At 55.6% G+C, this 57,671-nt stretch carries 44 protein-coding genes (2 of these 44 cut by a window edge); 26 read left to right on the plus strand and 18 right to left on the minus strand.

Annotated features, from left to right (window positions below):
- A protein-coding gene (locus tag FVB43_RS15890; RefSeq protein WP_167864292.1) for a hemagglutinin repeat-containing protein crosses the window boundary here: on the plus strand, positions 1-4,089 show its 3' portion. 3,588 nt of this gene lie to the left of the window's left edge; only the last 4,089 of its 7,677 coding nucleotides appear in the window; its start codon lies beyond the left edge, outside the window; it ends in the stop codon at positions 4,087-4,089.
- 14 nt (positions 4,090-4,103) lie between these two features.
- Positions 4,104-4,379 carry a contact-dependent growth inhibition system immunity protein gene (locus tag FVB43_RS15895; RefSeq protein ID WP_167864293.1) on the plus strand — a complete coding sequence of 92 codons (276 nt, stop codon included), beginning with the start codon at positions 4,104-4,106 and terminating at the stop codon, positions 4,377-4,379.
- 249 nt (positions 4,380-4,628) lie between these two features.
- Here FVB43_RS15895 and FVB43_RS15900 read toward each other — a convergent pair whose 3' ends face one another.
- Together FVB43_RS15900 and FVB43_RS15905 are read right to left on the minus strand one after the other, a co-directional pair.
- Entirely contained in the window at positions 4,629-4,949 is a 321-nt protein-coding gene (locus tag FVB43_RS15900) for a hypothetical protein (protein WP_133842672.1), read from the minus strand.
- A 14-nt stretch (positions 4,950-4,963) separates the two neighbouring features.
- Positions 4,964-5,878, minus strand: a complete 915-nt coding sequence (locus FVB43_RS15905; protein ID WP_133842754.1) for a lipid kinase — start codon at positions 5,876-5,878, stop codon at positions 4,964-4,966.
- Between the two features lie 497 nt (positions 5,879-6,375).
- On the opposite strand from FVB43_RS15905, the gene gdhA reads away from it, so the two are divergent.
- A complete protein-coding gene (gene gdhA / locus FVB43_RS15910) occupies positions 6,376-7,719 on the plus strand; it encodes an NADP-specific glutamate dehydrogenase (protein ID WP_133842670.1) in 1,344 nt (447 codons plus the stop codon).
- Positions 7,720-7,783: 64 nt separating this feature from the next.
- On the opposite strand, the gene FVB43_RS15915 is transcribed toward gdhA, so the two are convergent.
- Positions 7,784-9,172 carry an amino acid permease gene (locus FVB43_RS15915; protein ID WP_133842668.1) on the minus strand — a complete coding sequence of 463 codons (1,389 nt, stop codon included), beginning with the start codon at positions 9,170-9,172 and terminating at the stop codon, positions 7,784-7,786.
- Positions 9,173-9,636: 464 nt separating this feature from the next.
- Between FVB43_RS15915 and dld the strand changes: the two genes are divergently transcribed.
- Both dld and FVB43_RS15925 read left to right on the plus strand, forming a co-directional pair.
- The gene (gene dld, locus FVB43_RS15920; RefSeq protein WP_133842666.1) at positions 9,637-11,328 is read left to right on the plus strand and encodes a D-lactate dehydrogenase; all 1,692 of its coding nucleotides are present in this window, start codon (positions 9,637-9,639) and stop codon (positions 11,326-11,328) included.
- 191 nt (positions 11,329-11,519) lie between these two features.
- The gene (locus FVB43_RS15925; RefSeq protein ID WP_167864294.1) at positions 11,520-11,966 is read left to right on the plus strand and encodes a DUF3828 domain-containing protein; all 447 of its coding nucleotides are present in this window, start codon (positions 11,520-11,522) and stop codon (positions 11,964-11,966) included.
- Positions 11,967-11,972: 6 nt separating this feature from the next.
- On the opposite strand, the gene FVB43_RS15930 is transcribed toward FVB43_RS15925, so the two are convergent.
- On the minus strand, positions 11,973-12,905 hold the full coding sequence (locus FVB43_RS15930) for a VirK/YbjX family protein (RefSeq protein WP_159336753.1): 933 nt from the start codon (positions 12,903-12,905) through the stop codon (positions 11,973-11,975).
- A gap of 214 nt (positions 12,906-13,119) precedes the next feature.
- On the opposite strand from FVB43_RS15930, the gene gstA reads away from it, so the two are divergent.
- From gstA to FVB43_RS15945, 3 genes are all read left to right on the plus strand, one after another.
- The gene (gene gstA, locus FVB43_RS15935; protein WP_133842660.1) at positions 13,120-13,725 is read left to right on the plus strand and encodes a glutathione transferase GstA; all 606 of its coding nucleotides are present in this window, start codon (positions 13,120-13,122) and stop codon (positions 13,723-13,725) included.
- 68 nt (positions 13,726-13,793) lie between these two features.
- Positions 13,794-14,627 (plus strand): AraC family transcriptional regulator, encoded by an 834-nt coding sequence (locus FVB43_RS15940; protein WP_133842658.1) that lies wholly within the window; start codon positions 13,794-13,796, stop codon positions 14,625-14,627.
- Positions 14,628-14,696: 69 nt separating this feature from the next.
- Positions 14,697-15,659 (plus strand): DMT family transporter, encoded by a 963-nt coding sequence (locus FVB43_RS15945; protein WP_133842656.1) that lies wholly within the window; start codon positions 14,697-14,699, stop codon positions 15,657-15,659.
- Between the two features lie 861 nt (positions 15,660-16,520).
- Here the strand turns inward: FVB43_RS15945 and FVB43_RS15950 are convergent.
- Positions 16,521-16,916 carry a transposase gene (locus FVB43_RS15950; RefSeq protein WP_133842654.1) on the minus strand — a complete coding sequence of 132 codons (396 nt, stop codon included), beginning with the start codon at positions 16,914-16,916 and terminating at the stop codon, positions 16,521-16,523.
- A gap of 546 nt (positions 16,917-17,462) precedes the next feature.
- Between FVB43_RS15950 and FVB43_RS15955 the strand changes: the two genes are divergently transcribed.
- A complete protein-coding gene (locus tag FVB43_RS15955) occupies positions 17,463-18,719 on the plus strand; it encodes an MATE family efflux transporter (RefSeq protein ID WP_133842652.1) in 1,257 nt (418 codons plus the stop codon).
- Between the two features lie 8 nt (positions 18,720-18,727).
- The gene (locus FVB43_RS15960; RefSeq protein WP_133842650.1) at positions 18,728-19,690 is read left to right on the plus strand and encodes an ATP-grasp fold amidoligase family protein; all 963 of its coding nucleotides are present in this window, start codon (positions 18,728-18,730) and stop codon (positions 19,688-19,690) included.
- A gap of 58 nt (positions 19,691-19,748) precedes the next feature.
- Here FVB43_RS15960 and FVB43_RS15965 read toward each other — a convergent pair whose 3' ends face one another.
- Positions 19,749-20,030, minus strand: a complete 282-nt coding sequence (locus FVB43_RS15965) for a YjcB family protein (RefSeq protein WP_133842648.1) — start codon at positions 20,028-20,030, stop codon at positions 19,749-19,751.
- Positions 20,031-20,842: 812 nt separating this feature from the next.
- Between FVB43_RS15965 and dgcN the strand changes: the two genes are divergently transcribed.
- Complete coding sequence (gene dgcN / locus FVB43_RS15970) at positions 20,843-22,147, plus strand: diguanylate cyclase DgcN/YfiN (RefSeq protein WP_159336756.1); 1,305 nt, start codon at positions 20,843-20,845, stop codon at positions 22,145-22,147.
- Between the two features lie 5 nt (positions 22,148-22,152).
- On the opposite strand, the gene soxS is transcribed toward dgcN, so the two are convergent.
- On the minus strand, positions 22,153-22,578 hold the full coding sequence (soxS, locus tag FVB43_RS15975) for a superoxide response transcriptional regulator SoxS (protein WP_167864295.1): 426 nt from the start codon (positions 22,576-22,578) through the stop codon (positions 22,153-22,155).
- Positions 22,579-22,670: 92 nt separating this feature from the next.
- On the opposite strand from soxS, the gene soxR reads away from it, so the two are divergent.
- The 4 genes from soxR to FVB43_RS15995 all read left to right on the plus strand — a co-directional run bounded on the left by soxR (position 22,671) and on the right by FVB43_RS15995 (position 27,459).
- Positions 22,671-23,138 carry a redox-sensitive transcriptional activator SoxR gene (gene soxR / locus FVB43_RS15980; protein WP_133842643.1) on the plus strand — a complete coding sequence of 156 codons (468 nt, stop codon included), beginning with the start codon at positions 22,671-22,673 and terminating at the stop codon, positions 23,136-23,138.
- 26 nt (positions 23,139-23,164) lie between these two features.
- Complete coding sequence (locus tag FVB43_RS15985; RefSeq protein WP_167864296.1) at positions 23,165-23,827, plus strand: glutathione S-transferase family protein; 663 nt, start codon at positions 23,165-23,167, stop codon at positions 23,825-23,827.
- A 457-nt stretch (positions 23,828-24,284) separates the two neighbouring features.
- Positions 24,285-25,634, plus strand: coding sequence for an NCS2 family permease (locus tag FVB43_RS15990; protein WP_167864297.1), 1,350 nt, complete (start codon positions 24,285-24,287; stop codon positions 25,632-25,634).
- 175 nt (positions 25,635-25,809) lie between these two features.
- The gene (locus FVB43_RS15995) at positions 25,810-27,459 is read left to right on the plus strand and encodes a Na+/H+ antiporter (RefSeq protein ID WP_133842640.1); all 1,650 of its coding nucleotides are present in this window, start codon (positions 25,810-25,812) and stop codon (positions 27,457-27,459) included.
- A gap of 585 nt (positions 27,460-28,044) precedes the next feature.
- On the opposite strand, the gene FVB43_RS16000 is transcribed toward FVB43_RS15995, so the two are convergent.
- A complete protein-coding gene (locus tag FVB43_RS16000; protein ID WP_133842639.1) occupies positions 28,045-28,947 on the minus strand; it encodes a LysR family transcriptional regulator in 903 nt (300 codons plus the stop codon).
- A 107-nt stretch (positions 28,948-29,054) separates the two neighbouring features.
- On the opposite strand from FVB43_RS16000, the gene FVB43_RS16005 reads away from it, so the two are divergent.
- The 3 genes from FVB43_RS16005 to FVB43_RS16015 all read left to right on the plus strand — a co-directional run bounded on the left by FVB43_RS16005 (position 29,055) and on the right by FVB43_RS16015 (position 30,860).
- Positions 29,055-29,483 carry a CidA/LrgA family protein gene (locus FVB43_RS16005; RefSeq protein ID WP_167864298.1) on the plus strand — a complete coding sequence of 143 codons (429 nt, stop codon included), beginning with the start codon at positions 29,055-29,057 and terminating at the stop codon, positions 29,481-29,483.
- Positions 29,476-30,174, plus strand: a complete 699-nt coding sequence (locus FVB43_RS16010) for an LrgB family protein (RefSeq protein WP_133842637.1) — start codon at positions 29,476-29,478, stop codon at positions 30,172-30,174. Before FVB43_RS16005 ends, FVB43_RS16010 begins: the two co-directional genes overlap by 8 nt.
- A 140-nt stretch (positions 30,175-30,314) precedes the next feature.
- Positions 30,315-30,860, plus strand: coding sequence for a YfaZ family outer membrane protein (locus FVB43_RS16015; protein WP_133842636.1), 546 nt, complete (start codon positions 30,315-30,317; stop codon positions 30,858-30,860).
- Between the two features lie 361 nt (positions 30,861-31,221).
- Here the strand turns inward: FVB43_RS16015 and actP are convergent, their stop codons facing one another.
- From actP to acs, 3 genes are all read right to left on the minus strand, one after another.
- Complete coding sequence (gene actP, locus FVB43_RS16020) at positions 31,222-32,880, minus strand: cation/acetate symporter ActP (RefSeq protein WP_133842635.1); 1,659 nt, start codon at positions 32,878-32,880, stop codon at positions 31,222-31,224.
- Positions 32,877-33,188, minus strand: a complete 312-nt coding sequence (locus FVB43_RS16025; RefSeq protein ID WP_133842634.1) for a DUF485 domain-containing protein — start codon at positions 33,186-33,188, stop codon at positions 32,877-32,879. The genes actP and FVB43_RS16025 overlap by 4 nt, the downstream gene beginning before the upstream one ends.
- 181 nt (positions 33,189-33,369) lie before the next feature.
- A complete protein-coding gene (gene acs / locus FVB43_RS16030) occupies positions 33,370-35,325 on the minus strand; it encodes an acetate--CoA ligase (RefSeq protein ID WP_167864299.1) in 1,956 nt (651 codons plus the stop codon).
- Between the two features lie 521 nt (positions 35,326-35,846).
- On the opposite strand from acs, the gene gltP reads away from it, so the two are divergent.
- From gltP to FVB43_RS16045, 3 genes are all read left to right on the plus strand, one after another.
- Positions 35,847-37,148 (plus strand): glutamate/aspartate:proton symporter GltP, encoded by a 1,302-nt coding sequence (gltP, locus tag FVB43_RS16035; RefSeq protein ID WP_133842632.1) that lies wholly within the window; start codon positions 35,847-35,849, stop codon positions 37,146-37,148.
- Positions 37,149-37,527: 379 nt separating this feature from the next.
- Positions 37,528-39,072 (plus strand): methyl-accepting chemotaxis protein, encoded by a 1,545-nt coding sequence (locus FVB43_RS16040; RefSeq protein ID WP_133842631.1) that lies wholly within the window; start codon positions 37,528-37,530, stop codon positions 39,070-39,072.
- 87 nt (positions 39,073-39,159) lie between these two features.
- Positions 39,160-39,924, plus strand: a complete 765-nt coding sequence (locus tag FVB43_RS16045) for an AraC family transcriptional regulator (RefSeq protein WP_133842630.1) — start codon at positions 39,160-39,162, stop codon at positions 39,922-39,924.
- Here the strand turns inward: FVB43_RS16045 and leuA are convergent.
- Positions 39,906-41,573 carry a 2-isopropylmalate synthase gene (leuA, locus tag FVB43_RS16050; RefSeq protein WP_167864300.1) on the minus strand — a complete coding sequence of 556 codons (1,668 nt, stop codon included), beginning with the start codon at positions 41,571-41,573 and terminating at the stop codon, positions 39,906-39,908. The genes FVB43_RS16045 and leuA overlap by 19 nt on opposite strands.
- 600 nt (positions 41,574-42,173) lie before the next feature.
- On the opposite strand from leuA, the gene FVB43_RS16055 reads away from it, so the two are divergent.
- The gene (locus FVB43_RS16055; RefSeq protein ID WP_133842628.1) at positions 42,174-43,814 is read left to right on the plus strand and encodes a dihydroxyacetone kinase subunit DhaK; all 1,641 of its coding nucleotides are present in this window, start codon (positions 42,174-42,176) and stop codon (positions 43,812-43,814) included.
- 41 nt (positions 43,815-43,855) lie between these two features.
- On the opposite strand, the gene sbmA is transcribed toward FVB43_RS16055, so the two are convergent.
- Positions 43,856-45,055, minus strand: a complete 1,200-nt coding sequence (sbmA, locus tag FVB43_RS16060) for a peptide antibiotic transporter SbmA (RefSeq protein ID WP_159336761.1) — start codon at positions 45,053-45,055, stop codon at positions 43,856-43,858.
- A gap of 455 nt (positions 45,056-45,510) precedes the next feature.
- Between sbmA and FVB43_RS16065 the strand changes: the two genes are divergently transcribed.
- From FVB43_RS16065 to FVB43_RS16080, 4 genes are all read left to right on the plus strand, one after another.
- On the plus strand, positions 45,511-48,357 hold the full coding sequence (locus FVB43_RS16065) for a sensor domain-containing protein (RefSeq protein ID WP_167864301.1): 2,847 nt from the start codon (positions 45,511-45,513) through the stop codon (positions 48,355-48,357).
- Between the two features lie 549 nt (positions 48,358-48,906).
- Entirely contained in the window at positions 48,907-49,644 is a 738-nt protein-coding gene (locus tag FVB43_RS16070) for a gluconate 2-dehydrogenase subunit 3 family protein (protein ID WP_133842625.1), read from the plus strand.
- A gap of 2 nt (positions 49,645-49,646) precedes the next feature.
- Positions 49,647-51,431: a GMC family oxidoreductase gene (locus FVB43_RS16075; RefSeq protein WP_167864302.1), complete on the plus strand. Its 1,785-nt coding sequence runs from the start codon at positions 49,647-49,649 to the stop codon at positions 51,429-51,431.
- A 10-nt stretch (positions 51,432-51,441) separates the two neighbouring features.
- Positions 51,442-52,758: a cytochrome c gene (locus FVB43_RS16080; protein WP_159336763.1), complete on the plus strand. Its 1,317-nt coding sequence runs from the start codon at positions 51,442-51,444 to the stop codon at positions 52,756-52,758.
- 158 nt (positions 52,759-52,916) lie between these two features.
- On the opposite strand, the gene araD is transcribed toward FVB43_RS16080, so the two are convergent.
- The 5 genes in view from araD to FVB43_RS16105 are tightly spaced (at most 2 nt apart) and all read right to left on the minus strand, a layout consistent with a single transcriptional unit that may run on beyond the window.
- Positions 52,917-53,615 carry an L-ribulose-5-phosphate 4-epimerase gene (gene araD / locus FVB43_RS16085; protein WP_133842622.1) on the minus strand — a complete coding sequence of 233 codons (699 nt, stop codon included), beginning with the start codon at positions 53,613-53,615 and terminating at the stop codon, positions 52,917-52,919.
- A complete protein-coding gene (locus tag FVB43_RS16090; protein ID WP_133842621.1) occupies positions 53,612-54,469 on the minus strand; it encodes an L-ribulose-5-phosphate 3-epimerase in 858 nt (285 codons plus the stop codon). Before FVB43_RS16090 ends, araD begins: the two co-directional genes overlap by 4 nt.
- Positions 54,470-54,471: 2 nt before the next feature.
- Entirely contained in the window at positions 54,472-55,134 is a 663-nt protein-coding gene (ulaD, locus tag FVB43_RS16095; protein WP_167864303.1) for a 3-keto-L-gulonate-6-phosphate decarboxylase UlaD, read from the minus strand.
- Complete coding sequence (locus FVB43_RS16100; RefSeq protein WP_133842619.1) at positions 55,131-56,612, minus strand: FGGY-family carbohydrate kinase; 1,482 nt, start codon at positions 56,610-56,612, stop codon at positions 55,131-55,133. The genes ulaD and FVB43_RS16100 overlap by 4 nt, the downstream gene beginning before the upstream one ends.
- Positions 56,609-57,671 carry the 3' portion of an MFS transporter gene (locus tag FVB43_RS16105; protein WP_133842618.1) on the minus strand. It continues 233 nt past the right edge of the window, so only the last 1,063 of its 1,296 coding nucleotides appear in the window; its start codon lies beyond the right edge, outside the window; its stop codon occupies positions 56,609-56,611. Before FVB43_RS16105 ends, FVB43_RS16100 begins: the two co-directional genes overlap by 4 nt.

Consider the following 57,671-nt stretch of genomic DNA (forward strand, 5'->3'; position numbering starts at 1 on the left):
ATGGTGCTGCGTGTGGCCGGGCAGCTGCTTAATGATGCCAGCACCCTCAGCGCGAACGGGGATCTGAATGTTGCAGGCGCGAAAAATATCGTCAATAAAGGCTATTCGGTTAACGAACGCCGCCAGGAACATATCGTCGACCACTACGATCGTGACACTAACCACTGGTATCCCACCTTCAATCGCGATGAGACCACCGCGCTGACCACCATTGATGCCATTATGACGGGCAATGGCTCGGTGACGATCCAGGGCGCCAGCATTGAGAACGTCACAGTCAATCAGGCGCAAATCAGCAGCGTGGCAGCGGCGGAGAAAGCAGCGCAAGCCGGGCGCGAAGAGTGGGAACGTAACCCGCTGACGGCCAACGAGGACGGCACCCAGCCGCTGACGCCGGGTGAACTGGCGCTGGCGAATCAACAGCAGCTCGATCGTGTGGCGACCTCCATTCCCAATAACGGCCTGTTCCGCCAGGATACGGCCAAAGGCAGCCCTTTCCTGGTGGTGACCGACGAGCGCTTTACCAGCCGCAGCAAGTTTATCAGCAGTGATTACCTGCTCGACCGGGTGGGATACGATCCGGCGCTGGTGATCAAGCGCCTGGGCGATGGCTTCTACGAGCAGCGTCTGGTCCGTGAGCAGATGCTGGCGCTGACCGGACGGCCGTCGGAGAAGGGAGACGATGCCATGGCGCAGTATCAGAACCTGATGAACAACGGCAGCAAAGTGGCACAGGACTTCCACTTGGTGCCTGGCGTGGCGCTGACGCCAGCACAGATAGCCGCGTTACAACAGGACATCGTCTGGCTGGTGAGTGAAACGGTCGATAGCGCAGAAGGCCCGCAGACGGTCTGGGTGCCTAAAGTCTATCTGGCCAACAATACCGTGCGCCTGTCCGGTGACGGGGCGCTGATCGCCGGTGGCAACCTGCAACTCTCGGCTAACAGCCTCAGCAATGCCGGGAACCTGGTGGCTGACCAGGCGCTGAAGATTGATGCCGACCAGTTCCTGCACCAGGGCGGCGATATTCGTGCTGACAGTATTAACGTACAGGCCACTCACCTGACCTTAAGCACCAACCTTCAGGATGCCCTGCGCCAGGCCTCGATGAGCGCCAGTGACATCAGCCTGAGCGGCACCGATGTGAAACTGCAGGGGGCGAAGCTGGATGCCACACAGAACCTCAGCCTGAGTGCGCAAAACAGCCTGGAGATTGGCGCGGCCCGCAGCAGCCACACCGCCAGCCTTGAGGTGATTTCCGGGGCGATGGGTAACCGGACACGCGCCGGTATGGAAGACGCCGGCTCACGTAAGGCACAGGTGAGCGGTGAATGGCAGCAGGCGCTGGGCAGTTCGCTGAATGCCGGGGGCAACCTCAACCTGAATGCCGGGCAGGACATTACCCTGCAGGGCAGCCAGGTGAAAGCGGGCGGCACCACCCAGCTGCAGGCGGGCGGTGAGATAAAACTGCTGGCAGAAACCACCACCAATACCACCCACCTGAAAGCGAACAGCAGTACCTCATCGGTGCGTAACACCCGTCAGGAAGATCGTCTGTTGCTCAGCACCCTGAGCGGTGATCAGGGCGTGACGCTGGTGGCCGGTAAAAACCTGCGGGTGGAAGGCGCGCAGGTGGACAGCGAGAAAGGTAGCATCGGCGTGAGCGCGCAGGATGTGATCATCAAAGAAGCGCGCCAGGTTGTCATCGACCAGGACAGCGAAAAGAAACGCGAAGGCAAAACCAAAATCCAGCGTGAGATGGAGACGGTGCGCGACAGCGGCATCGGCAGCACCTTCAGCGGCGAGAAAGGCGTGACGGTAATCGCTCGTGAAGGCGATATTGCAGTCGCGGGCAGCACCCTGCACAGCGAGGAAGGCGCGATTGCGCTGCAGGCGAAACGGGACGTGGTGATTAACAGCGCCACCGACCGCGAATCGCAGTTCTCGGAAGAGAGGAGTGTGAGGAAAAAGTTCCTGTCGAAAAAAACCACCCGTACGGTCAAAGACGACCGTTCAACGCTTGAACAGGGCTCGCTGCTCAGCGGGGAAAGCGTCAGCATCACTGCCGGACGCGACCTGGCGGTAGTGGGATCGGCCATCGCTGCTGATAACGATGTCACTCTTGCCGCCGGCAACAATGTGGATATCGTCGCGGCTACGGAGACGGAATCGCACTATCTTCTGGAAGAGAAGAAAAAGAAAGGACTGCTGGGCAGCGGCGGTATCGGCTTTACCATTGGCAGCCAGTCAACACGTCATCAGATAGATGAGAACGGCACCACGCAGAGCCAGAGCGTCAGCACCGTGGGCAGCAGCCAGGGCAATGTCAGCATCACCGCAGGCAACCGGGCGCATATCGGCGGTGCCGATGTGGTTGCGGGCAAAGATATTGCCATCACCGGCGACAGCGTGCAGATAGATCCGGGCTACGATAAACGCACCAGTACTGAAACCTTCGAATCGAAGCAGAGCGGCTTCACCCTGGCCCTCTCCGGGGCGGTGGGCAGCGCGCTGAATACCGCGGTCAGCACCGCGCAGCAGGCAAGGAAAGAGGGCGACGGACGCCTGCAGGCACTCCAGGGAACGAAAGCGGTGCTGTCCGGGGTGCAGGGGGCGCAGGCCTGGGATCATGACAATGCTGTAACGGAAGCGGCCGATGCAAAAAATGCAGCAAATGGCGTGGAGAAAGGCGCCGATGGGGCAGAAAAAGGCGCCACCAATACGGTGGGGGTGAATCTCTCTTATGGCAGCCAGTCGTCAAAGAGTGAGACGACCATCAAAAGCAGCCAGTCGCAGGGTAGCACCCTGAACGCCGGGCAAAACCTGTCGATCACCGCCACTGGAAAAGGTAAAGGGCCTGACAGCGGCGATATCAACATTGCAGGTAGCCAGCTTAAGGCGGGTAAAGATCTGTCGCTGGACGCCAGTCGCGATATCCATCTGGTGTCGGCGCAGAATACCGAAAGCACCGACGGTAAAAACAGCAGTAAGGGCGGCAGCGTTGGCATCGGGATCGGAGTGGGCTCTGGCGGCTGGGGCATCAGCGTATCGGCGAGCGTCAATGCCGGTAAAGGCCATGAGAAAGGGAAGGGCCTGACGCATAGTGAAACCACCCTGGACGCGGGCAGCGTGGTCAGCCTGAACAGCGGGCGCGACACCACGCTGAAAGGCGCACAGGTCAGCGGTGAAACCGTGACCGCTGATGTCGGACGTAACCTGACGCTTGCCTCGCAGCAGGACAGTGACAGCTACGATGCAAAGCAGCAGAATGTCAGCGCGGGTGGGAGCTTCACCTTTGGATCCATGACCGGATCGGTGAATATCAACGCCAACCGCGACAAGATGAACAGTGATTTTGACTCGGTGAAGGAGCAGACCGGGCTGTTCGCAGGCAGCGGCGGCTATGCTATTAAAGTAGGTGAGCACACGCAGCTGGACGGGGCGGTGATCGCCTCAACGGCCACGGCGGATAAAAACAGCCTTGATACCGGAACGCTGGGTTGGTCAGATATTCATAATCAGGCTGATTACAAAACCGAGCATCAGAGCGTGGGCTTTAACAGCGGTGGACCAATAGGGGCCAATCTTTTAAGCAACGTCAGCGCCCTGCCGATATCCGGTTCGGGTAGTGAAGGGCACGCGGAGGGGACCACCAAAGCGGCGGTCAGCGAAGGCAGCATCACCGTGCGTGATACGGCGAAGCAGCAGCAGGACGTCAGCACCCTGAACCGCGATACGGAGCACGCCAACGACGGCAGCATTACCCCGATCTTTAACAAAGAGAAAGAGCAGAAGCGGCTGCAGCAGGCGCAGCTGGTGAGCGATATCGCCGCGCAGGCGCTGGATATCTACAACACCCACGAGGCGACCAAAGCCACGCGTGAGGCCACGGCGGCACTGGGCGATAAATCGCGTCAGGCCGGGCTTGAGGAGCGGGCGCAAAAGGCGCTGGAGCAAGGTGCGGCCCCTTATCTGGCGGGGGTGGTCAAGACCCTGACGACGCAGGATAAGCAGTACAGCGAACTGAGCGCGGCGGAGAAAGCAAATTATGCGCTGCTGGGCGGGGTACATACGGCATATCCAAAATGATTATGGTAATTAATATGAAAGTTGAAAACGTTACATATTTATTAGGTGCTTACTTCCATCAGGATTGGTTTTTAGATGCTCCCGAATCTGATGATGTAATCAGATCTTTTGTAGCAAGAGAATCTCCTAAAAGAGTTAGTGCTCTTGAGCAGGAAATTAAATTTTTACTGATTAGTAGTGATGAGTTACCAGACAGTTTTATAGTTGGTAACCATGGATATTATGATCCGACCTCAGATGGCTTTACAGTAAAAAAATGGCTACAACATATATTAAGTATTTTGCCATAAGCTAAAAATCCCAGCCACCTGCCGGGATTTTACCTGATAACCAGTCAGTTATATCTTAGCCGTCCGCTTCTGCACCCCCGCGATCACCTGGATAAACTCGGTCTTATGTACTGAGAACTTCGGGCAGAGATGGCGCAGTGGCTGCATCACCTCCGGTTCTGCTGAGGGGGTTAACCCACCAAAGCAGCAGTGAAAAACCGCTGTATCGACAAAGTAAACATACGAAGGAAATTCAGAGAAGGACAAAAATCAGTTATTCTCTGACTCCGCTTCCTCACCTTCTTTCTCTTCCCCACCGCCCGAAATAAAGTCAGACAGCTTCATCTCACCCAGCTCATTCATTTTTTTCTTCGCCTCTTCTAATGGCTGCGCAGCGTTTAGTTCCGCCACTTTTGCATCGGCCAGATCCGTTGCCTGTTTACGGGTTTCATCCCACTGCGTTTGTGCCGATTCCACCAGGCTGCTTGTGCGTTTGTCGGCTTCTTCTTTAATATTTTCTTTGGTTGCATCATCACAGGCTGAAATTAAGGTGATCATGGCGGTTAATGCGAGAATGCCAAATTTGTTCATAGAAATAACCCTTATTAAACCGACGTCGCTTGCGACGGAGAAAAAACAGTAATGGCATGTGCCTTGATGGCAAACCGGGCAGGCGTCTGCCCAATCAGTTCACCGTCGGCGTTAATATCATGAGGACGCCGCGTACTCAGCGTCATGGCGGTGGTGGATAGCGTACGCACTTTACGCCAGCGCCCGTGTGTGCCGCGCCGCAGCGCGGGCAGCAGGGCGATCATCTCCCACCAGTGCGCCACTTCCAGGCTGTAAACATCCAGGCGACCATCGTCGGGTGCCGCACTCTGTTCCACCGTCATGCCGCCGCCGTAAAAGCGGCCGTTACCCACGGAAACCTGCACGGTTTTGACCTTCTCGGTGATGCCGTCATGCTCCAGCGTGGCGCTGAACGGGCGGCTCTGTTTAAGCAGTTTAAAGGCCGCCAGCGCGTAGCCAAAAGTCCCCCAGCGCTTCTTCGATTCAGCGGTCAAATGGTGGGCCAGCGTGGCGGAAAACCCGATGCTGGAGACGTTAAAAAACAGGTGTCCGTTCACTTCACCCAGGTCGATAGGGCGCTGGTGCCCGGCGGCGATCACCTTCACGGCCTGAGCCAGATCGTTGGTGATGCCGATGGTGCGGGCGAAATCATTGGCGGTGCCGAGTGGCAACACACCCAGCGGCAGGCCGCTGCGCATCAGCCCTTTCGCGGCAGCGTTCAGGCTGCCATCGCCCCCACCAACGATCACCAAATCGATGCGGTCAGCGTAGTCGAGGATGATCTCGCTGCTGTCGCGACGGTCGCTGGCTTCAGGTTCAACCACCTGAATTCCCTCTGCGCTGAGCAGGGATAACACCTGCTGTTTATTGGCTTTGCCATTCCGGGAATGTTCATTAATCAGTAACAATGCGATCGGCTTTCCCTGAATATTATCATTATCATGGTTCATCATTATTTCTCAGGTCGTCAGAGCACAATTTCTGGAGGGTCGATGGAATCACAGCTGATTACGATGAGGCAACTCACATTTCTTAAGTTTACATTTATACATAAATAATGACGGCGCTCGTGAAATAAAACATAAAACTGCGGGGGAAATAGCCGGAGATTGATGACTGTAATAAAAGTGTCATATTCATTTTCTGTTTTAGCGGGTTATTTTGTTCTCCGTTGCTCTCTTCTGACCGCTTCTAATCATCAACGTTGATGAAATGCGGGCCTGTAATAACTTTTTCTTATGGCTGTTCGTCGTGGTTTTGCGCTTCCGTTCAGTGTTTTCGCTGCCTGGCGCCTTATTGGCCTCATTACCCTGTGTTTTGCAGGTCATAAGTTTTTTGTTGTACAGCGCAAAGCCAATGATATAGTCGCTGAGACACAACATCATCTCTCTGATTACCCTAACAATAACAACATCAGGGTCAGACCATTACGCACAAGGAATTCGTCATGACAGCTTTTCACTCTCTGGAGTCGTTTCTCACCTCCGTTCAGCAGCGCGATCCGCACCAGCCTGAATACCTGCAAGCCGTACGCGAAGTATTCACCTCACTGTGGCCATTCCTGGAGCGTAACCCGCAATATCAGGAACAGAGCCTGCTGGAACGCCTGGTGGAACCGGAACGTGTGATCCAGTTCCGCGTGGCCTGGACGGATGACAAAGGTCAGGTACAGGTGAATCGCGCATGGCGCGTGCAGTTCAGTTCATCGATTGGCCCGTATAAAGGCGGGATGCGTTTCCATCCGTCAGTCAACCTGTCGATCCTGAAATTCCTCGGGTTTGAGCAGACGTTTAAAAATGCGCTGACCACGTTGCCGATGGGCGGCGGGAAAGGCGGTTCTGACTTCAATCCGAAAGGGAAAAGCAACGCGGAAGTGATGCGTTTCTGCCAGGCGCTGATGACCGAACTGTATCGTCACCTTGGTCCGGATACCGATGTGCCTGCGGGCGATATCGGCGTGGGTGGCCGTGAAGTGGCCTTTATGTCCGGGATGATGAAGAAGCTGTCAAACAACACGGCCTGCGTGTTTACCGGTAAAGGCCTGTCGTTTGGCGGCAGCCTGATCCGCCCGGAAGCCACCGGCTACGGTCTGGTGTACTTCACCGATGCGATGTTAAAACGTCATGGTCTGGGCTTTGAAGGCAGCACGGTCTCGGTATCCGGTGCGGGCAACGTGGCGCAGTACGCCATTGAAAAAGCGATGGAGCTGGGCGCTCGCGTGCTGACGGCGTCTGACTCTCGCGGCACGGTAGTGGATGAAGCCGGGTTTACCCCTGAGAAGCTGGCTCATCTGGCTGAAATCAAAAACGTGCGTTACGGCAGCGTGGAAGACTATGCGCGCGAACGTCAGCTGGTTTACCTCGCCGGGCAGCAGCCGTGGAGCGTACCGGTAGATATCGCCTTACCTTGTGCTACACAGAACGAGCTGGATCTGCCTGCGGCGCGTCAGCTGATTGCTAATGGTGTGAAAGCCGTGGCCGAAGGCGCCAATATGCCGACCACGATCCAGGCGACCGATGCGTTCCTGGATGCGGGTGTGTTGTTTGCCCCAGGGAAAGCGGCGAATGCCGGCGGTGTGGCAACTTCCGGTCTGGAGATGGCACAGAACGCAGCGCGTCTGAGCTGGAAAGCCGAGAAGGTGGACATTCGTCTGCAACATATCATGCTGGATATCCATCACGCCTGCGTCGAGCACGGCGGGGAAGGGAAGCAGACCCACTACGTGCACGGCGCGAATATCGCCGGGTTTGTAAAAGTGGCCGATGCGATGCTGGCACAGGGCGTGTTGTAACGTCCCGTCCCTGGTAGGGGGTGACCATTTTTCGGTCGCCCCGAATCCTGCACCTGCATAACCCTTATGCCATTACCGTCTGTTCCCGCCGTTGCTTCACCCGCCAGACCCACGCCAGCAAAATAAACCACAGCGGCATCGCACACAGCGCCATCAGCGTATCGCGGTCAAACACCATGACCACCAGTGAAAACAGAAAGAACAGCAGCGTGATCCAGCTCATCAGAACCCCGGCAGGCATCTTAAACGTCGACTGCTGGTGCAGCTCCGGGCAGCGTTTGCGGTACACCAGATACGCCACCAGAATCATCCCCCAGGTATAAATCACCAGTATCGCTGCCAGCGTGGACACCACGGTGAACAGCGTCATCACGTTGGGCACCAGGAACAGCAGCAGCGTACCGCTTAACATACAGAAGCAGGAGAACATCAGGCTGCGAACCGGAATGCGGGTGGTGCGCGACAGAATGCGGAACTGCCAGTGGGCGTGCTGCTCCACCGACAGGCCGTACAGCATACGTGTGCTGGAATAGACGCCGCTGTTGGCGGATGACATCGCCGACGTCAGCGCCACAAAGTTAATCACGGCCGCGGCGGCAGGCAGCCCGGCTTTAGCAAACAGCGTAACGAACGGGCTGGTATCCGGTGAGATATGCTGCCAGGAGGTGACGGCGATGATCACCACCATCGACAGCACATAGAAGATAATAATGCGCAGCGGGATTGCCCGGATGGCTTTCGGCAACACCTTTTCCGGCGATTTGGTTTCGGCACTCATGGTGCCCAACAGCTCAATGCCGGTATAAGAGAAAATCGCGATCTGAAAACCGGCAAAGAAGCCCACGATTCCGTGCGGCATAAACACCGCCGGGTCGCTGAGATTATGCAGTGAGGCGGTGACGCCATCCGGCGATGTCCAGCCGCTGCCAATCATCCAGATGCCGGTAACAATCAGCGCGATAATGGCGATCACCTTAATAATCGCAAACCAGAACTCGGCCTCGCCAAACATCTTCACCGACAGCAAATTAAACAGACACAGCAGCCCCAGGGTCAGCAGCGCCGGGATCCACGGCGACAGCTCGGGCAGCCAGAACTGCATATACCCGCCGCACACCACCACGTCGGCAATGCAGGTCACCACCCAGCTGAGCCAGTAAGACCAGCCAAGAAAGAAGCTGGCCTTCGGGCCGAGGTAGTCGGAAACAAAATCGGCAAATGAACGGTAATCCAGCCGGGTGAGCAGCAGCTCACCCATCGCACGCATCACCATATACATAAAGAAGCCCACCACCACATAGGTGATCAGGATCGAGGTGCCGGAGACCGCGATGGTTTTGCCTGCCCCCATAAACAACCCGGTGCCAATTGCGCCGCCCAGCGAGATCAGCTGGATATGGCGCGAACTGAGGCCGCGATGCAGGTTTTGCTGTGTATCCATTTGGTCAGACATCGCATCCTCTCAACATTGATGAGTCGCAGGCAAAACCACCCCTTCCCTATAGTATTATCAGGGAGTTACGTTCTGATGGATTCGGAAAGTGGTCCACATGCTCGCGCTGCGTTGTAACAAAGTCAACACATCAAAGTCCGTAATTATTCACTTTTTGATCACATTCAAGTTTTTGAAAAACAGGGGAAAAGTTTTCTATATGCATAAATAGTGCATATTAATTGCATAAAATAATTTTTCCTATTAGCCAGAAAAAAACTAACTATTTATTCATCAAAGGGCGTGAGGAAGGGGCGTAAAAAATTCTTCGTTGTGGACAAAATCGTTTTGCGCGCTTTTTATAAAGATAAAGGGTGGACATCTCAGCATGACAGAATTTCACCCTCTCATGCTGGCCCAGACTCGGCCCCCTCAGGTACAATCCTCGCTGCTAAAAAAATGAGCTATGGAGAGGCAGTCATAACATGCAACACACTCTGATCCTGCAACAACTGGGCGATCCGGTCGGCCCGGACAATCTGATCACCGACAGTTATCAAAAAGCGTATTACTGCAAAGGCTTCCGCGTGGGCCAGGGGGATGCGCTGGCCGTTGTGCTGCCGGAAACGCTGCTGCAACTGTGGCAGGTGCTCAAGGTGTGCCAGCAAAATGACATCATTATCCTGATGCAGGCCTCTAACACCGGGGTGACCGGTGGCTCCACGCCGCACGGTGATGACTATGACCGCCCGGTGGTGATTGTCAGCACCCGCAAAATCAAGGGTGTGCAGGTAATTGATAACGCACAGCAGATTATCGCGTTCCCCGGCAGCACGCTGACCGAGCTGGAAACCAGCCTGAAACCGTGGAACAAAGAACCGCATTCCGTGATCGGTTCCTCCTGTATCGGCGCATCGGTGGTCGGTGGCATCTGTAATAACTCTGGGGGATCGCTGTTACAACGCGGCCCGGCGTTTACCGAAAAATCCCTGTTTGCGCAGATTAGCGACGACGGGCAGCTGCATCTGATCAACCATCTGGGCATCGAGCTGGGGAAGACCCCGGAAGAGATGATCACCCGACTGGAAGCAGGCGAGTACACCACCGGCACAGCCCCGGACTGGGAAGGAAAAATCTGGGCCGATGACTACGCGGCGGTGATCAAAGATGTGGATGCCACCACCCCGACGCGTTTTAACGGTAATCCGCACTATCTGCATGACAGCGCGGGCTGCGCCGGAAAAGTGATCGTCTTTGCCGTGCGCCTTGCCACCTTCGACGCTACCCCGCAGGAAGACACCTTCTATATTGGCACCAACGATGAGCAGGTGCTGCTCGACCTGCGTCGCTATCTGATTGAAAATCTTGAGACGCTGCCGATTCAGGCGGAGTATATCCACCGCAACGCTTTCCGGCTGACCCTGCGCTATGCGCGTCATATGTTCCTGTCGATTAAGCGCCTCGGGCCCGCAGCGCTGCCGGGGCTGATGGCAAAAAAAGCACGCTGGGATGCGCGGCTGAGAAAACTCCGGCTACTGCCGCATAACACCCTCGATCGGCTGATCCAGTGGGGTAACCGCATCACGCCTTCTACCGTGGCACCGCGTCTGCTCTCGTATCATCGCCGCTATGAACATCATCTGATGATAAAACTGGCCCATGATGAAGTTGCGTCGATGAGTCGCCTGCTGACTGCATTCTTCGCCACGCGCAATGGGGAATGGTTCCACTGTACTGAAGAGGAACAGAAGGATGCCTTCCTGGTGCGTTTTGGCGTGGGGGCCTGCACGGTGTTCTACTGCGACTATGCTGGCATCAATACCGACGACAGGCTGATTGCCTTTGATGTGGCGTTGCGCCGTAATGACGATCAGTGGCTGATCCGCCTGCCGCCAGAGTTGCAGGCGCAGGTACTGGAAGACTCCTGCTGTGGCCACTTCTTCTGTCTGGTCAATCACCAGGACTACATTCTGAAACCTGGCGTCGATGGCGCGCAGTTTAAAGCGGCGGTGCTGGCGTATCTGGATCAGCGCGGGGCAAAATACCCGGCCGAGCACAATATTGGCCATCTCTACCACGCCTCCGACGAGCATCAGCATCACTTCCATCAGCTCGACCCGACCAACACCTGCAACCCGGGTATTGGCAAAACAAGTAAGAAGAAGCACTGGGCATGACAATGCTGCACTCAGCCTGCCTGTGTGGCAGGCTGAGTGCAAACGTATCACTGCGATAAACAGTTACTAAAAAAGCAGGCAAAGTGTGGGGGAAGACGCTGGCTTAGCCGGATAAATTCAATACAATCACTGGCGCCCTGTCGGCGTACAGGTGGCAGAAATGAATAGCGGTGTTATCCGGGATGGTTTGCATGAAAAAGTGGTTGCTGATGCTGGTGGTGTCTTTCGTTGCTTTTCAGGCAGCGGCGGCAGCGCATAACGACGATCCCCAGAGCACCAGCCTGGCCTTTTACAGCTGGTATCTGGCGGCGCTGAACAAAGAAGAAAGCCCGATTGATGAACACGACCCGTTATTAAATGAGTATGTTACTGAGCGGCTGCTGAAAAAAATCAATCTGCTGATCAAAAGCCCGGACGGTATGGACGATGATTATTTCCTCCAGGATCAAGACTACAGCGACAACTGGGTCAACAATGTCAGCGTCAGCCGATTTACGCTAAACGGTAACCGGGCTTCTGGCGATGTCACCCTCGGGCGTGACCCTGCTGACCAGCAGCATCTGCTGGTCACGCTGGTGCATGATCACGATGGTTGGAAGATTGATGACGTTGAACAGGAAGCCCCTTCTGTCCCCTGATCCCACTCAGTGCAGGCGCATAAACTGCTCGCTGAGGCTCTCCATTAGCCCATAGCGGCGACGATACTCCGCACGTTTTTTACTGGGGATCTCTTCCATCGTTTTCTGGCTGAATGCCAGCGGCAGTTGCCAGAGGCGACGGCAAAGCGGCGTGCCATCCAGTGACTGCCAGAACTCATCATAACTGGCGACAAACACGGCCTTCTTTTTAAAGCGATAACGCAGGCTGCGATACGTATGGCCGCGATCGCTGACGGCCTGAATGGCGCTGATACCCATGCCCCGTGCCAGCAGTGATACCCCTTCCAGCAGGACACGTTTCGGGAATAGCCCATAACAGGATTTGGTTGCTGAGCGGATCAGCGTATGGGGCGTATCGCTGTGTGCGCCCTGTATCCCCCCGATCAACAGCACCGGCAGGCTGTCACGTTCAACGATGACGAACGTCAGTATCGCCAGCAGCGTCCCATCGCCATGCAGCATCATATTCACTTCACCCTCACGCTCGCAGCGGCCATTACAGGTCAGCGTGAGCTGAAAATGCTCGCCCTCTTTGCCACTGAAGCTGGCCAGTGTGGTGGGGTGTGATGAGAGCATGGCATGGCGTAATGCCTGGGAAGGGATCTGTTGCACAAAACGGTAGTGCTGGCTCAGTACCTGCACCCGCTGGCCCGCAGACAGACCGAGGTGCAGATAAGGCCGGTGGATCTTATTGGGCAAGGTCGGCTGCAGATGCAGCGCATCCTGCATCACGGGCAGGGTGGCAATCTGCTGCATGTGCTGGAGAGTGGCCAGAGGAAAGGCCAGTGAGCGCAGTAAAAATTTGGTCCGCCAGGCGGTACTGTGCCAGATCGGGCCTGGGAGCATTCTGCCGTTAAGCAGGTGCTGGAACAGCGATAACCCGTTCTCCGGGCGCGTAAGCGTCAACGTTTCTGACATGATGTGTTATCCGACCTGGTGTAAGAAAAACGTATTCAACCACGGCGATAATCAATGGTGAGTCAATGCCTGTGGGATGCTTCAGGCAACCATGCGGCCGTTTGGCTTGCGTTTAATCTTCAGGATTTGTAAGCATGCGTGGCATCAACCGCTAAAGGCGGCGTAGACTGGCTCGCGTACTCTGACGCTCTCTAATCAACAAGGAATAAGTCTGATGAAATTGTTCTATACCCCAGGTGCCTGCTCGCTCTCCCCGCATATCGCGCTCGAAGAAGTTGGGGCAACGTTCACGCTGGAAAAGGTTGATCTTAAAACGAAAAAAACCGAAACCGGCGCTGACTTCACGACCATTAACAGCAAAGGCTACATTCCTGCACTGCTGCTGGATGATGGCAGCCTGCTGACAGAAGGTACGGTGATTGCGCAGTATGTGGCCGACCTGAAACCGGAAGCAGGCCTGATCCCGGCGGCGGGCACCGCGGAACGTTACAAAGTGCTTGAGTGGCTGAGCTTTATCTCAACGGAACTGCATAAGCCAATGGGTGCGTTGTTTAACCCGGCCCAGACCCCTGACTGGAAGCAGGCGACCGTGGCGACACTCAATAAACGCCTCGATTGGCTCTCTTCCGCACTGGCCGGGAAAACCTGGCTCCAGGGTGAGCAGTTCACCGTGGCAGATGGTTATCTGTTTACCGTGCTGGGCTGGAGCAAAGTGGTTGGCTTCTCGCTCGACAGCTGGCCTGAATTGCAGGCGTTTGCAGGCCGCGTGGCAGCACGCCCTGCAGTACAGCGAGCGCTGAAAGCCGAAGGCTTGATCTAAGGCGTCTGGATCGCTGCGGGTAAAGATCGTAAGCTGACACCCTCATCATTTTCTTAATGGAGTCGGCTGTGGAAGGGGTTCCTGAGCAGTTCAGCTATGAGCAGGATCGGGCCAGCTTCCGTCATCTTTCAGGGCAGCAGGGCGTTGAACTGTATCGCGCCCATATTACCCGCTACGCGTTTGAACCTCACACGCATGAAGCGTTCGGCATCGGGACTATCGATCGGGGTGCCGAGCGTTTCCGTTATCGCGGGGTACAGCATGTAGCGCCCGTCGACTCGCTGGTATTGATGAATCCCGATGAGTTACACACGGGGGAATCCGCCACGGAGGGCGGCTGGCAATACCGCATGATCTATATTGAACCTCAGCGTCTTGCTGCCTTAACCGGAGAAACGGGCTGGTGGTTTGAGCAGGCGGTCTGCCATGATCCGCAGCGCGCAGCACAGCTCTCAAGGTTGCTGGAAAACCTGTGGCAGGCCGACGATCCGCTGGCGACGGATGGCCTGCTGCTCACGCTGTGCGATCTGCTACGTCCTCATGCCCGCATTGCCCGGCCCTTAGCGGCTGAACCCCGCCACCGTTTCGATCAGGTACGCGACTATCTGCGTGCCCATTTCAACGAACGTATCACCCTGGACACACTGGCGGCGCTGGTGTCTCTCAGCCCTTACCATTTCCAGCGGCAGTTCAAAGCACACTATCATGTTACCCCGCATCAGATGCTGATGGCGTTCCGGTTGTACCAGGCCAGCCAACTGCTGAGGGCAGGGCTGCCTGCGGCAGAGGTGGCCGCGGCTGTGGGGCTGACCGACCAGGCGCATCTGACGCGCAGTTTTGCCGGGCGCTATGGCATCACGCCGTCGCGCTATCAGAAACAGGTACGTGCCGCGTTGCGCTGACCGCAATTTGCTACAATCTCCCGACCTCCCTTTTTCCCATAATGGTGTTTTCTCTGTCCGGAGTGGACGATGTTAACGGGTATTTTATTTGCACTGAGCGCCGGGTTGATGTGGGGGCTGATTTTTGTCGGGCCGCTATTGGTGCCTGACTATCCTGGCACCCTGCAGTCGATGGGCCGCTATCTGGCCTTTGGGCTGATTGCGCTGCCTCTGGCCTGGCAGGATCGCCATCGTCTGGCGGCGCTGACCCGCCGTGACTGGCGGGAGGCTTTCAAACTGACGCTGGTCGGCAACCTGCTCTATTACGCTTGTCTGGCAACAGCGATCCAGCGTACTGGCGCACCGATATCGACCATGATTATCGGTACGTTGCCAGTGGTGATCTCGGTCAGTGCCAATCTGTTTTACGGCCGCGATGAAGGGCATCTGCGCTGGGGTAAGTTATTTCCGGCCCTGTTATTGATCGTCGTCGGGCTGGTGTGCGTGAATGTGGCGGAACTGACGGGCGCCACGCATCCGGTCGACGTGTGGCGCTATCTGAGTGGGATGGCGCTGGCCTTTACTGCGGTGGTGTGCTGGACATGGTATCCGCTGCGCAATGCCCGCTGGTTACGCCAGCATGCGATTCGTCCTGCCACCTGGGCCACTGCGCAGGGGCTGGTGACGTTGCCGCTGGCGCTGGTCGGGTATTTGCTGGTCATGGGGCAACTGCATTTTAGCGATGTTTCGTTTGCCCTCCCGTTTGGCCCGCGGCCGGCGGTCTTTATTGCGCTGATGTTGGCGATTGCGCTGTTCTGTTCCTGGTTGGGGACGCTGTGCTGGAATGAAGCCAGCCAGAGATTACCCACGGTCTTAGTGGGTCCGTTGATCGTGTTTGAGATACTCGCCGGGTTGGCTTACACCTTCCTGTTACGGCAGTCATGGCCGCCACTGCTGACGCTATGCGGCATCTTGTGCCTGATGATCGGGGTAATCAGTGCTATGCGTATCAAGCCAGAAGCGGTAGTAAAGCCATTGAATATTCGCGGATAAAAACGCGCGCAGCCTGACTGACCGCGGCGATGTTCAGTCAGGCGCCGTTCAGGGCCCCGGCTGGTCCGACAGTCCGTGATTTCATCGCAATAATGTGATCAAAATCACCTTTTCACTCACATCCTCCCTGCTTTATTTATCATCAACTCAGCGGATCGCCTGCCATAAGCAGGGATTGTTCGGCTATGAGAATTATCGCTAATCCACATATCGCCTTTTTTTGTACAGTAAACCCTCCCTACTCAATGCAAAAACCTTCATTTTTGAGACGACTTTTCCCAGATCAGACCAGTATTAACTCGAATGATATGAATAAAAAATCATCGATTATGGTAGGGAGACGAAAGAGAAAGAGGCGCTAATGATAAGTTGAAGCGTCATTTAACGGTCACAGGTGGGGGGGTATCCTGATAAATGATAAATGAGTTTAATCTGTTTACCGTGGGAACATCTGTGCTGCTGCTGACTTATTGCGCTTTGTGGCGCGCTGAGCGCGGGTGTCGCCATGTAGCACTCTCCGGCTATTCATTAGTGATCGATGAGAATAAGAAGCCATTATAAAAAAGAGAATGATCACAAAAGCTAACGATTTTTCTAAATTCTTGAGGGGGGGTTTTGCAAAGGACACGTTAACTTAAGGCGCGTTTATCTTTGTATGCAAAGATAAACGCGCATTGAAAGCCTTGATGCTATTGAGATTTTAGCTGGTGCCTGGATAAGTTACAGCCAAATAATAGAGCGGGATGACAATTAACTCATCAGTCAAATTCCGCATCAAAAAATCGATCTGAACTTTTCAATAAGCGTTGAGAATATTTTATTTTGGTACTATTACACCTGACATTGGCTGCCGATGAGCAATTACTGATTTTCAAGATTGTAAGGATAATGGTAAACACTGCGGCTGATATCCAGCAGACGGCAGCTACGGCGCGTTCCAATGTCGAACGTATCCTGTAAGAAATTAACGGCTTGCCGTTTGTCATTCGTGGTGAAAAAGTTTTTCAGCACGCTTTGCAGCATCTCTTTGTCTGATGATAGCGACTGGAGCTCACGTTCCATATGGTGGACCTTCTCCTCTAATTCTTTGATTTTCCTTCCTTCTTCTGAGGACAATCCGGCGTATTTCTTTTTCCAACTGTAGAAAGTTGCTTCAGAAATGCCCAGTTCGTCACAGATTTCTTTCACCTTGATACCATTTTCAGAAGCTTTAATGGCGCTGGTGATTTGCTCTTCGGTATATCGTGACTTTCTCATGAATGCTATTACCTTTCTTAACAATAATGGGATGAGAATGACTGCATTAATCAATGGATCTGTTTTGTACAGATATTAGCGCAGTGTTTCAAAGTACGCGATTGGAATGGCAAGCTTTAAGTTAAGGGATTATGAAGAAATAACATCATGGGATTTCTCCTATTTTATTTCAAAAGGGTTTTGATAGCTTTCGATATTGGTTTTTTTGATATAGATTCGTCTCATGCCAGTTCAAGGCCACGTTGTAATTAGGATAACTCCAACGGGAAAGGTAAAAAAAGTGTGCTAACTTTAATCCCGGTCAAAAGGGTATGTGAATTAGATCACACTTAAATTAAGACCAGATTTAACCATAAATGCTGGCAGGATTGTCTGTTCAGGTTAAAAAACAGTCTCTTAAAAATAAAAGGCACAACGATGCCTGAAAAATATTATTTTCTTTTTCTGCGTTCTCGCCAGGGGTCTACTGTGCGTTATTGAATCAGTTGTGGACACGGATGTGTTGGTTTGAGGTTTTAGCTGGTTGGAAACACAAAGGATGCTTCGATGAAATACAGTGTGATGTCTAATGCCGCCTGGATGATGTCCGAAAAAGTGGTGTCAGTTTTTGGCGTAATTTTTGTCACCTCTTATGTGGCTAAATCTTTCGGCCCGGTTATATTCGGGCAAATAGCATTTTCTGCCTCACTGTTTTCAATTATTCAGACTATTGCCATTTTTGGCACAGAAACAATTCTTTTTAAAAGCATCAGTAAAAGCACGCCAAAAGGAATGCGCCTGATGGGGGTGGCAAAATCATTGCGCCTGACATTATTACTGGTGCTGTCATTGCCCGTATTGCTCTATGTGTGGCTGACGATGCGCGAGAACTTTATTGTGTTTGCCGTGGCATCATTTCTCTCCGCTATGTTTGTGACCCAGGATATTTTTAGCGTTTACAATAACGCCCGTCTGGAATCGCGAATGAATACGGTTGCAAATGCCACCGGCATGATATTGAGCTTTGCCATCAGCTTTACTGTTGCCTGGTGCAAGCTCAGCCCGCTGTGGTTGTCCCTGTCCATTGTCGCCGTCACGCTGGTGCCCTATCTGATCAAGCGCAGTCGCTTTTATCAGACCAACACTATCAGCCCACCGCCGCGACATAAGCGTAAGAATTATCTGCGTTATTTACTGCATGCGGGGCTGCCGCTGGCGATTTCCAGCGTCTTTATCGCCGTTCAGGTGAAGACCGCACAGTTCTTTCTTGTTGGGGTGAGTTCGGCCCAGGATCTTGGCCTGTTTACCGCAGCGAATACCATTTCCGCCTCGTGGATTTTTATTCCGGTGGCGATCATTACATCCTGCTTCTCTGAAATTTTCAGGGAGCGTGCGGATGTGGCAGTAAAACTGGCTTCACGGCTTAATGGCTATGTTATGGCAGTTTCACTTTTGATGCTCTCCGTTGTCACGCTGTTTGGTGACAGGATCATTAACAGCCTGTATGGGCAAGATTACACACAATCGGGAAACCTCATTACGTTGTTGTCGTTAGCAACCTGCTTTTCGGCAATGGGAACCGTAGCGTATCGCTACATGGTGAAAGAGGGTGGTTTCAATTACTTACTGGTGAAAGTGATTCTGCTGGTAGTTATTGGTCTGGCAACTTCTTACTTCTTTATCCATTCCTGGGGATTAACAGGCGCAGCCTGGAGCGTGTTTATCACCGAACTCCTGTCCCTGACGATAATGAATTATTTCTTTAAGAATGGCGTCATTCTTAAAATACAGCTTTCCTCACTCAACTACAAAACCTACAGATGAGGTAAATCATGTTGAAGCTCAAAGCAGAGTTGAGAAAGGGTTTTGTTTACCTGCTCAAGAAAATGCCTTGGTCTTACCAGGATAAAATTTATTACTTTCAGAAATTCAAACGTATTCCCAATATCCGGGAACCCAAGTTGTTCAATGAGAAGATTCTGTATCGTAAATATGTCACTGGTGACCATGTGCGCTATGCCAATTTGTCTGATAAATTACTGGTCAGAGAATATATTGCCGACACTATCGGGGAAGATTATCTGATTCCGCTGATTCATCAGACCGATGACCCGATTTCGTTACTGAGTTTGCCGTCCCTGAAAAACACGGTGATCAAGCCGAATCACGGCTCAGGCATGGTGGAAATTGTGCTGGAAGAACCCGATTGCATCCAGAAACAACTGCTGATCAAGCGCTGCGATGAATGGTTGCATAAGGACTTCTCGCACCATGCGCGTGAGATTCACTACCGCTACATTAAGCCCTGCATTCTGGTTGAACAGTACGTTGGTGATGGCAAGTTTGCCGCCGTTGACTACAAGTTTCATATGTTCAACAAGAAAGATGGCAACTTCGAGTACGTATTGCAGGTGATTTACAACCGGGTGGGCAGTGCTGCGTTGTCGATGAGCTTCTACGTCAACAACCTGAAGCAGAGCTTTTATAAAATCCGGGATACCGGTTTTGACATCAGTGCAGACAGCGAGACGCTGGAACGTGCGCTGGAACTGAGTAAGACGCTGGCAACGGATTTCGACTATGTGCGTGTTGATTGGTACATCCATGAAGGGCATATCTACTTCGGTGAGCTGACGTTTACGCCAGGCGCAGGTATGGTGACCGGACTGGAAAATGGTCTGAATCAGATCATGGGGGATATGTGGTTGCAGGATCGTAAAACGGCAGCGTTGCCGGAAGTCAAAGCGTCCAGCGATGTCCCTTTGCCGACCTCGGCGGTGCTAAAAAAGATATAAAAAGTGACAAATAACCTTCTGCCCGGTGAGTCAGGTCAGCTCTCCGGGCAGATGTCGCTTACGGCATCGGCCAGTCGGGAGGTGTGCGGCTCATCACTTCGACAAATACATCCTTGGTTATCGTCCAGAAGTTATGCAGATTATCCATGCTCAACGTAATGCCCAGCAGCCCGGTGACAAACCAGCATGACATACCGATACCAATACCGGTAAACGCGAACGCCATCACGTTGCGGCTGGCTTTGCGGCACTGCACATTAAAGGTGCTGGCAAGGAACATCATCACTGCACTGAGCAGCTCCCATCTCATGAGAATAACGCTGGTGGTAATCGTAGCCATATTGAAAACTCCGGGGTGATCGGTCCTGACAAACGGGATGCAACATCACCCGGAACGGAACGGGAGCTGCCAGGCTTGCTCCTTTCCGGTCTGACGCTCTGGTCATGGAAGTGTGACGGCGATCACATTATATCACCCGTTTTTCAAAACTGAACAAAATTTATACCTGGTATGGTAGTTTTTTTCGGTCAATCCAGGTGGGTTTACACTGACTCGCCAGGAGGGCAGGTGATAAATATATTATCGCTGATATCGAAAAATACAGATTAATCCGTATGCATAATATTATTTCTATGCCATGTGACCGATCTTTTTTCTGACCTTTTGTGCCATCGAATATCTAATTTAACTTAGGGTAAGATTAATTCTAATTGCGTATTGTTACGTGCTGTGATAACCCATTTTATCTGCAATTATTGAATGTATTTTTAAGTAAAAGTTGTTTTATATCATGATGTTATTTTCTGGTCTCTCCGTTAAATCTAAGTCAAATCAAACGGTTTAAGATGAATCTTACGCTATTTGAAGTTGTACAGACTATCGATGATCTGTAGGATTTTGCCAAACATTTCTCCCTGTTTATTATTTCCCGGAATTAATCCAGGGAGGGTTTTCTATTCCCGTAAATCATGCCCAAAAAACATTAACTAATAATACATCTGCAAACAGCAGAAAATAATAAAGGAGCCTGCGTGTCGTCTATTGGTCACTCCTGGCTTTCGGGTCTTTCACATCAAACATGATCGTGACGGGCAAATCACCCGTGTGGATGCCGGGCACGTTGTCCGCTGAACGGCGGAGGGGGAGTAAGCATGAAGATCAGGCAAAACGAGGCGGTGACAGTGGCGCGTGAATTACCGACCATGCGCCAGTCATTTCAACGCATTCATCTGGTGATTATCGTGGTGTCGCTGCTGTTCAGCGGGTTGTCGCTTTCTGCGCTGTCGATGTATGTGCTGCGCAGCTATGCGGAAAACAATATCCAGCTGGTCGCGGCCAGCGTTAGTTACAGCGCCCGGACAGCGGTGCTACAGAACGATTCAGCAACCGCAGAGAGTATTCTGCGTGACATGGGGACGCGTACGGAGTTTGCGGTCGGGCGCGTATATCGTGCTGATCAGCAGCTGCTGGCCCAATGGCAGGCACCGGGCGGCGAAGATCCCCGCGGCGCCGGTGCCGTTGTGGCTCGCTGGCTGTTCCCTCAGCCGGTGAGCGCACCCGTGATGCATAATAATCAGGAAGTCGGCCGGGTGTGGATCAGCGGTGATGCCTCACGCGTTCTACATTATCTGGGGCAGGCGCTGCTGTGGCTGGGCGGCAGTCTGTTGATTACCGCCATGCTGGCGATCTACCTGGCGCGGCGGATGCATGCCGGCATTTTACAGGGGCTGCAAAATATTGCCTCCGTCGCACATGATGTGCGCAAACGGCGTGCTTTCTCCCTGCGCGTACCGTCGTCCTCGATTGCCGAGCTGGATAAACTGAGCGGTGATTTCAACAGCCTGCTCGATGAGCTGGACCAGTGGCAGCGGCATCTGACCAGTGAGAATGACTCGCTGACACACCAGACGCTGCATGACACGTTGACCGGGCTGCCTAACCGTAAAGCCTTTGAGCAACATTTACAGGCGCTGATGGACGACCCGGAAACCCGCCAGCAGGCCAGTGTGCTGTTTATCGACGGTGACCGTTTTAAGCAGGTGAATGACTGCTACGGTCACGCCGCCGGCGATCATGTGCTGATGGTCACAGCCCAGCGTCTGCGTGAGCGCCTGCGTAAAGGCGATCTGGTGGCACGCCTGGGCGGCGATGAGTTTGCTGTGGTGCTATCGACGGTCGAACGGGAGGAGCAGGTGGCTCAGGTGGCGCGCGATATTATTGAAGCAATGCAGCCGCCCATCGTGCTGCCGGAAGGCGCGCGGGTGGTGCAGTCGTTAAGCGTGGGTGTGGCGCTGGCAAAAAACCACAGCTCCCCGGAAGCACTGATTGCGCAGGCTGATGCGGCGATGTATCACATTAAAGAGCTGGGCGGCGGCTGGTACTTATCACCGTCTTACTGGGGGCAGGAAATACCCGGCTTGCCACCGCAGGTGGCGGTGGCAACGGGTCGTCATTAGCCGCGTTAGCTACAAGTCGGGCAGGATTTTTCACTGACCCGCTGGCTGAAGCTGCTGGTGGCATAGTCGCTACAGTCGAATGTCCAGCTGCTGCGCTTCAGGGATGCATGGCGCATGGTGTGACGATAGGCGGTCGGTGTCTGTGAAAACTGGCGGCGAAACACGCGTGAAAACGTCTGTTGGGAGTCATAACCGTACTGCATGGCAATATCGAACACCGGACGTTGCGTCAGGCGCAGCGCTTCGGCGGCCAGCGTCAGACGGCGTTCACGAATGTATCCACCCAGCGTCTGTTTCGTCACGGAACGGAACATACGCTGCAAATGCCACTTCGAATAGCCTGATTTTGCCGCCACTTCATCAATCGACAGAGTCTTTTCCAGATTGTTGTCGATCCAGTCAGTCAGGGTGCTGATGATGTCGTCATGCATACACTTTTTCTCCCAGGTCTCTGCGTCAATAGGTCGCGAACTCAATGGAGGCTGAGTATAATTCCTCAAGTTAACTTGAGGTAAAGCGCTAAATGAAAAAAAGTATGAGTAACGCCAGCAAGCGCGAACTAACCCCCGGCGATGTGGCACGGCGTTGCGGTGTGGCGGTTTCGACGCTTCATTTTTATGAAAGCAAAGGATTAATTAGCAGTTTCCGCAACCCCGGAAATCAACGGCGCTACACGCGTGATGTGCTGAGGCGTGTGGCGGTGATCAAGATTGCCCAGCGTATCGGCATCCCACTTGCGACTATCAGCGACAGCCTGATGCAGTATTCCCCGGGCAAGCGCATGACGACAAAAGAGTGGGCGGTGCTGTCGCAACAGTGGCGTGACGAACTGGACAGACGCATTGAAACGTTGACGCACCTGCGCGACGATCTGGACGGCTGCATCGGCTGTGGTTGTTTGTCGATGGAAGACTGCCCGCTGCGTAACCCGAACGACCGCCTGAGCGAGCAGGGCACTGGGGCGATACTGTTGGATGTGAAGAGCGTTTGACTATACTCAGGCTTTAAGGAGCGAATATGATCACCGTACACCATCTGAATAATTCGCGATCGCAGCGCGTGCTGTGGTTGCTGGAAGAGTTGAACGTGCCCTATCAGATCAAACGTTATCAGCGTGAAGCGAGCATGCTGGCACCTGAGGCCCTGAAAAAAGTCCATCCGCTAGGTAAATCTCCGGTAATTACCGATGGCAATCGTGTGGTGGCCGAATCCGGCGCGATCCTGGAGTATCTGGAAGCGCAGTATGACGCTGAAGGTCTGCTGAAACTTTTCGATGAAGAAGAGGTGATTCAGTCGCGCTACTGGCTGCACTATGCGGAAGGGTCACTGATGCCGCTGCTGGTAATGAAACTGATTTTTAGCCGGATGGGCAAAGCCCCGGTGCCCTGGCTGTTACGTCCCATCGGCAGCGCCTTTGGTCAAGGGGTTCAGAAGGGCTACCTCGACCCGCAGATCACCACCCATCGCCAGTTCATCGAACAGCATCTTGCCCAAAATGAATGGTTCGCCAGTAGCCGCTTCAGTATTGCGGATGTGCAGATGAGTTTTCCGCTGCAGGCGCTCACCGCGCGCGGTGGCGCGGCCGACAGCCCGGCGATTCAGGCCTGGTTGCAGAAGGTGCAAAGCCGTGCGGCCTGGCAGCGTGCGCTACAACAGGGCGGTGAGGTCCGTCTCGACTGAATGCTTTTCTTTTCTTGAGTGACAAACGTTTCAACTCGCAACCGTCGGCAGGCCGTCATAAGAAAGCGCTATTAGAGTGCGCACGGCACTGCCGTTACCCTCATAAGCGTTGATAGCAGACGTGTGTGCAAATCAATAATTATGCAAATTTATGCGTGAAGAAGTGTTGAAAATGCACCATTAAACACAGGATAATCGTTTGCGCAGGAATACTCGTCATACTTCAAGCCGCAGATGCGTTGGCGTTGCCCGCCTGCGACGCGAATGATATCGAGTATCAGCACAGCAATTAGGCGGTTTTTTGCGTGGAATAGTAAACGTTTGCCTTTATCCGGTCTGCGCCTCGCCCTGAGGTTTTTGTACCGCGTATATTGCGCCAGGGATGCAAACGTCGACTACCGCTGGGAAACAGGGGTACCACGCAGCGATAACTCATAAGAAATCTCAGGGGATTACGATGTCAGCTCCTTCTCAACCGGCCAGCGGCTCTTTAGACGCCTGGTTCAAAATTTCTGCGCGCGGTAGTAGCGTCCGTCAGGAAATCCTGGCCGGTCTTACGACCTTCCTGGCGATGGTCTATTCCGTGATTGTGGTGCCCTCGATGCTGGGCAAAGCAGGTTTCCCGCCGACGGCGGTCTTTGTGGCGACCTGCCTGGTGGCCGGTTTTGGTTCACTGCTGATGGGGTTGTGGGCCAATCTGCCGCTGGCGATTGGCTGCGCGATCTCGCTGACGGCATTCACCGCCTTTAGCCTGGTGCTGGGCCAGCAGATCAGCGTACCGGTTGCGCTGGGTGCGGTGTTCCTGATGGGCGTCCTGTTTACCCTGATCTCTGCAACCGGCATTCGAGCCTGGATATTGCGTAACCTGCCGATGGGCGTGGCGCACGGCACGGGCGTGGGCATCGGCCTGTTCCTGCTGCTGATTGCCGCTGACGGTGTGGGCCTGGTGGTGAAAAACCCGGGGCCTGGCCTGCCGGTTGCGTTGGGTCACTTCCCCTCTTTCCCGGTGGTGATGACGCTGGTCGGGCTGGCGGTGATTTTTGGTCTGGAGAAGCTGCGTGTGCCAGGTGGCATCCTGCTGACGATTATTGCCATCTCGGTGTTTGGCCTGATCTTCGACCCGGCGGTGACCTATCAGGGGTTGTTCGCGATGCCAAGCCTGAGCGATGCGCAGGGTAACTCGCTGGTGTTTAGCCTGGATATCCTTGGGGCATTAAAACCGGCGGTGCTGCCAAGCGTGCTGGCGCTGGTGATGACGGCGGTATTTGATGCCACCGGCACCATCCGTGCAGTCGCCGGGCAGGCGAACCTGCTGGATAAAGACAACCAGATTATCAATGGCGGCAAGGCCCTGACGACGGACTCACTGAGCAGCATTTTCTCAGGTCTGGTCGGTGCGGCCCCGGCAGCCGTTTACATTGAGTCGGCAGCCGGAACGGCAGCAGGCGGTAAAACGGGTCTGACAGCCATCGTGGTCGGTGTGCTGTTCCTGATGATCCTGTTCCTGTCGCCGCTGGCGTACCTGGTTCCGGGTTATGCTACCGCACCTGCGCTGATGTATGTCGGCCTGCTGATGTTAAGCAACGTTTCTAAAATCGATTTCAGTGATTTTGTTGATGCGATGTCTGGCCTGCTGGCCGCCGTCTTTATCGTTCTGACCTGTAACATCGTTACCGGTATTATGCTCGGTTTCGGTTCACTGGTGATTGGCCGCATCTTTGCCGGTGAATGGCGCAAGCTGAATGTGGGCACCGTGCTTATTGCGGTAGCGCTGGTCGCTTTCTATGCCTGCGGTTGGGCGATATAATTCTGTTTCGGGGCCGGGATCGCTGGCCCCACCTTAAGATGACACTGATTTTCCCTTCCTAACGCACATCCTGTTTTTCATCGTCTCCCTAATTTGCTTTACTATCTACCAGGGTATTCGCTATCAATGTCTGCCTGTGTTTAAAGCCTATCGGAAGACGTATAAAAAGGATCGCATGGAAATTTTCTTTACCATTCTCATTTTGACGCTGGTTGTGTCGCTGTCAGGCGTCGCCGCGCGTATTATTCCCTTTCAAATTCCTTTGCCTCTGGTGCAAATCGCTATGGGCGCGTTGCTCGCCTGGCCAACGTTTGGTCTGCATGTCGATTTTGATCCGGAGCTGTTTTTAGTGCTGTTTATCCCGCCGCTGCTGTTTGCTGACGGCTGGAAAACCCCGACCAGTGAGTTTCTGCGCCACGGGCGCGAGATCCTTGGCCTGGCGCTGGTGCTGGTGCTGATTACCGTTGTCGGGATTGGCTACCTGATTTACTGGCTGGTGCCGGGTATTCCGCTGCTGTCTGCCTTTGCACTGGCGGCCGTGTTGTCACCGACCGATGCCGTGGCGCTCTCCGGTATTGTCGGCGAGGGACGCATTCCGAAAAAAATTATGGGGATACTGCAAGGCGAAGCGTTGATGAACGACGCATCCGGCCTGGTGTCGCTGAAGTTCGCCGTCGCCGTGGCGATGGGCACGATGGTGTTTACCGTGTCCGGGGCCTCGCTGGAATTCGCCAAAGTGGCGATAGGTGGCCTGCTGGCAGGTATCGCAATCTGCTGGTTATACGGTAAATCACTGCGCCTGTTCAGCCGCTGGAGTGGCGATGATCCGGCCACGCAGACCGTGCTGCTGCTGCTGCTGCCGTTTGCGTCTTATCTGATTGCCGAACATATCGGTGTGTCCGGCATTCTTGCGGCGGTTGCCGCCGGGATGACCATTTCACGCTCCGGGATTATCCGTCAGGCGCCGCTGGCTATGCGCCTGCGTGCTAACAGCGTCTGGCAGATGCTGGAATTCGTGTTTAACGGCATGGTCTTCCTGATGCTGGGCCTGCAACTGCCAGGCATTCTGGAAATCTCCGTGCGTCAGGCGGATGCTGACCCGAATGTTGAGCTGTGGGTGCTGTTTGCCTCGGTGGTGCTGATCTATATGGCGTTGATGGTCGTGCGTTTTGGCTGGCTGTGGACCATGCGCTTTATCAGCCGTACGGCGTTAAAAAAACGTCCGATGGAGTTTTCCAGCTACTCGACGCGTGAGCTGCTGATTGCTTCCTTCGCCGGGGTACGCGGCGCGATTACCCTGGCCGGTGTGTTGTCGATTCCGCTGTTGCTGAGTAACGGAAATGATTTCCCGGCGCGTTATGAGCTGGTGTTCCTGGCGACCGGGGTGATCCTGTTCTCGCTGTTGGTGGGGGTGGTCATGCTGCCGCTGCTGCTGCGAGGCGTTGAAGGGATCGACAAAGCGGGCCACCGCCGTGAGCTACAGATGGCGCGTGCGACGATGGCGAGTGTTGCCATCGACAGTCTGCATAAGATGGAAGAACGTCTGATGGTCGACACGGAAGAGAACATCGACCCCGAGCTGTTGAAAGAAGTCAGTTCAAGGGTGATGGGCAATCTGCGTCGTCGTGTGGATGGCAAAGAGGATATGGAACGTGCGCTGTTTGCCGAAAACCTTGAGCGACGTTTCCGTCTGAGCGCTCTGCGTTCTGAGCGCGCGGAGTTGTATCACCTGCGAGCCACGCAGCAAATCAGTAATGAGACGATGCAGAAGCTGTTGCACGATCTCGACCTGCTGGAAACGCTGTTGATCGAGAAAGAGGAATAACTGCGCATCGGCGGTCCCGTGCGTTTGTGGGTCGGGCATGCCCGACCCCTACGGTAATCCGACGGTGTCTATTTCGTGTGTTTTTGGTGGGCCGGGCATGCCCGGTCCCTACGATAATCCGCGGTGTCTATTTCGTGTGGTTTTGGTGGGTCGGGCATGCCCGACCCCTACGATAATCCGACGGTGTCTATTTCGTGTGTTTTTGGTGGGCCGGGCATGCCCGGTCCCCTACGATAATCCGACGGTGTCTATTTCGTGTGTTTTTGGTGGGTCGGGCATGCCCGACCCCTACGATAATCCGACATTGTCTATTTCGTGTGGTTTTGGTGGGTCGGGCATGCCCGACCCCTACGATAATCCGNCGGTGTCTATTTCGTGTGKTTTTGGTGGGCGGGCATGCCCGACCCCTACGATAATCCGACATTGTCTATTTCGTGTGGTTTTGGTGGGCGGGCATGCCCGACCCCTACGATAATCCGACGGTGTCTATTTCGTGTGTTTTTGGTGGGCGGACATGTCCGGCTCCTGCGATAATCCGGCATTGTAAATTGCGTGTAGGGGCGAGGCATGCCTCGCCCGGCGGGTTTACAATGAAATGCGCGGTGTTTCGCCCGGCCAGAACTCGCGACAGCAGGTAATCCATGCCTGTGCGCTGCGCGACAGATAGCTCCCCTCGCGCCAGATTAATCCCAGATTCCACACCAGATCCGACTCCAGCGGCAGCCACAGAAGCTGGCTTTTATCCAGACGCTGACAGATAGGCTCCGGCAGAATCGCCACGCCCATACCCGCCTGCACCATCGCGGCCAGAAAATCCCACTGCCCGCTGCGCACCGCAATCTGCGGAGTAAAACCACTGGCCTGAAACGCCCGCATCAGCTGGCGATTAAGGGAAAATTCTTCGTTATAGATCAGGATCGGGTGCCCGGCCAGCTCACTGATCGGCATATGGCTGCGGCGCAACCAGGCCTCGGTACGGGGCACCAGCACGCACAGCGGGTGGCTCATCAGTGACAGCGAATTCAGCGGTAAATCATCAGCGACCGGCAGGGCGGTCATGGCAATATCCAGGCTGCCGGACAGCACGGCCTGCTGCACCGTCAGGCCGCCAAACTCGGATATTTTCAGCTCCACGCCCGGATAACGCTGACGAAATGCAGAGATCGAACCGGCAATCTGCATCCCCACCATCGGGGGAATACCCAGGCGCAGCTCGCCGGTTTTTAGCTCGTTGATATCGCTGATTTCCGCTTCCAGCTGCTTAAACTCTTGCAGGATGGTCACGCCGCGCTGGTACACCGCCTGTCCGGTATCCGTCAGATGCAGTTTACGCCCCTCACGGATCAATAAGGTGCAGCCCAGCTCATCCTCCAGCTGGCGCAACATCTTGCTAATGGTCGGCTGTGTGACGTAGAGCTGCTCGGCGGCACGGGTGAAGCTTTGCTGACGAACCACTTCCACAAAGTAGCGCAGGGCGCGAACGTCCATAATCATTCCTGTCTGGCATAGTTGGGATAATATTAAGTCATTTTTTTCACCCTTTGTTACCGCTTTATACTCTTTCCCATAAAAACATTCACACGGGGGAAAACAGCATGGCATTGGCACTTCGTCCACAGGGTTCTGCCTGGCGGCATCGGGTACAGGTTCCGCTACAGGTGGCGCTTTATGTCGGGCTGTTTTTAGTCTCAGAACAGCTGGTGAGCTGGCTGCATTTACCCCTTCCCGCCAACATCGTTGGGATGTTGTTGCTGTTGTCGATGATTATGTTGCGCGTAATGCCGCTGGGGTGGGTCAAAGCCGGTGCCAGCTGGTTGCTGGCTGAAATGCTGTTGTTCTTTGTTCCGGCCGTTGTCGCGGTGGTTAACTATGGCGATCTGTTGCGCCTTGAGGGCTGGCGAATTCTGCTGGTGATTGGTGTCAGTACGCTGCTGGTGCTGGGCGCCACCTCGCTGGTGGTGGATCGCGTGTATCGCTTCGAGCTGTGGCTGGCGGCGCGTAAACAGGGGAAGGGCGATGAATGATTTTATCCTCAGCGTGTTATGTCTGTTGGCCACACTGGCCGTCTACTTCTGCAATAAACGGCTGTATCGCCGCTGGCACCGCCTGCTGCTGATGCCCCTGGTGATGACACCGATGGTGCTGGTGGCGCTGCTGGTGGTGGCCCATATCTCCTGGCAGGACTACATCAGTGAAAGCCGCTGGCTCTTGTGGCTGCTTGGCCCGGCCACACTGGCGTTTGCTGTACCGGTGTATGAGAACATGGCGATCATTCGTCGTCACTGGATGTCGCTCAGTGCCGGGGTGATCACCGCCACGGCGGTAGCGGTATGCAGTTCGGTGTGGCTGGCGCAGATGCTGGCGTTGCCGGAGAGCATTCAGCGCAGCCTGGCAGTGCGTTCCATCACCACGCCGTTTGCGCTTGCGGCAGCGAAACAGCTGGGCGGGCAGCCGGATCTGGTGGCGTTGTTTGTGGTGATCACCGGGGTGTTTGGCATGGCGGTGGGTGACCTGTTGTTCCTGCGTCTGGCCATCAAACAAGGCCTGGCGCGAGGGGCCGGATTCGGTGCGGCATCTCACGGCGCCGGGACGGCGCGCGCGTATGAGCTGGGTCAGCAGGAGGGCGTGGTTTCAAGCTTAGTGATGATGTTATCCGGTGTCGTTACCGTGGTGATAGCGCCTGCTATCGGGCATGTCATGTGGGCGGTTGGCTAACAGGACTGGATTCAGTGCGTTTGTAAGGTTACTCAAATTCAACGTGATTAGTTTGTTTCTCATATAATTTCAGGGGCGGTTGGTTTACTCTGCAAGCCCGCCGCATCATGGCGTGAGTAAAAATTAATCAGGAGAATAAAATGAAAAGAGTGGCAATGACAACCGGCGCACTGGCGCTGCTGGCGCTGGCAGGCTCTGCTCAGGCTATCGAAGGTGGCGTGAGTGTGGGTAAGGATTACACTGATGTTCACGTTGGCCTGGGGACAACAACCCCTGGTTTTGCGCTTTCCGGTGACTGGCTGCGCAGCGATCATGATGGCAATGTAGAGAGCCTGGGTCTGGGTTACAACGTCGCGATTGGCGATGTGTTCCTGTCTCCGACCGTTAAAGCGCTGTCGACTAACCCGAAAGACACGAAAGATGGCTACGCGATTGCCATTGGTGGCGGCGTGAAAGTCCCTGTGACCAAAATGTTTAACGTGTACGGTGAGTATTTCTACTCTCCTGATTCGTTTTCCAGCCACATCGATAACTACCAGGAAGCATCTGCAGGCGTGAGCTTCCAGCCAATCTCTCTGGTGGATGTGAGCGTGGGTTACAAGTATATGACGCTGAACGGCAAAGATGGCCGTAAAGATAATGTCGTTGCTGATGGTCCATACGTGGGCGCCGCACTGCACTTCTAACGCCCTGCCACCCTGTTTGATACGGACGAGGCGTGCCTCGCCCCTACGGTGATGATACATATACCCGTAGGGGTCGGGCATGCCCGCCCCGTTTGACACAGGCGAGGCGTGCCTCGCCCCTACGGTGATGATACATATACCCGTAGGGGTCGGGCATGCCCGATCCGTTTGACACAGGCGAGGCGTGCCTCGCCCCTACGGTGATGATACATATACCCGTAGGGGTCGGGCATGCCCGACCCGTTTGACTTAGGCGAGGCGCGCCTCGCTCCTATGGTGATGGTATATATACCCGTAGGGGGCGGGCATGCCCGACCCGTTTGACATAGGCGAGGCGTGCCTCGCCCGTACGGGTTCCGTGTTAATGCCCTTTCCCACCCTCAATCCCGACACCTGTTTGCGATCGCACAAACTGCGCCTGGAAGCGTTGACGCTCTTCCGCACCCGATGCCGAGTTGTCGGTCACCGAGAACAGCCACGTACCGATAAATGCTGCCAGCATGGAGAACAGCGCCGGATACTCATACGGGAACACGGCTTTGGCATGTCCCAGCACCTGCACCCACACCGTCGGGCCGAGGATCATCAGCAGCACCGCCGTCAGCAGACCCAGCCAACCGCCAATCATTGCCCCGCGCGTGGTCAGTTTCGACCAGTACATCGACAGCAAAATAATCGGGAAGTTACAGCTGGCCGCAATCGAGAACGCCAGCCCGACCATAAACGCAATATTCTGTTTCTCAAACATAATGCCCAGCAGGATCGCCACAATCCCCAGCAGCACCACGGTGATCTTCGACACCCGCAGCTCATCACGTTCGCTCGCCTGGCCCTTACGGAACACGCTGGCATACAAATCGTGTGACACCGCCGAGGCGCCGGCCAGCGTCAGACCCGCGACCACCGCCAGAATGGTGGCGAAGGCCACAGCAGAGATAAAGCCTAAGAACAGACTGCCGCCCACCGCGTCGGCCAAATGCACCGCCGCCATATTATTGCCGCCAATCAGTGCCCCGGTCGCATCCTTAAACGCCGGATTAGCCCCGACCAGCAGAATGGCACCAAACCCGATAATAAAGGTCAGGAAGTAGAAATAACCCATAAAGCCGGTGGCCCAGAACACGCTCTTACGCGCTTCACGCGCATCGCTGACGGTAAAGAAGCGCATCAAAATATGCGGCAACCCGGCGGTACCAAACATCAGGCCCAGTCCGAGTGACAGCGCCGATATCGGGTCATGCACCAGCCCGCCTGGGCTCATAATGGCGATGCCTTTCGGGTGCACCTTCATCGCTTCGGTAAACAGCGTATTGAAGCTGAAGCCAACGGTTTTCATCACCATAATCGCCATAAAGCTGGCGCCGAACAGCAGCAGCACGGCTTTAATAATCTGCACCCAGGTAGTGGCCAGCATGCCGCCAAACAGCACGTACATCACCATCAGGATCCCGACCAACACCACTGCCACATGGTAGTCCAGGCCAAACAGCAGCTGGATAAGCTTGCCTGCCCCCACCATTTGCGCAATCAGATACAGCGCCACCACCACCAGAGAACCGCAGGCGGAGAGGGTGCGGATTGGCTTCTGCTTAAGACGATAAGAGGCCACATCTGCAAAGGTATAGCGGCCGAGGTTACGCAGGCGTTCGGCAATCAGGAACAGAATGATCGGCCAGCCCACCAGGAAACCAAGCGAGTAAATCAGCCCGTCATAACCGGAGGTGTACACCAGCGCGGAAATTCCGAGGAATGAGGCGGCAGACATAAAGTCCCCGGCCATCGCCAGACCGTTCTGGAAGCCGGTGATATTGCCGCCTGCCGTGTAGTAGTCGCTGCGTGAACGGGTGCGTTTGGAGGCCCAGTAAGTGATCCCCAGCGTAAAAGCGACGAAAATCAGGAACATGATAATCGCTTCGACGTTAGTCGGCTGGCGCTCTACCGCGCCGCTGATAGCATCGGCGGCCAGTACACCACACGGCAACAGTGCCGCCAGCGCAAAGAACAGATGGCGTGATTTCATCCTTTCACCTCATTCAGCAGTTCGCGGGTCAGACGGTCGAACTCGCCATTAGCACGCCAGACGTAAACTCCGGTCAGCAGAAAAGAAATCACAATTAAGCCCACGCCAATCGGAATACCGCGCGTCACGTTGGTCCCTTCATAAAGCGGCGTACCGAGCCAGCCAGGGGCAAAAGCAATCAGCAAAATAAACCCGACATACAGCACTAACATAATCACGGACAGCAGGGTGGCAAAGCTCTGGCGTTTTCTCACCAGCTCTTTAAATTTCGCACTTCGTTCTATTCTTTCGTAGAGGACATTGCTCATTGTAATATCTCCAGAGACAGGGTTATTCCTTTGATCCTTGAAGCATTAACGTCAAGATCGGGGGAATATATTTTTTTTATATCCTGGTACGGACAATATTAAGACGTGAAGCAATCAGATCTGCTCTGCGGCAGGTTTATGATGTCAATATGAAAAGCAGGGGCACGGTGGCCCCTGTGGGTTATGGCATTTTAATGGACTGTTTCTCTTCGAGTAATTTCTCCACTACGCCAGGATCGGCCAGAGTAGAGGTATCACCGAGATTACTGGTATCACCGGCAGCAATTTTGCGCAGGATACGACGCATTATTTTACCGGAACGGGTTTTCGGTAATGAATCTGTCCAGTGCAATACATCCGGGGTGGCAATCGGGCCAATCTCTTTACGTACCCAATTGCGCACTTCGGTATACAGCTCGGGTGAAGGTTCTTCGCCATGATTCAGAGTGATATAGGCATAAATTGCCTGACCTTTCAGACCATGCGGAATACCTACCACCGCCGCTTCGGCGATTAAGGGATGAGACACCAGTGCAGATTCGATTTCTGCCGTCCCCAGGCGATGGCCGGAGACGTTCAGCACGTCATCCACGCGCCCGGTGATCCAGTAATAGCCATCCTCATCACGACGTGCGCCGTCACCGCTAAAATACTGATTTTTAAAGGTGGAAAAATAGGTCTGCTCGAAGCGTTCGTGATCGCCATACAGCGTACGCGCCTGGCCCGGCCAGGAGTCGACGATCACCAGGTTGCCTTCAGTGGCCCCCTCCAGCGCATTGCCTTCGTTATCCACCAGTGCAGGCTGCACGCCAAAGAACGGGTTGGAGGCCGACCCCGGTTTCAGTGCAGTCGCGCCCGGCAGCGGGGTGATCATAAAACCGCCGGTTTCCGTCTGCCACCAGGTATCCACGATCGGGCAGCGGCCATTGCCGATTTTTTTGTGGAACCACTCCCAGGCTTCCGGGTTGATCGGCTCACCAACGGACCCGAGGATGCGCAGGCTCGAACGATCGGTCCCTTCAATCGCTTTATCCCCTTCGGCCATCAACGCACGCACGGCGGTCGGGGCAGTATACAGGATCGTCACCTTATGCTTGTCGACCACTTCCGCCATACGGCTCGGTTTTGGCCAGTTCGGCACGCCTTCAAACATCAGCGTGGTGGCACCACAGGCCAGTGGGCCATACAGCAGGTAGCTGTGGCCGGTCACCCAGCCGACATCGGCGGTACACCAGTAGATATCATCCGCTTGGTAATCAAATACATACTTAAAGGTGGTGGCGGCATACACCAGGTAGCCGCCCGTGGTGTGCAGCACGCCTTTCGGCTTTCCGGTCGAACCGGAGGTATAAAGGATAAACAGCGGGTCTTCTGCAGCCACCTCTTCCGGCTCGTGATGGGTGCTGGCGTTGTTCGCCAGCTCGTGCCACCACAGGTCGCGATCGCTGTTCCAGCCAACCTCTTTACCGGTACGGCGAAACACCACCACGTTCCCCACGCTGGTGACGTTGGGATTGTTCAGCGCATCATCCACGTTTTTCTTCAGTGGGATAGTTCGCCCGGCACGTACGCCCTCATCGGCGGTGATCACCAGCCGGGCGTTACAGTCGATAATGCGTCCGGCGACCGCTTCTGGCGAGAATCCACCGAAGATCACCGAATGCACAGCGCCAATACGTGCGCAGGCCAGCATGGCAACGGCGGCTTCCGGCACCATCGGCATATAGATAGCCACGACATCGCCTTTGTTGATGCCCAGCGCTTTTAAGGTGTTAGCAAAGCGGCAGACGTCCTGGTGCAGCTCGCGATAGGTGATCGTCTTGCTTTCACTGCTGTCATCGCCTTCCCAGATGATTGCCGGATGGTCGCCACGCGTTTGCAGATGGCGGTCAAGGCAGTTGGCCGCCAGGTTTAGCGTGCCGTCCTCAAACCAGCGGATAGAGACATTGCCGGGAGCAAAGGAGGTGTTCTTCACCAACGTGTAAGGCTTAATCCAGTCGAGGATTTTGCCTTGTTCACCCCAAAACGCATCGGGGTCCTGTACCGACTGCTGATACATTGACGCGTACTGCTGAGCATTGATCTGGGTATTTTCCGCAATGTTCGCGGGAACCGGGTAGGTATGTGATTGGCTCATAGCTGGCCTCCTTGAAGATTGTTAATAATATGTCAATCAAAGGTTAAGTGAAGACGCTGGTTTGGCTTTGTTTTCTTTTTGCGCGGCAGATCACGTCATAACAGAATGTGATGGAATCGGGGGAACTGCCTGCTCTAAAGATATTCATTTACCGTCAGAACCGCTGAGATGCGCACGACATGTCGTGCAAAAAAAGCGCATATAGACCATTTTGTTTCTGCGGGGAATGGCGGGGTTATGCATAGCTATGCTGTTTTTATTCTGAATATTTCTAATTATTACAAAGACTTATTTCTTCATGTTAACGGTAGCGCTTTATCCTGTTAATAGATAGTAAAGTAGCCACATCTCTCGCAGGGTTGCATTTAGTCCGTTGAAAATGGTACTGATTACGCGCCTGTCAATCAGGTTTCAACTATCCACTACCTGCGAATTGCCCGATCCCGGTCAGCCTCCTTTGAGTGTTATTCACTCCGCATGCACCACGCGGAAAGCAGGTTTTGTTAAGGAAATGACGCGTTATGAAAGCCGTAAAGTTCAGCCTTGCCTGGCAAATATTGATTGCGCTGGTGCTGGGGATCGCCGCTGGGGCGATATTGCATAATCAGCCAGAAAATCGTGAATGGTTAGTCACCAACGTTCTCAGTCCTGCCGGTGATATCTTTATCCATCTGATCAAAATGATCGTTGTACCGATTGTGATTTCTACACTGATTGTCGGCATTGCCGGTGTCGGTGATGCTAAAAAACTCGGACGTATTGGTGTGAAAACCATCGTCTATTTCGAAGTGATTACCACCATTGCCATTGTGACAGGAATTACTCTGGCGAACGTGTTTCAACCCGGCTCCGGCATTGATATGTCGACGCTGGCAACGGTGGACATCTCTAAGTATGAAGCCACAACGGCGCAGGTTCAGGGGCAGCCACACAGTCTGGTAACCACTATCCTGTCGCTGATCCCGCAGAATATTTTTGCGGCGATTGCGAAAGGCGACATGCTGCCCATTATCTTCTTCTCGGTGCTGTTCGGCCTGGGCCTCTCTTCGCTGCCGTCTGAACACCGTGACCCGCTGGTGAAAGTGTTCCGTTCGACCTCAGAAGCGATGTTCAAAGTCACCAATATGATCATGCGCTATGCGCCGATTGGGGTGTTTGCGCTGATCTCCGTCACCGTTGCAAACTTCGGTTTCGCTTCACTGTGGCCGCTGGCTAAGCTGGTGATACTGGTGTATGTGGCGATCCTGTTCTTCGCACTGGTGGTACTGGGTGCGGTGGCGCGCTTCTGTAAGCTGCGTATTACAACGTTAATACGCATCCTGAAAGATGAGCTGATCCTCTCTTACTCTACCGCCAGTTCGGAAACCGTGCTGCCGCGTATCATGGAGAAGATGGAAGCCTACGGTGCACCTAAGTCGATCACCAGCTTTGTGGTACCGACGGGCTACTCGTTTAATCTTGACGGCTCCACCCTCTATCAGAGCATTGCGGCAATCTTTATTGCCCAGCTGTACGGCATTGACCTCTCCCTGGGGCAGGAAATCGTGCTGGTGCTGACGCTGATGGTGACGTCGAAAGGTATTGCGGGCGTGCCGGGCGTGTCCTTTGTGGTGCTGTTGGCAACGCTAGGAAGCGTGGGTATTCCGCTGGAAGGGCTGGCGTTTATTGCCGGTGTTGACCGTATCCTCGATATGGCGCGTACGGCGCTGAACGTGGTGGGTAATGCGCTGGCGGTGCTGGTGATTGCCAAGTGGGAAGATCAGTTTGATGCCAAACAGGCCGTAGCCTATGAAGCGCAGCTAAAAACGCAGACTTCAGTCTGATAACTCCACGGGCTGGTGGCCCTGATCGCCAGCCCGAATAAGCTCTCCCTGCGCACTTCTTCCTTTATCGCTATCATTTTATCTGGGGTATCTGTGGGCATTCCCCTGCATCACCTATCCGCCTGGTAAAGATGCATTGGCAATATCATAAATTTTCCCTGAAGAATAATGACTTACTAAAATCATGGTTTTTTGTTGTTTCCAGGCCGTGATTTTTTGTGGGTCAGCGTCCGTGCGTCGATGTTACAAGCTTTGTCGCCCGGATCACGAAATTTATAAAAACCCTGCTAAAGATCCCCTATTTCGCGCCGAAAATATAAAAAAACGTTACTAATTTTTCCTGGTCCAACTCCCGTTGATCCATTCAAGGATTTAACTCATGCGCAATAATTTGCCCGTTACACAGCAAGAATATGCGTTTGGCGATGATGCCACACTCATGTCGACCACCGATACCAACAGCCATATCACTTATGCCAACGATGCCTTTATGGAGGTGAGTGGTTTTACGCCGGAAGAGATTAACGGCCAGCCCCATAATATGGTGCGTCATCCGGATATGCCGCCGGAAGCCTTTGCCGATATGTGGGCGACGCTGAAAAAGGGGGAACCCTGGACCGCACTGGTGAAAAACCGCCGCAAAGATGGTGACCATTATTGGGTACGTGCCAATGCCATTCCGGTGGTACGTAACGGCAACGTACAGGGCTATATGTCGGTGCGCACCAAGCCGAGCCAGCAGGAGATCCGTGACACCGAGCGTTTGTACCAGGATTTCCGTACCGGACGGGCGAAAGGAAAGTGCTTCCATAAAGGGCTGATTGTTCGTACCGGTCTGATGGCCTGGCGATCCGTCTTTAAAACCCTGCCGCTGCGCTGGCGTATTCGCAGCGCGTTGCTGGCGCTGCTGCCGCTGGCGACGCTGGGCGTCTGGGCACTCGGGCTGAGTCATGCTGCGCTGGGTATTTTTGCTGCGGGCATGGCGGTGCTGTTGCTGCTGGCGTCAGCCTGGCTGGAGCAGCAGATTTCACGACCGATTGAACGCGTTTGCCAGCAGGCGCTGCGCGTGGCCACCGGGGCCGATCATAAAGTGGAGCAGATAGACCGGGTTGATGAGGTCGGCACCACACTGCGAGCCATAGGTCAGCTTGGGCTGATGTTCCGCTGGTTAGTGGATGATGTCAGCGGCCAGGCAATTAATGTGCTGAGCGCCAGTGACTCGATTGCGCAGGGTAACAGCGAACTGAGCCGCCGCACCGAACAGGCCGCCGCCAACGTCCAGCAAACCGCGGCCACCATGAATGAAATGACGGCCACGGTGAAGAGCAATACCGAAACTGCAGCCGAAGTGAAAAGCCTGTCGATCAGCACCAGCAGCGCCGCTGTACAGGGCGGTGAAGCGATGAATGATATGGTCAAGATGATGGCGGAGATCACCGACAGTTCGAAGAAAATTGCCAACATCACCAGCGTGATTGACGGCATTGCCTTCCAGACCAATATTCTGGCGCTGAATGCTGCGGTGGAAGCCGCTCGCGCCGGTGAGCAGGGTAAAGGTTTTGCCGTGGTCGCCGGGGAAGTGCGCAGCCTGGCCCAGCGCAGCGCCAAGGCCGCGAGTGAGATCAAAATGCTGGTGGAGAGCAGCGCTGACAAAGTGAAATCCGGCACGTTGCATGTCAATGAAGCGGGGAAAACGATGGAAAGTATTGTGTCTCAGGTGCAGAACGTAACGTCGTTGATCGCGCAGATCAGCGCGGCAACCGCCGAACAGTCCACGGCCATCGGCGAGATCAGCCTGGCGGTGGAAGATCTGGATAACATTACTCATCAGAATGCGGCAAAAGTGGAAGAGGGCGCACAGGCTTCCGGGCGTATGACGCGGCAGGCTACGCGTCTGGTCGAAGCTATCAGCGTGTTCCGTTAACCCATCAGGGAAAATCTGTAGGGGTCGGGCATGCCCGACCCGCTTAACATTTGTTATGCTGACTCTCCGTTAACCTGCGAGACTCCCATGTCAGCTACCGTCGATTTCTCCTTTGCCCACCGCCCGCTGATCCCCTATGCACACGACTATCAACATGGCGATGTTGAGCCATTGCATCATCACAACTGCGCGCAGCTGGTACATACGCTGACGGGCGTGGTACGGATTGAGACGCCGCTCGGGCACTGGGTTGTACCGCCGGGGCGCGGTGTCTGGCTGCCTGCCGGGGTGAAACATGCGTTGCAGATGACCGGAGACGTTGCGGCACGCACGTTGTTTATCGACCCCCTGGCGCGCGCCGATCTGCCTGCCAGTTGCCAGGTGGTGCAGGTGTCGCCCCTGCTGCGCGAGTTGATTGTTAGCGCTCTCGACCTGCCTGAACATTATGCTCCCGCCAGCCGCGCTGAACGTATTTATGAACTGATCCTTGATGAAATTCGGGTGATGAGCGTGCTGCCTTTCAACCTGCCGGAACCGCAGAGTGCAGCCCTGGTCGGGCTTTGCCAGGCGCTGAGGGCGGCACCGGGCGAGCGCTGGACGCTGGAAAACAGCGCCCAACGCATTAATGTCAGCAGCCGTACGCTGGCGCGGCATTTTCATCAGGAGACGGGGTTGCAATTCAGCGACTGGGTGCGGCGCGCCCGCCTGATGGAAGCCCTGACGCGCCTGGCTCGGGGCGACTCGGTGCTGACGGTATCACTGGAGCTGGGTTATGAGAGCCAGAGCGCTTTCAGCGCCATGTTCCGCCGTATCCTCGGCGTTGCTCCCAGCGACTACTTCCCGCCCAGTTGATCCTGCGCCACGGCATTCAGCAGCGCCTGCAACGAGGCTCGCGATACATCGCTGTCAATGCCCACGCCCCAGGCGCTGCGGTTGCCAGGGAAGATGCAGCGCAGATAGGTGACGGAGCGGCTGTCACTGCGCTGGCCGAGCGTATGTTCATGATAATCCTGAATGGTAAAGGAGACATCCAGCGCCTGGCGCAACGCATCGGCTGCCGCAGACAGCAGGCCGTTCCCCCGCCCGCTGATGCTGTAATGTTTGTCGCCCTGCTGAATGCCCGCGTCGAAACGCAACTGCCCCTGGCTGTCGCTTTCGCTGCGGTACTCACCCAGCTGTAAATGTGTCGCTTCCAGACCGTATACCCGGCGAAACAGCTGCCAGATGGCGGCCTGAGTCATTTCACGGCTTTCCCGATCGGCAACCTGCTGCACCTGCTGACTGAAGTCCTGTTGCAGGGCGCGTGGCAGAGCCAGTCCATGATTCTGCTCGATCATCCATGCCGCCCCACTTTTCCCGGACTGACTGTTGACGCGGATCACCGCTTCGTAACTACAGCCAATATCCGCCGGGTCGAGTGGCAGGTAAGGCACTTCCCAGCGCTCCTGCTGCTGACGGGCTGCAAAGCCCTTTTTAATCGCATCCTGATGGGAGCCTGAAAAGGCCGTAAACACCAGTTCCCCGGCGTAGGGATGGCGCGGATGCACCGGCAGTTGGTTGCACTGCTCCACCACATCGACCACCTGTTTCATCTGGCTGAAGTCGAGCTGCGGATGAATGCCCTGGGTATAGAAGTTCAGTGCCATCGTCACCAGATCCACATTCCCCGTGCGTTCGCCGTTACCAAACAGGCAGCCTTCAACCCGATCGGCCCCGGCCAGCAGTGCCAGCTCTGCGGCGGCAATCCCGGTGCCGCGATCGTTATGCGGATGCACGCTGATACACACCTGCGGGCGCTGAGAAAAGTGACGGCAGAAGTATTCGATCTGGTCGGCATACACGTTAGGTGTGCTGACCTCCACCGTGGCAGGCAAGTTGATGATCATCGGCCGCTGTGCACAGGGCTGCCAGACGGCGGCCACCGCTTCACAGATTTCCAGTGCAAAATCGGCCTCGGTGAAGCAGAAGGTTTCCGGTGAGTATTCAAAGGTCCAGTGCGTCTGCGTCTGCTCCTCACAGCGTTGTCGGATCAGACGTGTGGCGTTCACGGCCAGTTCGATAATCTGCTCACGGCTCTGGCGAAACACCAGGCGGCGAAACACCGGTGCGGTGGCATTGTACAAATGCACGCAGGCCTGCTTTGCCCCTTCCAGAGAGACAAACGTGCGATCGATCAGATCGGCTCTTGCCTGGGTCAGAACCTGGATCGTCACATCATCCGGGATCATCCGCTCTTCGATCAGTTCACGAACGAAATTGAAGTCGGTCTGTGACGCTGAAGGAAACGCCACTTCGATCTCTTTGAAACCACACTGTATCAGCAACTGCCAGAACGCTTTTTTACGTGCGCCATCCATTGGCTCGGCCAGTGACTGATTGCCATCACGCAGGTCGGTAGAGAGCCAGCGCGGGGCGGCGGTCAGCGTGCGGGCAGGCCACTGGCGATCGGTCAGGGTGACGGGAGGAAAGGCGTGATATTTGTCGGCAGGTTGGTGCAGCATAGTCAGGCTCCTTGTTGGGTGAGTGACTATTCTGCGGTGAAAATGCGCTGGCTGGCTGGCGCAAAACTGACAACAGCGGATGAAAAAGTGACAATCAACGATGAAAAAAAAAGGAGCAGGGGATTAAGCCTGCTCCTTTTGACGCCCTGGTGTTGGCGTGACTGCTGAGATGTGATGCGGGCAGTGATTTGCCTGTAATTGTGTTTGATGGCCTGCCGCGCGGCACCTCATTGGATTTTTATATCATTGGCTAAACGGCGTATTGTTATGTTGTGGTTAGCCGAGGACAGTTATATACGCAATGTCTGTGGAATGCATTACATTTAATAGCAAAGTGTGATTGATACTGAAGTTTCATTGTCATATCACCTTTGTGTTAAATATGTATTAAAATATTAACAGGGAATTAAAAGTGAGTGTTATAAATTAATTGTGTGCTTATTTTTAATGGCATCTTTATATGGTGAAACGTTGTATGTGAACCTGGTTTTAATCTTTGGCGGGAACAGGTAAATATCCCCGGGCTATCTCTCTTAACGTAGGGTATTGTTTATTAGTTGAAAGGGTAATTAATATTCTTCATTTAACAAGGAGTGCGCAATGAGTCAGTTTTTCATGAATCAGAAACAGCAGGTGGTGAACGACGCGATTGAAGGGGTACTGCTCAGTACTCCCCATCATAATCTTGGCCGCCTGGCGCTGGGCTCCCAGATGCGTGTGGTCGTGCGCAATGACTGGGACAAGTCACGCGTTGCGCTGATCTCCGGTGGCGGTTCGGGTCATGAACCTGCTCATATTGGCTTTGTGGGTAAAGGGATGCTGACGGCAGCGGTGTGCGGCGATATCTTCGCTTCCCCCAGCGTCGATGCCGTTCTGCACGCCATTATCAATGTGACCGGGGAGGCGGGCTGTCTGCTGATCGTCAAAAACTACACTGGCGATCGTCTTAACTTCGGGCTGGCGGCAGAAAAGGCCCGTGGCATGGGCTACCAGGTGGAAATGGTGATGGTGCGCGACGACATTGCGCTGCCGGATAACCCGCAGCCGCGCGGTATCGCCGGGACCGCGCTGGTGCATAAAGTGGCGGGCTATGCCGCCGAACAGGGCCAGTCGCTGACGGAGGTGGCCGCGCTGGCGCAGCAGGCCTGTGACGCTACTGCCTCCATCGGGCTGGCTTTCACCACCTGCCATGTGCCGGGCGAGGCGCGTGACGATCACCGCGTACCGGAAGGGTGCAGCGAACTGGGGATGGGGATCCACGGCGAACCGGGGGCCTCAACGTTAAAAACACAGAACAGCCGCGAGATCGTCGCTGAACTGGTGCAACAGCTGACGGCGAAAAAGACTGATCGACCGCTCGCCCTGCTGGTGAACAATCTGGGCGGCTTCTCGGCGCTGGAAATGGCGGTGTTGGTGCGTGAGACGCTTCATTCGGCGCTGGGCAAGCAGGTTAAGCTGCTGGTTGGCCCCGCCACGCTGGTCAGTGCGCTGGATATGAAAGGCTTTTCACTCTCAGTGATGCAGCTTGATCCCTCGCTGGAAACCGCGCTGCTGGCACCGGTGGAAGTCAGCGGCTGGAGCCCGGCTATCGCGCCTGCAACGCTGGCGGAGATCCCGGCCAAACTGGCCGACTCGCTACAGTCGTTTACCCCTTCAGACAACCCGGCGACAGCGTCCATCGTCACGACGATTTGTCAGACACTGATCGGGCTGGAAAGTGAGCTGAATCAGCTGGATGCGAAGGTGGGTGACGGGGATACCGGGTCAACTTTTGCAGCCGGCGCGCGTAGCGTTCTGAAGGCGAGCGAAGCCGGGGAATTACCGCTGAATCAGCCAGAGGCGCTGCTGACGGTGGTGGGTGAGAAGCTGGCCACGGTGATGGGCGGCTCCAGTGGGGTGCTGATGTCGATCATGTTTACCGCAGCCGGACAGCAGCTCGCCCAGGGCGCATCGCTGGCACAGGCATTCACCGCCGGTCTGGAGCGTATGCAGCACTACGGCGGGGCGCAGGTCGGGGATCGCACGATGATTGATGCCTTACAGCCTGCCTTTGCTGCACTGCTTAACGGCGACGGTCTGACTGCAGCGGCCACGGCGGCTAAAAAGGGGGCCGACAGCACCAGCACCATGCGCAGCGCACGTGCCGGACGCTCCTCTTACCTCAACCAGGAGAGCCTGGACGGGGTGAAAGATCCGGGAGCCTGTGCGGTAGAAAAAGTGTTTGCCGCGCTGGCAGGCTAATCTTCGCGGGCTGACCTTCTTCTTCGGTCAGCCCGCCCTCCTTAATCCAGTGCGCGCTCGAAGCTGCGCAGACGCTTGTAGATCGACATCAGCTCCACCAAAGTAGTCCAGGCATTGATCAGATACTGGAACGCGTTGCGCACTTGATCGAACACATTGGTGATCTGTGTCAGCAGGCCAAGGGTGATCGCCCCAGTGATGATCGAGGGAAACAGCACAAAGATGCTGAATACCGCATCCAGTTGCAGATAAAAAATGCGGGCGATATTGAAGTAGAGATAGTGAAAGTAGAGTCGAAAATAGTTTTTACGTACGTGGCTGAACAGATCGCGTACCAGCGGAGGGCTGGCGCGCTGCGCGTCATCCTCACCGTACACCAGCTCTTTACGGTAAGCGGCTTCCACCCGCTGATTACGAAACGACAGCCCCGGCAGCTTAATCCCCACTACCGCCAGTAGCCCGGTACCGAACAGTGACCAGACTACCGCAGCTATCACCAGCGCATAGGGAATCTGGCCCAGGATCGGCACGGTTTTCACATGCACTGACAGCGCCACCAGCACCGGTAAAAAGGCGATCAACGTCATCACCGCATCAATCAACCTGACGCCCATATCCTCCAGCGTGGACGCGAAACGCATGGTATCTTCCTGCACGCGCTGGGCGGCCCCTTCTATATGGCGCAGGCGCGGCCAGTATTCCATGTAGTAACTGTTCATCGCGGTGCGCCAGCGGAACACGAAGTGGCTGATAAAAAACAAATTCAGCACATCAATCACCACGGCAATAAACGCGATACTGAGAAAGCCGTTTATCTGGGTATAAAACGCCGAGATCTGAATAGTGTTCGGGTGTGCCATGGCCTTTTGTATCAGGTCATAGAACGGCTCATACCAGCTGTTGATCGCTACGCCCACCTGCACGGAAAACCAGGTGACAAAGATAATCAGCGCACTGCCGAGGATGGACCAGCGCTGCCAGGGGTGGGGGCTGAAAACAAACCAGCCTCCGGCAAACAGCAGCGTGACCAGCAGGTAATAGCTGTAGAAACCCAGTTCGCCGGGGGAGATGAAACGCAGTGCGTTGTTGGGCAACGTGCCGGGGGGAATCCATGTCAAATGGATCATCAGGTGAGCGAACTTGCTGTCGGCATAGCCAAACCAGAACAAAACGGCCAGCAGGCTCCAGATCACTACGCTGCTGAAAAACAGCCCTGGCCTGGGGAAAAAGGATTTAAACATAGGCACTCCGCTGTCAATGTCTGGTGGTTATACCGCGATTGCCTGTGAGTAATCTCGTTACGGTTGTATCTATTAATGTCCGTGACGAAAATACTTTATTTCCTTTGGTTATTTATGCCGTTAATTGCCCCGTAATCTTTATTTTGTGGAAGAGAAACAACAAATTTACCTTTAAATTCACGTTATATAGCGTGGTCGCCTGAAAATTAATGCTGAATGTTTTTTAATCAAAGCCGATAACGATCAATGAACTGCTATCAATAGATTGAATTAGCTTGAATTGGCTGATGTTTTCGGTTTATACCCGTGTGGATTGAGCACACTGAAAGACAAGAATCCTGCTGCCTACGGGGGGCGGGGGCGGTATATTTTACGCCAGCGAACGGCGTATTGCAGCGCTGACAGTGTTTTCCTCAGAGGGGAAAATGACCATCAGCGCCCAGGCGAAAATAATAATGAATGAAAACTCAGATGTTATGTACCGACTGCTGGTACAAAGCGTGGTCGATTATGCGATCTATATGCTCACGCCTGATGGTACCGTCGCCAACTGGAATCCGGGGGCACAGCGTGCCAAAGGTTACCTGCCTGCCGAGATCGTCGGGAAGCACTTTAGCTGCTTTTACAGCTATGAAGATCGCCAAAAAGGCCTGCCGGAATTTGGGTTGCGGACCGCGCGTGAGAGTGGCCGCTATGAGACGGAGGGCTGGCGCTATCGCAAAGATGGCAGCGCCTTCTGGGCTCATGTGGTCATTGATGCCATCCGCAGCGAGAGTGGCGAGTTAATCGGTTTCGCCAAAATCACCCGCGATTGCACTGAACAGCAACGGCTGCTGAGCGAGCAGCGTGCACATGAACAACGTTTCCGCCTGCTGGTGGAAGGCGTCACCGACTACGCCATTTACATGCTGGATGCGGAAGGCCTGGTGGTGAACTGGAATGCCGGGGCCCGCCGTTCTAAAGGCTATACCGCTGAAGAGATCATCGGTAAGCACTTCTCCTGTTTCTACAGTTCGCAGGATCGGTTGAATAAATTGCCGGAACAGAATCTGAAAACGGCCTATCGCACCGGGCGTTTTGAAGAGCAGGGCTGGCGTTACCGTAAAGACGGTAGCGCGTTCTGGGCACACGTGGTTATTGATGCAGTACATGACGATGACGGTAAGCTGCTTGGCTACGCCAAAATTACCCGCGACTGTACCGAGCAGCGCCGTATGCAGCGCGAACAAACCGAACGTGAGCAGACATTCCGCGTGTTGGTGGAAGGGGTGAAAGATTACGCCATCTATATGCTGGACCCGCGTGGCATGGTGATGAACTGGAATACCGGTGCACGCCGTGCCAAAGGCTACACCTCGGAAGAAATCGTCGGTAAGCACTTCTCCTGCTTCTACAGCGCTCAGGATCGCCTGCTGCAACTGCCAGATACCAATTTGAAAATAGCCGCCACCAGCGGGCGTTTCGAAGATTATGGTTGGCGTTATCGCAAAGATGGCAGCGCCTTCTGGGCCCATGTGGTGATCGACGCGATCCGTAATGATGACGATCAGCTGATAGGCTTTGCCAAGATCACCCGCGACTGCACCGAAGTTCGTGAGTACGAACAGCAGATCCTGCGCTCGAAAGATCTGGCCGAGCAGAACAGTGAAAAAATGGCCTCACTGTCAAAATTTCTCGATACCATCATTGCTAACATCCCCTCCTGCGTCATCGTTGAAGATGTAGTTTCTCGCGAGATCCTGTTGATCAACAGCAAGGCAGAAAAACTGCTGGGCGGCACGCAGCGGGACTTTATCGGCAAACGTGCGCCGGACTGTATGACGGCAGAGATGGGGGAGTACTTTATGCAACTCTCTGATACCGCACAGCGTAAAGAGGGGATGCAGCGCAACGAGCGGCTGCTGACCACGCCGGGCGGTGACCGTATTATCAACGGCAGCGCATCGATCATTCGTGGTAACGATGAGCACCATAACTATGTGCTGCTGATCGCGGATGATGTAACCGATCAGCGCGCTGCGGATGCCCGTATTCACCATATGGCGCATCACGATAACCTCACCAGCCTGCCCAACCGCGTTCTGTTCAGCCAGCGCCTGACCGAGGCGCTGCGTGAAGACCGTGATGCGCGGCGCAAGACGGCAACGCTGGGGCTTGATCTGGATAATTTTAAAAACGTTAACGATGCGCTGGGTCATCAGGTGGGTGATGATCTGCTGCGTTCGGTGGCGGTGCGGCTGCGCGCAGTATTGCGCGAGCAGGACACGCTGGCACGCAGCGGTGGCGACGAGTTCTCGATTGTGTTGCCAGGGCTGACGCATCAGCAGGAAGCCGAAGTGGTCGCCAGCCGTCTGATTGATACCATTCGTCCGCCGTTCAGCGTGGATGGGCACAATCTCTCCGTCGGGCTGAGTGTAGGGATTGCGATTGCCGACAGCGGCATGACCACGCCGGATGAACTGCTGCGCTGTGCGGATATGGCGCTGTACGAAGCCAAGCGTAACGGCCGTAACCGCTTTGAGCACTTCACCGTGGCCATGAGTGATATGGCGCAGAAGCGCCGTGTGATTGAAAGCGACCTGCGTGAGGCCATCACCTGCCGCCAGCTCAGGCTCTATTACCAGCCGATCACGAACAACCTGCACCGCGAGATCATCGGCTATGAAGCGCTGATGCGCTGGCATCATCCGGAAAGAGGCATGATTATGCCGATGGACTTTATCCCGATTGCCGAAGAGACCGGGCTGATCCACAGCCTGGGAGCCTATGCCCTGTATGAGGCCTGCCGTGAGGCCGCCACCTGGCCGGGTGAGCAAAGCGTGGCGGTAAACCTGTCACCATTGCAGTTTAAAAACAGCGCGCTGGTCTCGGTAGTGGAAGCCGCGCTGAAGGACTCCGGTCTGGCACCGCATCGGCTGGAAGTGGAGATCACCGAATCCGTACTGCTGGATAACACCCTGGTGAATATCCATATCTTGCAGAAGCTGAAGGCCTTAGGCGTGCGTATCGCGCTGGATGACTTTGGTACCGGCTATTCATCGCTCAGCTATCTGCGATCGTTCCCGTTCGACAAAATCAAAATCGACAAGTCGTTTATTAACGATATGCATGACAGTCGTGAAGCACTGGCGATTATCCGTGCTATCACCGGCATGAGCCGCAGTTTGGATATTCAGATCACGGCGGAAGGTGTGGAAAGCAACGAGCAGTTTGAACGCCTGAAAGCAGAAGGTTGTACCCTGTTCCAGGGGTACTACTTTGGCCGACCACAGCCGTCGGAAAGCCGCCTGCAAGAGTTTTAACCTCCCCGGGTCGGGCATGCCCGACCCCTACATCATCCTGTTCACAACGTCATTCCCGCCCGGCATAACCCTGTCCACAACGACTTCCCCTGTAGGGGCGAGGCATGCCTCGCCCGGCATAACCCTGTCCACAACGTCATTCTCCGTAGGGGCGAGGCACGCCACGCCCGGCATAACCCTGTTCACAACGTCATTCTCCGTAGGGGCGAGGCACGCCACGCCCGGCATAACCCCGTTTACAACGCCATTCTCCGTAGGGGCGAGGCACGCCACGCCCGGCATAACCCTGTCCACAACGTCATTCTCCGTAGGGGCGAGGCATGCCTCGCCCTCTGCCTGCTACGTAATTTGTTAATGAAATTGTGCCTTTTTGTTTCTATCCCCTCACACCTTGTGCGTATTACTGTTAAAGTAGGTAGTGTTGTTACCGGTAACAATAACAGCCTAAACCGCCGGGACAGTAGAATACCCCTACACTACATGTGACTAAGAAATCATCCGACCCCCATTTTTACGATCGCCGATGCGAGCGTTTGAGAAGGCAATGTCATGTCAGAGCAAAAAACAGGCAGTACACGCAGGGATTTTCTGCTGAAAACCATTACCCTCGCCCCGGCGATGGCGATTGGCACCGCAGGGCTGGGGTCACTGGCCGCCGTCGCTCCTGCGGTGGCGAAAGAAGCCGCCGCCACCGGGCCACATAAAGCACGCGACTATCAGCCCACCTGGTTTACCCCGGAAGAGTACGCTTTCCTTCAGGCGGCGGCCGCACGACTGATCCCGGCAGATGAGCGTGGCCCCGGAGCGCTGGAAGCGGGTGTTCCCGAGTACATTGACCGCCAGATGAACACCCCGTACGCCACGGGCAGCAACTGGTATATGCAGGGACCGTTCCATCCGGATGCCGATAAAACGCTGGGCTATCAGCTGCCGCTGACGCCGCGTGAGATCTACCGTCTTGGCCTGGCCGACGCCGATGCGCTGGCGAAACAGCAGCACGGCAACGTGTTCGCGCAGTTGAGCGGCGAGCAGCAGGATGCGTTGTTACAGGCGCTGGAAGCGGGCAGCGTTGAACTGCCCCAGGTCCCGGCCAAAACCTTCTTCTCCTTCCTGTTACAAAACACCCGCGAAGGCTTCTTCAGCGACCCGATCCACGGCGGTAATCAGGGCCTGGTCGGCTGGCAGCTGATTAACTTCCCAGGCGCACGCGCCGACTTTATGGACTGGGTAGAACGCGGCGAGCGCTACACGCTGCCGCCGGTATCAATTCGCGGGGAAAGAGCATAACCATGGCAAACGAACAGAAAAAAGTGGATGCAGTGATCGTTGGGTTCGGCTGGGCCGGGGCGATTATGGCGAAAGAGCTGACCGAAGCCGGTCTGAACGTGGTGGCGCTGGAGCGCGGCCCGCATCGTGATACCTACCCTGATGGCGCCTATCCGCAGGTGATTGACGAACTGACCTATAACATCCGTAAAAAGCTGTTCCAGGATCTGTCAAAAAGCACTGTCACCATTCGTCACAATGCTGCGCAGACTGCCCAGCCGTACCGTCAGCTGGCGGCCTTTTTGCCCGGCACCGGCACCGGCGGCGCGGGTTTGCACTGGTCCGGCGTGCATTTCCGCGTCGACCCGATGGAACTGCGCATGCGTAGCCATTATGAGGAGCGTTACGGCAAAAGCTTTATCCCGGATGGCATGACCATTCAGGATTTCGGCGTCACTTACGATGAGCTGGAACCGTTCTTCGATCAGGCCGAACGCGTGTTTGGCACGTCCGGTTCGGCGTGGAGTGTGAAGGGCAAAGTGGTTGGCCAGGGCGGCAAAGGTAACCCGTTTGCCCCGGACCGCTCTGCTGATTTCCCGCTGCCCGCGCAGAAGCGCACTTACTCCGCGCAGCTGTTCGCCCAGGCGGCAGAAAGCATTGGCTACCATCCTTACGATCTGCCCTCGGCGAATACCTCTGGCCCTTATACCAATACTTACGGTGCGCAGATGGGGCCGTGCAACTTTTGCGGCTATTGCAGCGGTTATGCCTGCTACATGTATTCCAAAGCCTCACCGAACGTGAATATTCTGCCTGCGCTGCGCCAGGAGCCGAAGTTTGAGCTGCGCAACAATGCCTATGTGTTGCGTGTGAATCTGACCGACGATAAGAAACATGCCACAGGGGTGACCTATGTGGATGGTCTGGGGCGTGAGAACGTTCAACCCGCGGATCTGGTGATCCTCTCCGCCTTCCAGTTCCATAACGTGCATTTGATGCTGCTGTCCGGCATCGGCAAGCCGTACGATCCGGTGACTAACGAAGGCACCGTCGGGCGCAACTTTGCCTACCAGAACATCTCCACCATTAAGGCGTTCTTCGATAAAGACGTCTTCACCAATAACTTTATCGGTGCCGGTGGCGCGGGGGTCGGCGTGGATGACTTCAATGCGGATAACTTTGACCATGCCAAATATGGCTTTGTCGGCGGTTCACCAATGTGGGTTAACCAGGCGGGCGTGAAGCCGATTTCTGGCCTGCCAACGCCTCCGGGCACGCCGAACTGGGGCAGCAAGTGGAAGGCGGCGGTGGCGGATCACTATACCCACCACGTGTCGATGGATGCCCACGGTGCACATCAGTCTTATCGCAATAACTACCTCGATCTTGATCCGAACTACAAGGATGTGCACGGCCAGCCGCTGCTGCGTATGACCTTTGACTGGCAGGACAACGACATCAAGATGTCACAGTTTATGCATGGCCGGATGCACAAGATTGCAGAAGCGATGAATCCTAAGCTGATCAGTGGTGCGCCGAAAGCGGCGGGAACCCACTTCGATACCACCGTGTATCAAACCACCCATATGAACGGTGGCGCGATCATGGGTGAAGATCCGAAAACCAGTGCCATTAACCGCTATCTCCAGAGCTGGGATGTCCCGAACGTATTTGTTCCCGGTGCCTCGGCGTTTCCGCAGGGGCTGGGCTACAACCCGACCGGCATGGTGGCAGCGCTGACCTACTGGTCGGCGAAAGCGATTCGCGAACAGTACCTGAAAAACCCGGGTCCACTGGTGCAGGCATAAGGATAAGCAGATGAAAAAGTTACTTCTTATTGCCCTGTTGCCGGGCATGGTGGCGTTTAGCGCACTGGCAGACGACAACAACGATGCCCTGATTCAACGCGGTGATTACCTCGCCCGTGCCGGGGACTGCGTGGCCTGCCACACCAAAGCGGGCGGCGAGCCGTTCGCGGGTGGGCTGCCGATGGCAACGCCGATCGGCACGATTTACTCCACCAATATCACCCCGGATAAGCAGAGTGGGATTGGGGGTTACAGCTACGACGATTTCCAGAAAGCGGTACGTCATGGCGTGGCGAAAAACGGCGATACGCTGTACCCGGCGATGCCGTATCCCTCTTATGCGGTGGTCAGCGACGACGATATGCAGGCGCTGTACGCTTACTTTATGCACGGCGTAAAGCCGGTGGCACAGGCGAATCAGGAGAGCGACATTCCGTGGCCGCTGTCGATGCGCTGGCCGCTGGCGATCTGGCGTGGAATATTTGCCCCGGATGTGAAGGCGTTCCAGCCGATCAAAGGGCAGGATGCGGTGCTGGCGCGCGGCCAGTATCTGGTGGAAGGGCTGGGACACTGTGGTGCCTGCCACACGCCGCGTAGTATTACCATGCAGGAAAAAGCGCTGAACAATGATGAGGGCAGCGACTTCCTTTCCGGCAGCAATGCACCGATTGACGGCTGGACGGCGAGCAATCTCAGAGGTGACGGGCGTGATGGCCTGGGCCGCTGGAGCGAAGATGATCTGGTGCAGTTCCTGCGTATGGGGCGCAACGATCATACGGCGGTGTTCGGCGGCATGACCGATGTCGTGCAGCACAGCCTGCAACACCTGACGCCAGAGGATGCGACGGCGATTGCTCGCTATCTGAAGTCGCTGGGCGCAAAAGATCCGAATCAGGTGGGCTTCACACCGGATGACACCGTTGCGAAAGCGCTGTGGAAGGGCGATGACAGCAAGACCGGGGCGTCGGTATATGTCGACAGCTGCGCGGCCTGTCATAAGACCGATGGCAGCGGCTATAAACGCTTCTTCCCGGAACTGCGCGGGAATCCGGTGGTGCTGGCAGAAGATCCCACGTCGCTGATCCATATCGTGCTGAGTGGCGCACAGCTGCCGGGTATGAAAGATGCACCGACCACCATCACCATGCCGGCGTTTGGCTGGCGTCTGAACGACCAGCAGGTCGCCGATGTGGTGAACTTTATCCGCACCAGCTGGGGCAATACCGCAACGTCTGTGGTGTCGGCCGGCGATGTGGCGAAGGTGCGTAAGGATGAGGCCGTGGTGCATCAGCAGGGGAGTGTTGATGTGGAGAAGTTGACGCCGTAACGGGCTGAGCGACACATCATGCTTTCGTGGGGCGAGGCACGCTTCGCCCGGGGCTACCGGAACTCGTAGGGGCGAGGCACGCTTCGCCCTGGACTACCGGAACTCGTAGGGGCGAGGCATGCCTCGCCCTGGACTACCGGTCTGCCCATTGCAGGCCATTATTGCCCGTAATACGCCCCCGCCCCGTGCTTACGCAAATAATGTTTATCCAGCAGCACCTGCTGCATATCACGCATCCCCGGCGTCAGCTGACGCGAGAAAATTCCCATATAGGCAATCTCTTCCAGCACCACCGCGTTATGTACGGCGTTATCCGCGTTACTACCCCAGGCGAACGGCCCGTGGGCGTTGACCAGCACCGCCGGGATCGCCGTCGGGCTGATGTCGCGTGAGCGGAACGTATCGATAATCACTTCACCGGTGTTGTGTTCGTAATCCTCAGCGATCTCCTGTGGCGTCATCAGGCGCGTGCAGGGGATGGTGCCGTAGAAATAATCCGCGTGGGTGGTGCCCCAGGCAGGCAGATCCAGCCCGGCCTGCGCCCAGATGGTGGCATGGCGCGAATGGGTGTGCACGATGCCGCCGATATCAGTAAACGCCCGGTACAGCGCCAGGTGGGTGGCGGTATCGGAAGAGGGCTTCTTACTGCCTTCCACCGTGCGGCCGCTTTCCAGCTCCACCACCACAATATCGTCAACGGTCATGCCGTCATACTCCACGCCGGAAGGCTTGATCGCCACCAGCCCGCGACTGCGGTCAATGGCGCTGACGTTGCCCCAAGTAAAAGTCACCAGATGGTGGCGCGGCAGGGCCAGATTGGCCTCGAAAACCTGCTGTTTCAGCGTTGATAAGCTCATTGTAAGCCTCCTTCCTGCATTTTTTGTTCAATCCAGCGCCGGGCCTGCACGATCTCGGCCACCGGCTCCTCGGCTTTTTCTGTCCACATCTCAATCAGGAATGCGCCACGATAGTTAAGCTGCTTCAGCGTGCGGAACACGCCGACAAAATCGACGCAACCCTCGCCAAACGGCACGTCACGAAACTGCCCCGGCGAACTCGCGGTGACAGGCTGGGTATCCTTCAAATGGATAGCGGCAATGCGGTCAATGCCCAGCGCCAGTTCGGCGGCGACGTCGTTGCCCCAGGCCGTCAGGTTGCCGACATCAGGGTAGACGGTGAACCACGGCGAGGCCTGCTGCTTATCCCAGTGTTTCCATTTGCTGATGGCGTTCATAAATTCGGTATCCATGATTTCGACGGCCAGCATCACCTGCGCCGCCGCGGCGCGATCCACCGCCCACGCCAGCCCTTCGGCAAAGCGTGCCACCGTGCCTTCATCGTGCGGTTCGTAGTAGACGTCGTAGCCCGCCAGCTGGATGGTGCGGATGCCGACGTCTTTTGCCAGCTGGATCGCCTGCTCCATCAGCTTATAGGCCTGCTCACGGATGGCCGGGTCGCGGCTGCCGAACGGAAAACGGCGATGACCGGACAGGCACATCGAGGGAATGGTCACCCCGGTTTCCATCATCGCGTTGACCAGCGACAGGCGCTGCTCCTTGCTCCACTGTAAGCGCGACAGGCGCAGGTCGGTTTCATCCACCGACATCTCGACGAAGTCGAAGCCGCAGGCTTTCGCCAGGGCAAGGCGTTCCGGCCAGCTCAGATGAGAAGGCAGGGCTTTTTCATAAATTCCCAGCGGGTGTTGGCGCATGGTTAGTGTCCCCAGATGTTGGCAATCGCCTGATGAAACTCGGCGGCGGTGGCCAGCCCGTCGGCACCTTCGCTGAGCGCCCGGCCGACGATAAAGGCTTTCACATCAATTTGTTTAAACTGCGGCAACTCGTCCGGGGTGATCCCCCCGGTGACCGACAGGGCAAAACCCAGGTCGGAGAGCGCTTTCATCGCGTCCAGATCCTGCGGGCTCCACTGCTGGCCGCTGGCCTGGGCGTCGCGCCCACGATGGTAGATGGCCTGCGTCAGCCCCAGTTCACGCCAGCGCTTAGCCTCTTCCAGCGTCCAGTTGCCGAACAGCTCAATCTGGATATCGCCCTGGTGCAGATGCGCCACCTCCAGCGCGCTGGCAAAGGTCGCCAGCGGTGCCGCACAGATCACCGTCATCCAGTTGGCCCCGGCTTCAAACGCCAGTTTTGCCAGCGTGGCCCCGGCATCCGCCACTTTAAAATCGGCCACCAGCGTTTTCCCCGGTAGCTGCTGGCGCAGCTGACGTACGGCGTCAATTCCGGCGCTGAAGCAGAGAATGGTGCCCGCTTCCACGATATCGACCTGCTGATGCAGGCGCTGCGCCGTCTCCAGCGCGGCATCCAGCTGGGTGTGATCGAGCGCCAGCTGCAGCTGGGGAACCCGTGAATGACTCATGGTGTGACTCCTTGTGCGGCGATCAGCGCCGTGAGTAGCTGCTGATAACGCTGGTATTTTTTCTGATACAACGCATGACGTTGTGCGTCCGGCTGATAGCTGACGATGGCGGGTGCCAGTGCCTGCTGCGCCTGTTGCAGGGAGGTCCAGGCTCCGGTACCCGTCATCGCCGCCAGCGCCGCCCCCAGGCAGCCGCTTTCTTCAATCTGTGGGATCTCGACGGGCAGCCCGCTGGCATCGGCAAACATCTGCATCCACTCAGCGGAACGCGTTGGCCCGCCGCTCAGGCGCAGGGCGCTGACCTGCGGGAAGCGGGTAAGAATGCGGTTGAGATGGGTGAGGTGCGAGAACACCACGCCCTCGTAGATCGCCTGCACCAGGTGGCCGCGCTGATGGCCTGCCTGCAAACCAAAGAAGCTGCCGTGCAGGTCGGCCCCGGCGTTGCAGCCGTAAAGGAACGGCAGGAACAACAGCGAGCTTTGTGCCGGGGGCAGAGCGGCGACCCACTGATTCAGCTGTGCATAGTCGTCAATCCCCCACTGCTGGCAGAACCACTCCAGATTGGCCGCCGAGGTCGGGCTGGCTTCGTGAATGATGTACTGCCCCTCAATGGCGTAGCGCCCGTACACGAACGGATGGCCACTTTCATCGCTGATGCGGTCGGTAATGCCGCTGGTGACCGACCAGGTGCCCATCACCGCGTTCAGTCGGGTATCGTCATGCAGCCCGGCGCACAGCGCGGCAGACACCACATCAAACAACCCGCCGACCACAGGCGTACCTGCACGCAGCCCGCACAATGCTGCGGCTTCCGCTGTCACCTCTCCGGCGATGGCCGTCGGGCCGACAATTGGAGGCAGGGCAGGCAGAATATCGCCGAGGCCGAGGGTGTCCGCCAGGGCGGCAGACCAGTCACCTTTCTCCATATCGTAGAGATTGGATTCAGAAATATTGGTCTCTTCGCAGGCCAGTTTTCCGGTCAGGCAATAGCGCAGATAGTCATGGGCCATCAGCACGCTGCCAATGGCCGCATAGCGCTGCGGCTCATGCTCTTTTAACCAGCGCAGCAGCGACACCGGGTGCCCGGTCCACAGCGTTTGCCGCGTCACCGGGTAGAGCGTCTGCGGCATCCCTTCGCGCTGCCACTGTTGCACCAGCGCCAGCGCCCGGCGATCGGACGAGAGGATGCCGTTGCCCAGCGGTTGCTGCTGTTTATCCAGCAAAAACAGCCCCTTACCCTGCGCGGAAATGCCCACGCCTGCCACCTGAGTAGCCTCCAGCCCGCTGTTTTGCAGCACCTCAGCAATCACGCGGGCAGCCTGCTGCCACAGCAGCGGCATATCGCGTTCTGCACGCCCCGGCTCCGGCACCAGCACTGGCAGAGTCTGCCGTGCCACCGCGCGTTCACGTCCTTCAGCGTCATACAATCCGGCCTTAATGAAGGTGCCGCCGCAGTCCAGCCCTAACCAGTAGTTCATGCGGCCTCCCTGTTTTGTGCATCGCAACGCGCAGGCAGCGTCAGCGCCAGCAGCGAGGCAATCGTCAGTGAGATTGCCAGGCTGTAAACCCCGGCATCTTTGCTGTAAGCGACAATCAGCACGCCGACCATATAAGGACCACAGAAGCCGCCGAGGTTACCCAGCGCGTTAATCACGCCGCGCGCACCGCCTGCCACTTCGGCATTAAACAGGCGGGGAGGGATACTCCAGAACACCCCTGCTGCCGACTGAATAAAGAACCCGCAGCCGCACAGCGCGGCGTACGACCACCAGATATGAGATTTCAGCAGGACTGACAGCGCCATGCAGAGGGCAAACCCGGCCAGCGGCAGGGCGACGAACAGCTTGCGCCGCCCGGTAGCATCGGACAGCGATGAGAACAGGAACATACCGAAGATCGCCCCGACATAGGGAAGGATCGCCAGAAAACCGACCTGCTCCAGGTTACCGTTGGTCAGCCCTTTCAGGATGGTGGGTAGCCACAGCGTGTAACCGTAGATCCCGGTCTGGTAGAAGAAATTCACCATGATCAGTCGCCACATCACCGGCTCTTTCATCACCTGGCGTAGCGAGGCTTTACGGGTGTTTTTGCCTTTGATCAGCAGCTGTTCGTCGTGCAGGGTTTTGATCAGATACTGTTTTTCAGCGGGCGAGATCCACTTCGCCTCTTGCGGGCGGTTGCTGATGGTGAAATGCCACAGCCCCATGACAAACAGCGACAGCACGCCTTCCACAAAGAACAGCATGCGCCAGTCCCAGGCGGTAATGATCCAGCCGGAAAGTGGGGCGGTGAGGATCCCGGCGATCGGCACAAACATGATCACAATGGCGTTGGCACGGCCGCGTTCGGCATCGGGGAACCAGTTGCCGATCATGGTCAGCACCACCGGCAACATCCCACCTTCGGAAACCCCCAGCGCAAAGCGCAGCGCCAGCAGTTGATACTGATTCGTCGCCAGCCCGGTCAGCAGAGAGATCACCGCCCAGGCCAGCAGCGACCAGCCAATAAAGCGTTTACCGTTGCCGTAGACCGCCAGC

Origin of the sequence: Erwinia rhapontici (genome assembly GCF_012271765.1) — a bacterium.
GTDB classification, from domain to species: Bacteria; Pseudomonadota; Gammaproteobacteria; order Enterobacterales; family Enterobacteriaceae; genus Erwinia; species Erwinia rhapontici.

Coding starts and splice junctions, on each gene's coding strand:
- FVB43_RS15895 (WP_167864293.1), top strand. CDS start 4,104: ATGAAAGTTGAAAACGTTACATATTTATTAGGTGCTTACTTCCATCAG.
- FVB43_RS15900 (WP_133842672.1), bottom strand. CDS start 4,949: ATGAACAAATTTGGCATTCTCGCATTAACCGCCATGATCACCTTAATT.
- FVB43_RS15905 (WP_133842754.1), bottom strand. CDS start 5,878: ATGAACCATGATAATGATAATATTCAGGGAAAGCCGATCGCATTGTTA.
- gdhA (WP_133842670.1), top strand. CDS start 6,376: ATGACAGCTTTTCACTCTCTGGAGTCGTTTCTCACCTCCGTTCAGCAG.
- FVB43_RS15915 (WP_133842668.1), bottom strand. CDS start 9,172: ATGTCTGACCAAATGGATACACAGCAAAACCTGCATCGCGGCCTCAGT.
- dld (WP_133842666.1), top strand. CDS start 9,637: ATGCAACACACTCTGATCCTGCAACAACTGGGCGATCCGGTCGGCCCG.
- FVB43_RS15925 (WP_167864294.1), top strand. CDS start 11,520: ATGAAAAAGTGGTTGCTGATGCTGGTGGTGTCTTTCGTTGCTTTTCAG.
- FVB43_RS15930 (WP_159336753.1), bottom strand. CDS start 12,905: ATGTCAGAAACGTTGACGCTTACGCGCCCGGAGAACGGGTTATCGCTG.
- gstA (WP_133842660.1), top strand. CDS start 13,120: ATGAAATTGTTCTATACCCCAGGTGCCTGCTCGCTCTCCCCGCATATC.
- FVB43_RS15945 (WP_133842656.1), top strand. CDS start 14,697: ATGTTAACGGGTATTTTATTTGCACTGAGCGCCGGGTTGATGTGGGGG.
- FVB43_RS15950 (WP_133842654.1), bottom strand. CDS start 16,916: ATGAGAAAGTCACGATATACCGAAGAGCAAATCACCAGCGCCATTAAA.
- FVB43_RS15955 (WP_133842652.1), top strand. CDS start 17,463: ATGAAATACAGTGTGATGTCTAATGCCGCCTGGATGATGTCCGAAAAA.
- FVB43_RS15960 (WP_133842650.1), top strand. CDS start 18,728: ATGTTGAAGCTCAAAGCAGAGTTGAGAAAGGGTTTTGTTTACCTGCTC.
- FVB43_RS15965 (WP_133842648.1), bottom strand. CDS start 20,030: ATGGCTACGATTACCACCAGCGTTATTCTCATGAGATGGGAGCTGCTC.
- dgcN (WP_159336756.1), top strand. CDS start 20,843: ATGAAGATCAGGCAAAACGAGGCGGTGACAGTGGCGCGTGAATTACCG.
- soxS (WP_167864295.1), bottom strand. CDS start 22,578: ATGCATGACGACATCATCAGCACCCTGACTGACTGGATCGACAACAAT.
- soxR (WP_133842643.1), top strand. CDS start 22,671: ATGAAAAAAAGTATGAGTAACGCCAGCAAGCGCGAACTAACCCCCGGC.
- FVB43_RS15985 (WP_167864296.1), top strand. CDS start 23,165: ATGATCACCGTACACCATCTGAATAATTCGCGATCGCAGCGCGTGCTG.
- FVB43_RS15990 (WP_167864297.1), top strand. CDS start 24,285: ATGTCAGCTCCTTCTCAACCGGCCAGCGGCTCTTTAGACGCCTGGTTC.
- FVB43_RS15995 (WP_133842640.1), top strand. CDS start 25,810: ATGGAAATTTTCTTTACCATTCTCATTTTGACGCTGGTTGTGTCGCTG.
- FVB43_RS16000 (WP_133842639.1), bottom strand. CDS start 28,947: ATGGACGTTCGCGCCCTGCGCTACTTTGTGGAAGTGGTTCGTCAGCAA.
- FVB43_RS16005 (WP_167864298.1), top strand. CDS start 29,055: ATGGCATTGGCACTTCGTCCACAGGGTTCTGCCTGGCGGCATCGGGTA.
- FVB43_RS16010 (WP_133842637.1), top strand. CDS start 29,476: ATGAATGATTTTATCCTCAGCGTGTTATGTCTGTTGGCCACACTGGCC.
- FVB43_RS16015 (WP_133842636.1), top strand. CDS start 30,315: ATGAAAAGAGTGGCAATGACAACCGGCGCACTGGCGCTGCTGGCGCTG.
- actP (WP_133842635.1), bottom strand. CDS start 32,880: ATGAAATCACGCCATCTGTTCTTTGCGCTGGCGGCACTGTTGCCGTGT.
- FVB43_RS16025 (WP_133842634.1), bottom strand. CDS start 33,188: ATGAGCAATGTCCTCTACGAAAGAATAGAACGAAGTGCGAAATTTAAA.
- acs (WP_167864299.1), bottom strand. CDS start 35,325: ATGAGCCAATCACATACCTACCCGGTTCCCGCGAACATTGCGGAAAAT.
- gltP (WP_133842632.1), top strand. CDS start 35,847: ATGAAAGCCGTAAAGTTCAGCCTTGCCTGGCAAATATTGATTGCGCTG.
- FVB43_RS16040 (WP_133842631.1), top strand. CDS start 37,528: ATGCGCAATAATTTGCCCGTTACACAGCAAGAATATGCGTTTGGCGAT.
- FVB43_RS16045 (WP_133842630.1), top strand. CDS start 39,160: ATGTCAGCTACCGTCGATTTCTCCTTTGCCCACCGCCCGCTGATCCCC.
- leuA (WP_167864300.1), bottom strand. CDS start 41,573: ATGCTGCACCAACCTGCCGACAAATATCACGCCTTTCCTCCCGTCACC.
- FVB43_RS16055 (WP_133842628.1), top strand. CDS start 42,174: ATGAGTCAGTTTTTCATGAATCAGAAACAGCAGGTGGTGAACGACGCG.
- sbmA (WP_159336761.1), bottom strand. CDS start 45,055: ATGTTTAAATCCTTTTTCCCCAGGCCAGGGCTGTTTTTCAGCAGCGTA.
- FVB43_RS16065 (WP_167864301.1), top strand. CDS start 45,511: ATGAATGAAAACTCAGATGTTATGTACCGACTGCTGGTACAAAGCGTG.
- FVB43_RS16070 (WP_133842625.1), top strand. CDS start 48,907: ATGTCAGAGCAAAAAACAGGCAGTACACGCAGGGATTTTCTGCTGAAA.
- FVB43_RS16075 (WP_167864302.1), top strand. CDS start 49,647: ATGGCAAACGAACAGAAAAAAGTGGATGCAGTGATCGTTGGGTTCGGC.
- FVB43_RS16080 (WP_159336763.1), top strand. CDS start 51,442: ATGAAAAAGTTACTTCTTATTGCCCTGTTGCCGGGCATGGTGGCGTTT.
- araD (WP_133842622.1), bottom strand. CDS start 53,615: ATGAGCTTATCAACGCTGAAACAGCAGGTTTTCGAGGCCAATCTGGCC.
- FVB43_RS16090 (WP_133842621.1), bottom strand. CDS start 54,469: ATGCGCCAACACCCGCTGGGAATTTATGAAAAAGCCCTGCCTTCTCAT.
- ulaD (WP_167864303.1), bottom strand. CDS start 55,134: ATGAGTCATTCACGGGTTCCCCAGCTGCAGCTGGCGCTCGATCACACC.
- FVB43_RS16100 (WP_133842619.1), bottom strand. CDS start 56,612: ATGAACTACTGGTTAGGGCTGGACTGCGGCGGCACCTTCATTAAGGCC.